Genomic DNA, 57,671 nt, shown 5'->3' with positions numbered 1-57,671 from the left:
ACGGTTTTTATGAATAAGGCGGCGGGGGTTATCCCCTCCGTCATTTTGGAGGAATGCTTATGGTAACAAAATATCAGATGATTTCCTATCTGGCGGAGGATACCGCAAAAGAGATAGCGAAAAACGGGCAGGAGTGGACAAGGTATCTGACTACCGCTGCAAGGCTTTATAAATATCCGTTCAATGAACAGATACTTATTTTTGCACAACGACCGGATGCAACAGCCTGTGCGTCCCTTGAACTATGGAATGAGAAGATGAATTGCTGGGTAAACCGTGGAGCAAAGGGAATTGCCCTGCTGGATACGGAAAATTCCTATACAAGATTGAAATATGTTTTCGATGTGTCCGACGTACATAAGGCAAGGCGGATAGGACGTGATCCGAATTTGTGGGAGTTGCGTGAGGAGCATAAAGAAACAGTCCTGGCACAGCTTGAAAAGACATACGGAGAAACGGATAAAAACAGCTCCTTTGAACAGCGGATAATGGAAATATCCAATCGGATTGCTTTGGATTATTATGAAGAACTTCTGCCGGAAATCGAATATGTGAAAGAGGGCAGCTTTTTAGAGGAACTGGACGAGTTAAATGTAGGTGTCAGGCTTCGTGATACGCTTTCTTCCAGTATTGCTTACACCATACTGTCACGATGCGGTGCAGATATGGAACTGTGGAAAGACGAGCAGGGATTTGAATATATCAGCGACTTTAATACGATGAAAACCCTGTCTGTTGTTGGTACAGCCACCACAGATATGTGCAAGCCGCTTTTAATGGAGATAGGCAGAACCATAGGAGCGTATGACCGCCAGATTGCCCGCAGGAAGGCACAGGAAAAAGCTAATGCAGGACGCACACAAACTTCTTTGGAAAATACGGAGAAAGTGCTTGCAAATGAAGCAGATACAGACTATAATGCTTTAAAGCGTGAAAGTGAAAAGGAGCTACAAAACAATCAGGAGATAGAAATACAGAGCAAAAAGGAGGATGCGGCACATGAAACTGACATACGAAAAGAACGGGGATTATCTGATTCCGAACCTGACAGCGAACGAGGAACCGGAGGGAACGCTGACGAAGTACGGTATGATGCGGAAGAACTTCTTACAGGAACACCGGAAAGGGATTTATCAGGGCATGATACTGGCGGGCGAGCTGAAAGCACACTGTCTGGAGATACAGGAGCAGGCAGAGCAGAGAATGGAAGCCCTGAGCGAACAGATGGCGAAAGCAGAGGGAGTGAACGAGGAACTGAAAGCAGCCGATCAGATGAAGTGGGTAGCGAAGATGAACAACATCAGACATTCAGCGGAGGAGATCGTGCTGACGGAACTGATTTACAGTTAGAAAATGACATACAGGAAGAAGAAATACCAGAACCGGATAGTGGAGAACATTCATTATCCGGTTCTTTTTTTCCGAAGCTGTCTGAAACAGAGCAGGGGGAGGACTTACAGCGTGGTATTTTATGCAGTGATGAGTTCCTGAAGCATAAAAGACCGGAAATAGCTGGGTATTTTCAGATAGAGCAGGATGCAAAGATTCAGGCGGATTATCTGAGAAATTCGTTCCGCATGGAAGAATACACCGAGTTCAATATCGGGGAAATGCGGGGCGGCTACCGTGCCGATGAGGACGGTATTACCTTATGGAAAGGCAATTATCTGACCCGTGAAGCGGAAAGCAGGCTGTCATGGGAGGAAGCACGTTTTCTTGTCAATTCCTATATGGAGGACGGAGTATATCTTCTTCCAGGAGAAACCGCAGAGCGGATTGAAACAGCGGGAATGTACCAGCAGCTTGACTTATTTTCCATGTTTACGGAGCAGGCTGGCAATCTTGCCATGAAACAGGCGGAAACAGTGACACCGATACGGTCAGAAACAAAGATACCGCCGGAGCAGATAGCGGATATTCTGCGGAGCGGCGGAGGCAGGGATAACAGCAGAAAGCGTATCTACACCAAATATCAGCAGGGAAAGACACCGGAGGAGATGGCTGCTTTCTTACAGAAAGAGTATGGAACAACCGGAAAGGGCTTTGAATTTGACGGAAAGCAGTTAGCGGTATGGTTCAATGAGGATGGGATGCGTGTCGGATATGGCACATCGACAGAGCGTCCGGTGCTTCAGATGAACTGGCAGGAGGTGGAAGCAAAAATCCGCTCACAGGTAGTAAACGGTACCTATATGGGAGCAAATGAAGCTTATCTGACTGACGAAGCAGAACGTGACCGGATTGCAGGGCATCTCTTTTTCTTTTTCCGGGATGGCATGGGAGAACTGCCGGAGGAGCTTGGGCTAAAAGCAGGAAATTATCCGGAGGCTCATGCAAGAATGATAGAATACCTTTCTACAAAAGAAGGAGTTGAGCTTGTGGCTTCCCACATGGATCAGGCACTTCATCAGCTTGAAACCGGAGAGAAAAAGCTACGTTTCCGTTCAGTTATGCCAAAAGAGGAGCTGCGGGAGGAACTTGACAATCTGCTGATAGAAAAACAAATCTTTCCAACCGCAGACCATGTGGAAATAAAAAGGGAGGATTTTATTACTCAGGACGAGATAGACCATAATCTTGGCAGGGGAAGTGGATATTCACATGGTTCTTTCCGCATCTATGATTATTTTCAGGAAAAGCATGACAGCAAAGAAGCAGCGGAATTTCTGAAAAAAGAATATGGCATTGGAGGCGGCTCTCATGCACTTGCCGGAGCAGACCATAGCTGGCAAGACCACAACTTTAAAGGGATTGAATTAAAAAAGGGAAATATCTGCGAACCTTATGCGAAAGTGCTGCTGTCTTGGAAAGTAGTCGAAAAGCGTATCCGAAAGCTGGTGGCGGAAGATAAGTATTTATCTCCGGCAGGGAAAGAAGCCTATGCCCGGTACAAAGAGGAAGAAGCACAGAAAGCGCTGGAAAAAGCACAGGCGGTAATAGAACGGAAAACGAAGGTTGCCTGTAAAGAAGCCATTGAACGGACGATTTCGGAAAAATTTGACGGGTATCGTCTGCCGAAAGATACACCGGATGAAGTAATCCGAAAATATGGTAGCGAGCGTGTCAGCTATGTACTTGCCAATACTGTCATGCACCTGACGCACGATGGCAGATTTTCTCCCGACAATAAGGCATGGGCAAAAGAAATAGAACCGTATGCCAAGTATGAGAACCGTGATTTGATTGTTTCTTCCCATCCGGCGGTCTTAAATGGATTTATCAATCAGACAAGACGGTATATGGAGCAGGAAAAGGAGATTGCGGCACAGCAGATTACCATTGACGGGCAGTTGTGTTTAAAGATTGATGAATGGAAGTCGGAAGAAAATAACTATGTGCTTGGAAATTCCATGCAGGACAATGCGTTCTTTTACGTACTCATAAACGAAAATGTCCATTTTGAATATGATTACAAACCGAGCAGGGAAGAAATTGAAAACGATTATTTGAATCTCATTGCAATGGAAGATATAGACCGACACGAAGCGGAGGTATTTTCACGCATTGAAGGAACGGAAGATGTAGCGGAAACAGAATCACGATTCTCAGTTGAGGAAACCAGCGATGCCTTTGAGCCGGGACAGGATTTTGCAGTATGGGATCATGGCAGGGAAGATTATTATATAAAAGAGGACGGTACAATTCCCACCTTTGAAACAAAAGAGGAAGCGGAACACTATCTGCAAAGCATGGAACCGGACACTTCTGGACACGATGTCCAAAAGTCAGTGGAAGAACCTGCCATAGAAAAGCCTGTGAAGCAGCCTGCACCAAAGATTGATAAATCCAATGCGGTCAATTTCCACATTACAGACGATGCGTTAGGAGCAGGCAGTGCGAAAGAGAAATTCCGACGAAATATAGAAGCAATCCGTACTTTGGAAAAGGTGGAGAGCGAGAACCGTATCGCCACACGGTCGGAACAGCAGATTTTATCACAGTATGTTGGCTGGGGCGGGCTTGCCGATGCCTTTGATGAAAGCAAATCTGCATGGGCGGGAGAATATCAGCAGTTAAAGGAATTGTTATCGTCGCAGGAGTACGCTTCTGCAAGGGAAAGCACCTTAAATGCCCACTATACCAGTCCTGCCATTATCCGCAGTATTTATGATACCTTAGACCGTATGGGATTTGAAAAGGGGAATGTATTAGAGCCTGCAATGGGTATCGGAAATTTCTTCGGAATGCTGCCGGAGAAGATGCAGGAAAGCCGACTTTATGGTGTGGAGCTGGATGGTATTACGGGCAGGATTGCAAGACAGCTCTATCCGAAAGCGGATATTAAAATATCCGGTTTTGAAAAAACAGACTATCCGAATGATTTTTTTGATGTAGCAGTCGGCAACGTGCCATTCGGACAGTATAAGGTAGCGGATAAACAATATGATAAAAATAATTTCCTGATTCATGATTATTTCTTTGCAAAGACATTAGATAAAGTCCGTCCCGGCGGTGTGGTTGCTTTTGTTACCAGTAAGGGAACAATGGATAAAAAAAGTCCGGAGGTCAGAAAGTATCTGGCTCAGCGAGCGGAGCTTATGGGGGCGGTCAGACTTCCGAATACAGCATTTAAGGAAAATGCAGGGACAGAAGTCACTTCGGATATTTTGTTTTTTAAGAAGCGTGACCGTGTGATGGACATAGAACCGGATTGGGTACATTTATCAGAAGATGCAAACGGTATCGCCATGAATACCTACTTTGCGGAACACCCGGAAATGATTGTTGGGAAGATGGAAATGGTCAGCGGTCCCTATGGCATGGAAAGCACCTGCCAACCGGATGCTACAAGACTGTTTGCAGAGCAGTTAATGGATGCGGTCAGCCGGATTGACGGGGAAATCGAAGCAGTGGAGACGGACGAGCTTGCGAATGAGCTGGCAGATGCCACCATTCCGGCAGACCCGGACGTAAAGAATTACAGCTACACACTGGTGGAAGATAAGGTATATTACCGTGAAAATTCCATTATGAAGCCTGTGGATATGTCAGAATCCATGCAGGAACGCATAAAAGGCATGGTAGGAATCCGAAACTGTACGCAAGAGCTTATCAATTTGCAGTTGGAAGAATATCCGGATACTGTGATTAAGGAAAAGCAGAAAGAATTGAATACCCTTTATGATACGTTCAGCAGAAAATACGGTTTAATCAATTCCCAGACCAACAAAAGAGCCTTTAATCAGGACAGCAGCTATTGTCTGTTATGTTCTCTGGAAAAGCTGGATGACGAGGGAAATTTCAAAGGCAAAGCGGATATGTTCACGAAACGTACCATTAAGAAAGCGGAAGTGGTTACAAGCGTGGATACAGCAACGGAAGCTCTGGCAGTATCTTTATCAGAAAAAGCAAAAGTTGACCTTTCTTATATGGCGGAGCTGACCGGAAAAGAGATTGATACAATCAAAGAAGAACTGACGGGCATTATCTTTCAGAATCCGGTCACAGACAGGTGGGAAGCAGCGGACGAGTATTTAAGCGGCAATGTCCGGGATAAGTTGCAAACAGCGAAGATTTACGCCGAAAACCACCCGGAATACAACATAAATGTGCAGGCACTTACACAGGTGCAGCCCACAGAACTGGATGCCAGCGAGATTGAGGTGCGTATCGGTGCCACATGGGTTGAACCGAAATATATTGAAGATTTCATGCGTGATGTTTTTGAAACACCGCAGCATCTCTTCAACCGGAATACAATGGGGATTCAGTATTCCGATGTGACAGGACAGTGGAATGTAAAAGGAAAAAGTGCGGATTACGGAAACAGTCTTGTAAATATGACTTATGGTACAAACCGGAGAAATGCTTATCAGATTTTAGAGGATTCTCTGAATTTAAAGGACAGCCGGGTGTACGATACCGTGATAGAGGACGGAAAGGAAACGAGAGTCCTGAATAAAAAGGAAACCATGATTGCCAGTCAGAAACAGGAGGCAGTCCGGGAAGCCTTTAAGAACTGGGTATTTGAAGATCAGGAACGTAGACAGGACTTGGTGGCGAAATATAACAAGCTCTTTAATTCTACCAGACCAAGAGAATATGACGGTTCCCATTTGAAATTCCCTGGCATGACACCGGACATCGACCTTAGACCGCACCAGTTAAATGCGGTGGCACACCAGCTTTACGGGGACAATACCCTGCTTGCTCATTGTGTGGGAGCAGGAAAGACTTTTGAAATGATTGCTGCAGCAATGGAAAGCAAGCGGTTAGGGTTATGCCAAAAGAGCCTGTTCGTTGTTCCCAATCATTTGACGGAACAGTGGGCGAGTGACTTTTTGCGGTTATATCCCGGAGCAAATATTTTAGCGGCAACGAAGAAAGATTTTGAGCCAGCCAACCGGAAGAAATTCTGTTCCAGAATCGCCACCGGAGATTATGATGCTGTCATTATCGGGCATAGCCAGTTTGAAAAAATCCCGTTGTCGCAGGAAAGACAGATAGGCATTATCGAAAGACAGATTGATGAGATTGAGCTTGCCATAGAGCAGGCGAAAGCAGATAACGGGGAGCGTTACACCATTAAGCAGATGGAAAAGTCCAGAAAATCCCTTATGACAAGACTGGAAAAACTCAACGATACTTCCCGGAAAGATAATGTTGTAACCTTTGAGCAGTTAGGTGTGGACAGGCTGTTTGTAGATGAAAGTCACAATTATAAGAACCTTTTTCTATACACGAAAATGCGGAATGTGGCGGGCATTGCACAGACGGAAGCACAGAAGTCCTCCGATATGTTTGCTAAGTGCCAGTACCTTGATGAGCTGACTGGCGGAAAGGGCATTACGTTTGCTACGGGTACGCCGCTCAGCAACAGTATGACGGAGCTTTACACCAATATGCGGTATCTTCAGTATGGTACGCTTCAGAAGATGGGATTAGGGCATTTTGACAGTTGGGCAGCTTCTTTTGGAGAAACACAGACCGCCATTGAGCTGGCACCGGAGGGAACAGGATACCGGGCAAAGACAAGATTTGCAAAATTCTTCAATCTGCCGGAGCTGATTGCACTTTTCAAGGAGAGTGCGGATATCCAGACACCGGATATGTTAAAGCTGCCTGTGCCGGAAGCAGAATATGAGAACGTGGTGCTGAAACCCAGCGAATATCAGAAAGAGATGGTAACATCGCTGGCAGATCGGGCGGAGACAGTGCGTAACAGACTGGTAGAGCCGCATCAGGATAATATGCTCAAGATTACCAACGATGGAAGAAAACTGGCACTCGACCAGCGTCTGATCAACGATATGCTCCCCGATGAGGAACATTCCAAAGCAAAAACCTGTGTGGATAAGGCATTTGAGATTTGGGAAGATACCAAAGGGGAGAAATCAGCACAGCTTATTTTCTGTGATTTATCGACACCGAAAGGAGATGGTACATTTAATGTCTATGAGGATATAAGAAATAAACTGATGGAAAAAGGTGTTCCCGCAGAAGAAATCGCCTTTATACATCAGGCAAATACGGAGCTTAGGAAAGCGGAGCTGTTCAGTAAGGTAAGAAGCGGACAGGTTCGTTTTTTATTGGGTTCTACTGCAAAAATGGGAGCCGGGACAAACGTGCAGGACAGACTGATTGCTCTGCACCACCTCGATGTACCGTGGCGTCCGTCTGATATTGAACAGCAGGAGGGGCGTATTTTGCGGCAGGGCAACAGGAATCCAAAGGTTAAGATTTTCCGGTATGTGACAGAGGGAACATTTGACAGCTACTCATGGCAGCTTATCGAGAATAAGCAGAAATTTATCGGTCAGATTATGACAAGCAAATCTCCGGTGCGAAGTTGTGAGGATGTGGACGAAGCAGCACTTTCTTATGCAGAGGTTAAGGCTCTGGCAACGGGGAATCCCTATATAAAAGAAAAGATGGATTTGGATATTCAGGTCAGCAAGCTGAAACTGATGAAAGCCAACCACACCAGTCAGAAATACCGTCTGGAGGACAACATTGCAAAGCATTATCCACAGCAGATAACCATTCTGAAGGAGCGTATCAGTGGCTTGCAGGCAGATATTCAGACTGCAAAAACCAATCTCCCAGCAGATAAGGAGTTTTTCTCTATGAGGGTCGGGAATAAGGTCTATACGGATAAAAAAGAAGCCGGAACTGCACTTGTGGAGATGTGCAAAGAAATCAAGAGCGTTAATGCTCCGGCAGTCATTGGAGAGTATGCAGGCTTTAAAATGGCGGTGTCCTTTGATTCCTTTAACCATAAATTCGTTATGAACATCAAAGGACAGCTCAGTCATAATCTGGAGATTGGTGTTGACCCGCTGGGTAACATTTCCCGTATCAACCATGCGTTGGAAGCCATGACAAAGGAACTGGCAGAAGCATCCACAAAGCTGGAGAATGTGGAGCGTCAGCTTGAAACAGCGAAGGTAGAGGTTACAAAGCCATTTGCACAGGAAGCAGAGCTTTCAGAGAAGTTAGACCGCCTTTCTGCCTTAAATGCCCTGCTCAATATGGACGAAAAGGGAGATGACGGAATAGGTATGGAAGATGATAAATCGGAACTGGGTACTGAGCAGGTGGCAGATACCAGAAAACCGTATCCCATAGAAAATACCCGACATAATTATGCTGTGGAGAATGGAAATCCGCAGGGAATGAGGCTCACAGCAGCGATGGCGGATAAGCCGGCACAGAGGGTATCCTTGAAAGAAAAGCTTGAGACTATGAAAGTAAAGGCTGCGGGGAATAATATAGAAAATTCCGTGCAAAGAGATAAGGGGAAGGAGGAGTATTTGTAATTATTATATTTCTTTTTATGCAAATATGAAATATAATATTAGTTCAAGGGAAATATAGTGATAGAGCGATTTGGAAAAAGCTAAAGAGAAATGGAGACAACGTAATACATAAAAATGGAAATTGAATTTGTCAGACACTGTCTGACAAATTCGGAAAGGATATATTATGAATGATTTAGAGCAGACAAATATGCTTCAGCCATTGGTGGATGAGATTGAAACAGCAGTTTCAAATGCCAAAAAAGAGATAGCTGAAAAAGTAAACAGTGTAATTACAGAGACGTATTGGAAAATCGGAAAATATATTGTTGAGTTTGAGCAGGATGGAAATGTTAAAGCAGCATACGGTTCAAAATTATTAACAACACTCTCGCATCAATTAACTTTGCGATTGGGACGAGGATACAGCCGCCCAAACCTCAACAATATGCGGAAGTTTTATCTTTGTTATGAGAATTGTCAGACGGTGTCTGACAAATTGACATGGTCGCATATTTGTGAGCTGATAAAGATTGATGATGAATTAGAAAGAAGTTTTTACGAAAAAGAATGTTATAAGGAAAAGTGGGATGTAAGAACACTCAGGCGACAGATGGATTCCGCTTTGTTTCTTAGATTAGCTACAAGCAGAGATAAAGAAGGAATTCTGGCACTTGCCAGAGAGGGAATTACTTATGACAAGCCAGAGGATGTTATCAAGGATACTTACACATTAGAATTTTTGGGACTTCCGGAGAAAGAGCGTTATAGTGAGGAAGACTTGGAGCAGAAAATAATAGATAATCTCCAAAAATTCTTGTTGGAATTAGGAAAAGGATTTACCTTTGTGGGCAGGCAGTATCCCTTAACTGTAAACAATATTCATTACCATGTGGACTTGGTATTTTACCACAGAATTTTGAAATGCTTTGTGCTGATTGATTTAAAGAAAAATTCCGTCCAGCATATAGACATCGGTCAGATGAATATGTATATGGGGTATTTCGCAAAAGAAGAAAATATGGCAGATGATAACCCACCGATTGGCATTATCCTGAGTCATAACAAAGATGAACTGCTTGTAGAATATGCAACTTACGGTATGGACAGCAATTTATTTGTTTCAAAATATGAATTGTATCTGCCAAATCGCAATGAACTCCAAAAATTAGTGAACAATATTTTAGAGAAGGATACAGAAAAGAAAGAAGAGTAATAAAAAAGCAATCTAAAAAAGATGCAAATTGAATAGGCATATCGAAAAAGACAATCAGAGATGGTTGTCTTTTTTGCGTGGAAAAAAGAAAGGATAATCGAATTATGGCAGATAAAAATACAGTTTACATGAGTGAAAAACAAAAAGTCAAAGAGATCACGGATAAGCTGGAAGCTGGCTTGAAAGAGCTTTTTGAAAGTGAAAAATATAAAAGCTATCTCAGCACCATGTCAAAATTTCATAATTACAGTTTTAACAATACGCTGCTGATTGCCATGCAGAAGCCGGAAGCTACGCTGGTGGCAGGCTATCAGGCGTGGCAGAAGAACTTTGAGCGGCACGTCAATAAAGGAGAAAAGGCAATCCGTATTCTTGCACCAGCTCCTTATAAAATCAAAGAGGAACGTGATAAGTTAGACCCTGTAACGGGAGAAATGATGTTTGATGAAAACGGTATGCCGCAGAAAGAGGAAACAGAGGTTACCATTCCTGCCTTTCGTGCGGTATCTGTTTTTGATGTATCGCAGACGGATGGCAAGCCTATTCCGGAACTGGAAGTGAATGAGCTGTTATCTACGGTGGAGGGATATGAGGATTTTGTCCAGGCGCTTATGAATATTTCTCCTGTTCCGATTGCATTTGAAGATATTCCCGGCGATTCCAAAGGGTATTTCAGTACAGCAGAAAAACGGATTGCTGTTCAGGAAAATATGAGCGAAAGCCAGACTTTGAAAACAATGGTGCATGAGGTGGCTCATTCCATGCTGCATGATAAAGAAGTTAATCAGAGCATGGATATTCCGGTAAAGGACAGGAATACAAAGGAAGTGGAAGCGGAGAGTGTGGCTTTTACAGTGTGCCAGCATTTCGGTATAGATACATCCGATTATTCCTTTGGATATATCGCAGGCTGGAGCAGCGGTAGGAATATGAAAGAGCTGAAATCTTCCCTTGATACAATCCGAAAGACAGCTTCAGAACTGATTACAGGCATTGAGGGGGCAATGCAGGAGCTTCAGCTTAACCGGGAGATGGAGCAGGAACATGGAAAGGAAAGCATTCTGCTGGTACATAACGAGGATTTTTCAGAATACAATCTTGTCAGTGTCCGTGGAATGGACAGTGCAGAACTTATATCCGCTCTTTCTACCATGAATGAAGAGGATAAATCGAATATATCATCTTATCTTGAAAGCAAAGGAGCATGGACTACCGAACTTGCTGACGAGCAGACGGAAGAAGCGGAGGAATATCATATTGATGTCCGCTATAACATGGATACAGACGAGCTTATTGATGTAAAGGAAAGAGTGGAACAACCCATTGATACCAATTTATCTGTCATGGGGCAGGCAGAACAACTTATCAATCAGTTGGAGGCAGAAAAAAATATTTTCACGTCTGAGGAGCGAAATCTGATTGTAAATTATGCCTATAAACTTGATGATATGAATAAAACAAGGGAACTTGCAGAGAAACTGGCATATAGGGAGCAGTATGTCCAACAGGATGTGGCATTGACCATAATTGATGCAAAGGCGGAGATTGATGCCCTGCCTGATCCGATGATTGGTTTGTCGGAAATGAGGGAATATGGCTATCAATGGAATGAAATGCTGCCATTAACACAAGAGAAAGCATTGGAATTATTTGAACATGATTTGCATGTATATTTGCTTCATACTGACGGTACGGAATCATTGGCAGAAAGCAGGGAGCGTATAGAAGAGCATGAAGGTATCTTTGGGGTTGAAAAGGAAACATGGAATAAAGCATTGAAACAGCAGACTAAGATTACACTTATCTTAATGGACGAACAGGAGCGAGAATATACATACCCGTATCCAGTTGTGGCTGTCGATATAGAAGAAATGGGTGGGGATAGAACTGCGGTATTCAAGACCTCAGAGCCTATTTCAGATACTGATGTGGCAGAAATTCATAATGCTTTTTATGGAACTGATTTGGAATTTGAAATAGAAAAAGAATTAGGTATCACATGGGTGGAATCTATTAACTATGAGGACGGATCTGTTATTACACCTGAAATGGCAAGAAAAGAGCAGCTCCTATATGCTAGTACTGATAAATATGGAATTTATCAATTAAAGCCTAATCTGGAATTAGATTCCTTACGTTTTGAGGGGACGGAATCCTTAAAGCGTATGGGCATTACAAAAGATAATTTTGATGCAATTAAACCAGAGAATTATACACTTTTATATGTGGGCGAATTATCTGAACTGCAAAAAGAGACGCAGGGGGCAACTTTAGAGGCAATCTTTGAAAAATTCAACCTTGACCACCCAGAAGATTTCAGAGGACATTCGCTATCTGTCAGCGATATAGTGGTGCTTCATCAGAACGGACAGAATACGGCTCATTTTGTGGATTTTTTTGGATATACGGAAATACCGGATTTTTTACGGGAGCAGACACCGGAAAAGGAAGAAATGCAGGACACTTCTGGACACAATGTCCAAAAGACAGAACCGGAAATAGATGGAGATGAAATCATTGATCTTGGCGATGAAACGGAACAGGTGCTTGCGGAAATGAAAAAAACTTTGGAAAGTGAACAGGAAACAGAACTGGCATTTTCTATTGCAGACCGTTTTATCAGCATTCAGGAAGTAGAGGGCGGTTATGACTATTCCATTATGGGAGCTGATTATAAGGAGATTGACGGAGGAATTTATGATAATCCTGATGTGACGATAAGGGAAGCCTTACATGATATTTTAGAGGATTTGAAGTCACAGCCGGATTACAATGGTGCAAAAGGAAATATCCAAAGAGAAGATGAACTGATACCGATGGATTATGATGGACTGATGGAAAAAGCAGAGGAAGCAAATCGTATTATTCCGGAGAGTACACCAAGCAGTGTGGTGGCTGATTTTAGGGCAAAGACCGGGGAATTATTCCATGATATTAGTGAAATGAATCCGGAAGAAATCGAGGAAACTGTGAAATGCCATGTGCAGGCAAAGATTGATGAGTATAACATTGATGCAACGATTGTGGATGTTGCTGTGACCGGAAGCAGGTGCAGGGGATTGGAGCATGAAAGTTCTGACCTTGATGTGGTTGTGGAACTTTCCACGGCGGAACGGGAGGACGATTTGTTTAATGCCTTTAATGAGGGCGGACTTCATATCGGAGAAGTAAAAGTTGACATCAACCCTATTACAGCACAGCGAACAGGTACACTGGAAACCTATCTGCCACAGGTGGAGGAATATTTGGAGGGTGTCAGACAGGCAAGAGAGCAGGAAAAGGAGAAGGCAGAAGTAACTTTAACTGTTTCGGAATGTGGCGAATTTCATAATCTTGGTGAATGCTATGAGAATATTCCTACGGTGGATGAAGCCATAGCAATCTGGAAGCAGATACCATCGGAGAGGATGAATGGTATTCCGGCAATTGGAATCAATATCATAGAGAGAGGGGCGGAACCCTTCGAGGATTACGAGATTGATGTTTTATCTGGAAAGAGGATTGACCTTGGGGTTTTGGACTATGTTCCTGATATTAAAAACAATCCGCAGGCAATGGAAGTCATTACGGAACTGGTGGCTAAATTGCCCGATATGGAGATAGATGGCGTGATGAGTGAAGAAATGGAAGCAAGAGTGTGGGAACTGCGTATGCCGGACTTGCCACAGGAGGAACAGCTTGCAGTAGAACTTGACCGACTTTGCTACGATTATGATACTGTACTGTATCACGATAGTACAAGAAATATGACCGAGAATGTATCAGAGCTTGCAGAATCCATAAAACAGGGCGATACCGGACATTTAACAACGTGGCTTGCAGACATTATTTCGGAGGGAGCTGTACCAGAGGAAATAAAACGAGCAACGGAGCTTCTGGAAAAACTGACAGAGTATAAGCCGCTTGCCAAGATTGAGGAGGCAGAAGAACAGAATTATAATATGATTGATAATGTGCTGAATAATGGTGTTGGGGAGAAAGCCCAAAGGGAAGAAAATAAGAGAATGGAGGAGAAGCCTACAGTAAGGATTTCCTTAAAATCCCGTCTTGCGGAGAAAAAGTCACAGGTAGAAGGGCAATCGAAAGAACATGATGTTCAAGAAAATGAAAAGAAAAGTCAGAGGGAGATGTAAGTGATGAATAAGAGATTTACCGTAGAAGAGAGTAATTTAATCAGTATTTTTATGGAAGAAGGTATAGATTTAGATGTGGGAGGCAGAAAAAATGTCATAAATGGTATCAATAAGACTCTGAAACATCTGGAGGATGATGAGATGGTTGAATTGTCATTATGTGTCCTTGCAAAATTAAAGGAATTGACGGATCATGAATTTATGAAGATGGAGTTTGTAGCGGCAGAGTAACATCAAACGTAAGGCAGAACATGGCTTTTGGTGGCTGTGTTCTGTCTTTTTGAATAAGAACTTGACTGATAAATATTACGGGTGTAATATTTATAGCGAAAGGGAGTAAATTTTTTTACCTTAAAATCTTACACTTGTAATATATAAGCGTAGTACATTGATATGAATAAGAAATGGAGGTAACGATGAAGGCAAAACATAGAACCAAAAGAATACAAAGATATAGAAAAATGTTGGGCATTATAGTGTTGATGTTAACAATTACTTTGATTGGAGTAGTTGTGAGTGCAACAGTATTATATAAAAGAAAAAATGCGTGTAAAACACCAGATACTACCTTAGTAGAGTATATGATGCATATTCCAAAACAAGAATACGAAGAAATGTATGCAATGATTGATTTGGAGTCATCTGGATATATCAGTAAGGAAGATTTTCTGAAGAGAAATTCCACTATTTATGAGGGAATTGAAATGCAAAACATGTCGATAAAAAATGTCGAGTATGTGGAGGAAGATAAAAAAGTAACATATTTGACTTCGTTTGATACAGTGGCAGGAACTATCAGCTTTGAGAATGAGGCATTTTTTATAAATGGAGAAGAAGGATATAAATTGGTTTGGGATGATTCCATGATTTTTCCTAATCTGACTTCTGCAGATAAAGTAAGAGTTTCCACTACACAGGCAGAGCGAGGAGAAATTCTGGATAGGAACGGACGTGTCCTTGCAGGAAAAGGTACAGCATCTTCAGTTGGAATTGTTCCGGGCAAGTTGGAAAACAGAGAGGAAGCAATCGCACAGATTGCAGGACTATTGGAAATCACAACGGAAGTGATAGAAAAGAACCTGTCTGCAAAGTGGGTAAAGGATGATTCTTTTGTACCTATTAAAACGATTCCAAGAGTGGAAGAAATTGAGTTAATGTCTATCAGTCCAGAGGAAGAAGTTTTAAAGGAGAAAGAAAGGCATGATAAGTTGCTGGAGATTCCCGGAGTGATGATATCTGATGTTGAAGTGCGTGAATACCCATTAGGGGAAGCCGCTGCGCATTTGGTCGGGTATGTTCAAAGCGTTACTGCGGAAGATTTAGAGGAACATGCAGGAGAAGGTTATACAGCCAATAGTGTAATCGGCAGAAGCGGAATGGAGGGCTTGTTCGAGAAAGAACTGAAAGGCCAGAACGGTTGCAGGATTTACATTGTAAATTCGGAAGATAAAGAGAAGGAGGAACTGGCTTGTATCCTGGTACAGCATGGGCAGGACATCCGGCTTACGATAGATACTGATTTGCAGGTTTCCTTGTACGAACAGTTTAAGGAAGATAAAAGCTGCTCAGTAGCCATAAATCATTATACCGGAGAGGTATTGGCTTTGGTCAGCACACCGGCCTATGACAATAACGATTTTATTATGGGATTATCGAGTGAGCAGTGGACTGTACTTAACGAGGATGAGAATAAGCCAATGTATAATCGGTTCCGGCAAGTGTGGTGTCCGGGATCTACCTTCAAACCAATTATAGCTGCGATTGGTTTACAATCAGGAGCAATCGATCCAATGGAAGATTACGGGAACGTAGGATTAAGTTGGCAAAAAGATGCATCGTGGGGTTCATATCATGTAACAACGCTTCATGCGTATGAACCAGTCATTTTAGAGAAAGCCTTGATTTATTCTGATAATATTTATTTCGCAAAAGCAGCATTAAAGATTGGATCGGATGAGTTGGAGAATTCTTTGATACGGCTTGGTTTCAATGAGGAACTACCATTTGAGATTAAGATGGCAGAATCTCAGTATTCCAATACAGAAGGCATTGAAACTGAAATACAGTTAGCTGACAGCGGTTACGGACAAGGACAGATTTTAGTGAACCCGTTGCATATGGCATGTATTTATTCTGCTTTCTGTAATGAGGGAAATGTAATAAAGCCTTATTTGGTATATCAGAATGAAGCGGAAGCTGAGTATTGGATTCCGGGTGCCTTTTCTAACGAGACAGCAAGTCGTGTATTGGAAGGAACAAAGAAGGTTGTGAATGATTCTAATGGAACTGGATATGCAGCCCATCGAGATGACATTCTTTTAGCAGGAAAAACAGGTACGGCAGAAATAAAGGCATCGAAGGATGATACTTCGGGTACAGAATTAGGATGGTTTGCAATTTTTACAGCAGAAGATACGGAATGTCCTATATTGATTATCAGTATGGTAGAAGATGTGAAAGGAAGAGGAGGAAGCGGATATGTTGTTAAGAAAGACAGCCTGGTTCTGGAAGAGTGGTTTAGCAGTCATTAGTTTTGTACTGATGTTTAGTATTTCGGGGTGTAGCGATACACCACCGGAAGAAGATACAGTTTCGGAAACAGTAATTGATGTTCAGGACGTTTCAGAAGAAGAACAGGAGAATGAAGAAGAAATTATAAACATCTGCATAGATCTTTATGACAAGGCAGCAGAGGAAAATAAGTTAGATGATTTGGAAATAATTCGGAGTATTGTAAATCGTCTTGGAGAAAACGAGTATCCTGCTGTTGACAGCAGAAATCAAGTGAATATGACGGAAGCGGAGCAGGTACTGGAATTTTGTGAAAAGGTGGATACACAGGAAGAAGCAGATATAACGATTCTTGAAGTCGGCTATTTGGGCGGATTTGTAAAATACGATTTGCACACAAAAGACGGAAATGTAGATGTGGTCAGAAGCTATTATGGATACGAAAATGGAGAAATACAGAAAGAAGTTACTGGGAGGTATCAAGCAGAGTATTGGAATTATACAGAAGAAGGTTACCTGATGTTTTCTGGTGTCTGGTTTTCAGAAGAATTATACGTTCTTACATTGAGTGGAGCAGAGGAGCATACCGCATTACGAGTACAGCCATTGGATGAAACATATAGGGAACTGAGTCGGAAATATCTTCTTCCAATCAGCTTTGAACAGAATAATATGTTTATTGTGGATTGGAGTGAAGAAGATTTTGGGGATTTGAATTTCTATGATATGTATGACATTCTTTATCCAAAAGTGAATGGTCAGTATGTTCCTTATGTTGCAGATGACAATTTGTCAGTCAGTGCAGTTTATCGGATTCCAAAAGAGGAATTTGAAAGCGTTATTATGAAATATTTCAATATTGATAGTGAAACGCTGCAATCCAAAACTGTCTATGATTCGGAGGATTCGACCTATGAATACAAACCGAGAGGCTTCGAAGAAGTAGAGTATCCGGAATACCCATATTCAGAAGTAATCGGGTATACGGAGAACAGTGATGGAACAATTACACTTACTGCTAATGTGGTATTTCCATATTCGGGAAATTCCAAAGTATATGCCCACGAGGTTGTGGTTCGTCCTTTGGAGGATGGCGGGGTACAATATGTATCCAATCGAATTATACCCTCCGAGGATAATTCTGAGGAAACATGGCATACGCCACGGTTGACGTTAGAAGAATGGGAAGAATTATACGGAGGCGAATAATGGAAGATGTGAAATGGCTGCTTAGAAAATGTGGTCTTCCGATTTTGCTGCTGTTGATTTTCGTAATAGCCGGAGTGGTCTGTTGGGGAGAACTGCATACAGAAAAGCAAAAGGTGGCAGAAGAAGTATGGGAGCCACCTGTAGAAATCGAAAATAGCGAAGCAGAAACAGAAGAAGCCGAGAATGCGGAAACTTCCACAGAGTCAGCATATTGGTTTATTCCGCAAGCCAGTGATGATCTCCTTACAGAAGAGGAGAAGGAGCAACTGCAGAGTACGGTTTTGTCAGCAGCAGAATCGGTCAGAGAAATCTATAAGGATATTGTAATTGCAGATGCACTAAGCTACTCTTCCGGTATTAGTGAATTTACCAAAGAGCAGAGGAAAGCTGTGGTGGAGCAATTGGGCAGAAACGGTCTGGTAAGTGTTGAAGAAGATACTGCTATGCAAAATCATGAAGCAATCGAAGCATTTTATGCAGATTACCTGGATGGACAAGACTCGATGGTTACGGTATTTGAAGTACAGAGAGATGGGCTGATTGGAGCAGTTACCTTTATCTATCGGAAAGGTGAGTTGCAGACCTATTACATAGGAATTCGGTGGAGAGAAGGTGGTATGCCAGAAATACAGGGAACTTCGGTAAGTAATGTGGCTGAGATTAAACTGACCGAAAAAGGATATTTTATCTACGCATATGAATATGTGATTGCACATGCAAGTTTGAGACAGTATTGGAGAATAGAACCGCTACCAGAAGACTGCCAGGAATTAACGGAGAAATACATATCAGGACTAAGTTATGTGAATTACAATCTGCTCGTTACAGATTGGGATAGCAGCAATGTGGAGGACATTCTGATGCCTTGTATGTATGAAGATGTTTATAGGATTTCTACGGGGGAAAATCTGAAAACTGAGGGTTGGAAGATTCCGGCAGAGGAATATGAAAGGATAATGACTACTTATTTTCCGGTATCGGTAGAACAGTTGAGAGAGCATTGTGGATATGATGAGGGCAGCAATAGCTATGAATATGAGATGATTTATGCCAGCCCATACCCACCTTTCGGAGAAGTAGTTGACTATACAAAAAATGCGGATGGAACGATTACACTTATCGTGGATGGAGTATGGCCGGATTATAATTCTGATCTCGCTTTTCGGAATACGGTTGTGGTCCAGCCATTTGAAGACGGAACTTTCAGGTATCTTTCCAATTCTATAGAACAAATAGAGTTGGAACTGCCGCCAATAGCAAAAGCACATTAAATTTGCTTTGAAAGAAAGGATGATATTATGGCATTAAAGAAAAAAAGCATTTTGCTGAGTATGGCATTTCTGATTGGATGCTTCGTATGTGCCTGTGGAAAAGAAGATAGTATTGTGGATGAATCTCTTGTGAAAGATACGGAAGATGTATCTTCCACGGAGGAGATGCTTCATATGGTGAACCATTACATGGATGAATATTTGCAGACAGATTCCCTTGTGGCAAAGGCAAAAGCAGAGAAGTACGCAAAGATAATATCTAAAACCGTTATGAATTCCGGTGGATTTGATTCTGCCAACGCAGGACAAAATGCTTTCTTCTATGATTCGGCAGAAGGCTTGATCACTGCTGTGATATTGGTGATTGCGGAGTTCTGCTCACCTTACGCTCTTGCGTTGGAACAGGCAAAACGAAAACAGAAAGCTTTGGAGCAGCGAAAAAAGGAAATAGCACAGATGAGAAAAGCCTGCATTGACAAAGATATAGATTTTTTGCCAAAAGCACAGACAGCCATTCTTCAAAAAGATGTTGAAGCAGAGATTTTGTTTCAGCCAGAGGAACAGAAAGAAGAAAAAGGCGAAGAAAGGCATATCATCAGTGTGTTCAAATTGATTCAAGATTTATTGGGACCATCGGAAGTGAAAGGCAAAAGTCAGTTCAAGCTGTTGATGGAACGTCTTCCAGAAGAACATAAAGCAAGATGGCTGTCTGGTGCCGCCCTGAATACTTCAGACCAGGCAATGGCGTCTGTGCTGTCAACGGCATTGTCCAGACTGAATGCTTTTCTTGATTCTGAAATTGAACAGCTGCTCTGCTTTGAAACGAAAATCAATACGGAAAAGTTTTGTAGGAACAAGTCAGCAGTGTTTTTGATTATGCCGGAGGAAGATGACAGCAAATATTTCCTCATTTCTTTGATCGTACAGCAGTTATACAGAGAAATGCTTTCCATTGCTGATGAAATGGGTGGCAAGCTGCCAAACAGAGTTATGTTCTTCCTGGATGAGTTCGGTACATTGCCAGCTATACAATCTGCGGAAATGATGTTTTCTGCCAGCCGTTCCAGACGAATCAGCTTTGTGCCTATCATACAATCATTGGCACAGCTAGAAAAGAACTATGGCAAAGAAGGTGCGGACATCATCATTGATAACTGTCAGGTCTGCATATATGGCGGCTTTGCACCAAACTCCGAAGCAGCCAATGTACTGTCCAAAACGCTGGGGGATAGGACAGTTATGACAGGAAGTATCTCACAAGGCAGAGATAAATCCAAGTCACTTCAAATGACAGGCAGACCACTGATGACGCCAGATGAGCTTAAAATCATGCCAAAAGATACGTTCATCGTCACAAGAACAGGCGTAAAGCCTATGAAAACGAAGCTGAAGCTGTTTTTTGAGTGGGGAATCGAACTGAATGAAACATATCCAATGCGTCAAGCAGTGGTGAGAAAGGTGCATTACGCAAATAAAAAGACCATTGAGGAAGCCATTGCAAAAAAATACGGTCTGCCCCAAAATCCTCTCCAACAGCCCGTCAAACGCCCAATGCAGGAACAAGATAAGCCGTTATGCAACATATCGAAAACCATGAAAGGGGTGGAAAAAAGTTATGATTGACAAAATGAAGGTCTATCAGGATACAGAGCTTTCCAGTAAAGCCATATCTGTTTATTTATATCTTTGTGAACGTGCCAGTAAAGAAACAAAAAGCTGCTATCCCTCCATGAAAACCATAGCGAAAGATCTGCATCTTTCTTTGGCATCAGTGAAGCGTTCCATTCAAGAATTGGAAAGAAGTGCATACATCAAAAAAGAAAATCGGTTTCGTGACAATGGCGGAAAAAGCAGCAATCTCTATTTTATTGAATGAATTTGAAAAAGAACAAAAAAATCCCCCCCTCAAAAAACGATGAAAAACGCCAAAGGGGGAGGTCTGTCTTCGGCGTGAGCTATGGTATGGCTCAATGTGAGCCGAGAATGTGAACTGTTCACTTTAACAGTTACATAGTATACAGAAAAAAATCTTATTGAAAAGGAGAATGAAACATTTGATAGATATATATAGGGTTTTGAACTATAGTCAATGAAAAAGACGCGATTTTTAAATATATTTTCTGGGAATGCCTAGATTCCTTGTCGTTCCCAGAATGTTGTTTCCATTTCGTCTGGTATCAGATAGCCTAAAGAACCATGTGGTCTGCGAGAGTTATAGAAGTCTTTGATATACTGGAAGACAGAGTGGTATAGGTCACGATAGGTGCGAAAATTACGCCTATTGGTTTCTTCTTTTTTGAGATATTTGAAGAAACTTTCGCAGCAGGCGTTATCAAAAGGATATGCCTTTTTCGAGAAGGACTGGACAACATTCAGTTCATCAAGCAGTTTTCGAAATGCAAAGGTTATGTACTGTGATCCTCTATCAGAGTGAAACATCAGTCCAGCAGGACAATTTCTGGTATGATATGCTTTCTGAAAGGTCTGGATTACCAGATCTGCATTGGGTCTGGATGATATATTCCAAGAGATAATTTTTCTAGAAAAAGATCCATAATGATACAAAGGTAATACCACTTACCTCCGGCTTTGAGATATGTAAAATCACTTGTCCAGACCAAGTTGGGAGCTTTTTGATGAAAGGCTTGATGCAGGTGATTAGCATAACAGCCGGACAACTCTTTTGGGCGAGAAATGGATTTTGGTTTTATTGTGGATATAGGCGGAAGCTGCATGGAATGCATCAGGCGGTACACTCGACCGACGCTGATGAAAATGCCATAGTCACGACCTAAGATATATGTAATTTTATAAGCACCGATGCGTTTATCGTAGTCAGCGTAAATGTGTAGAATCATTTGTTTGATGTTCTGATTCTCAATGGTTCTGGAAGAAGGCAGAGAATAAAAATGTTTGTAATAAGTACTGCGGTTTACGTTGAGAACACGGCAGAGGGTTTTGATATTGTGCTGTAATCGAAGCTTATAAACTGTGCTTAATCTTTGTTTGAGTGTAGCGTGAAGATGGCAATCGCTTTTTTTAGGATGAGGTTTTCTTCTTCAAGCTGAGCATTTCTTTTCTGAAGTTCCTGAATCTGTTTAGCGGTCAGAATTTCACCATTAGATGTTTCAACAGTGGAGTATTGCTTGATCCATCTGGAAAGAGCAGTTTGAGAAACACCATACTCTTTGATTAGAGAAGCTTGCGTTTTGCCATTATGATAGAGATCAACAAGAGTTCGTTTGAAATCCTCATCATAATAATTTTTTTAGCCATAAAGATACCTCCTTTTGGTGTCTAGTATTATGGTACATCTGTTTATAAATCGTGTCCACTTATTTAATATAGATCCAAATATCGACTACATATTGATGTTGGTCGAGCAATATCATGAGGGCAACTGTGAGGATAAGGAAATTCTCACTTCGATCCGTAAGGCAGTAGATGCCAGTATGCAGCTTCGCAGCAAGAAAGAATTGATTGAAGCCTTTATCAATCGTGTCAATGTAGACACACAAGTTACAACTGACTGGCGCAGATTTGTGCTTACTCAGGAAGAAAATGACCTTGCTAAAATTATTATGGCAGAAAAGCTCAAACCAGAAGAAACCAGAAAATTTGTGTCCAATGCGTTCCGCGATGGAGTATTGAAAACGACTGGAACCGAAATTAACAAGCTCATGCCTCCGGTATCCCGTTTTGGCGGTAGTGGCAGAGCCAAGAAAAAGCAAGGTGTTATTGAGAAACTGAAAGCATTTTTTGAAAAATACTTTGGTTTAGGTATTACGGAGATGCAGTCAGAAAAAGAAGAAAATTAGAATTATGATAAAACCATATTGGCAAAATTGATTTTTGTTCCTGCCGAAAGGGCTTGTATTGTATGAATGAAATTTTAAGTTTTGTCGATCCCCTGACCACCATAATGGTGGTATCAGACTGTCAAAAAACCCCTGAATTTTGGATAAAATTCAGGGGTTTTTGACAAGTTAAACAGGTGAGAAAGCCACTTGTTATTGACATGCCATCAGCTAGATGGTATATATAGCATATGGGTGAAATCTTCTAAGTATTGCATCCATGATTATCTGAAAATAATCTTATCTATGGTTCTTTTTGAGAGTTTCTAAGATAAAACTTTTGTAATCGTATTTTGGTATATTAATTTATTTTTGAGTGAATCAATTTTTATGATATTAAATCAAAGATGATTTTTGTGGCATCTGCTATCAGTTTATTGTCATATTCTGCATCTTGTTCTGCTTTTTTTGAAAGTACAGCTACAAATATAGGTTTTTTATTTGGGGGTGTTACAATAGCGATATCATTTCGTGTTCCATAAGAACCAGCACCACTTTTATCTGCCACAATCCAATCACTTGGTACACCAGCACGAATTAATTCATCACCAGTTGCATTATTTGACATCCAATCTATAAAAATCTCTTTTTTATCATCTGACAATATATCTCCAGTTACATATTCTTTCAAATTGAAAGCCAATTGTTTAGGAGTACTAGTATCTCTTATATCGCCAGGTACAGCATCATTCAATTCAGTTTCTATTCTAGAAGGCTCACTTACAGTATCACCAATTTTACTTAATGATTGTTTAAAACCATTAGGTCCATCAAGAAGAGTAAATTGTAGATTTCCAGCAGTATTATCGCTTTGTCTAACTGCAGCATCACATATTTCTCTAATAGTCATTCCAGTATCTACTTTATCTTTTGCAACTGGTGCATAAGATAAAACATCTTCTTCTTCAAAATATATTACATTATCAAGTTCTTCAATAGAGTATTTTTCTAAAATGGCACCGGCAGCTAAAGCTTTATATGTTGAACAGTATGCAAATCTCTCATCTGCATTATAAGAAATTTCTTTATTAGTTTCTGTATCAAGTGCATAAATTCCTAATGTAGCATCATATTTTTCTTCCAGTTCTTGAAATAGAGAATCATAATCTGCATTAACATTTTCATTGCTATCAGGAATGTTTTCTTGTTTATTACTACATCCAACAGATAATAATATGATAAAGATCGTTAAAATACTTATGATAATTTTGTTGTGTTTCATAACTTTATCCTCCTAAAATATAGATTATACATAGAATTTTGAATTTTTGAAGCATTTATATCATTTCATATAGCTAACTTATGCATTTGTAATATATTATCTCCACCTTTCAAGTTTTTCATTGCAAATCCATAATAAAATAGTAGTATTTCCATTTTAAAGGATATGAGAGTTGTATTTGTCACAATATATAATTCTTTATTTAGGTTAAATTTAGTAAACCATTCATTTTAGTTGTGCTTACGAACTATAATCCAACATAGTTTATCTTTTCTCAACATATTTGTATTAAGATTTTAAAAATGTTTTGTCACCTCTCTTTATAAATAAAATGAATTCTATATGTATTTGTCAATATAAAATTTTAGTTGAGAAAATATAGCAATAAGTCTATTGTGTGAAGCACGTTTTAAATATTACAATAGTAATATTTAAAAGTCAAGCAAAATTTAAAATAATTTTTCCTATTGTATCTGAGCATAAAAAGTGAACTGAACCAATAAAAACGGACAATGACAAAAAGCCCCCTTATTTAAAATAATAGAATCACATAAGGAGCCTGTGGTTTCAACAAAAAACACTTGATTATATGAGCAGGTTTTATTATAGCAAAAAGTAAATACACGCATATCAAATAATTGAACCAAAGCTGATTGCTATGTGTAAAGTAGGAAAAACCAATCCGTAAGCTTGTAAAATACTTTTAATTAGAGATTCGACAAATTGAAAACTGAATCAATTACTATAATCGGGAATAGACTCGTCTTATTGCTGGGCTTCTGCTAAAATACAGAGGACGTCCTAAAAACAGACAGAACCAGCTAGTATCAGAGAATATCAGTAAGAAATTGAGTGCCTGAAGATGAAAAATGAACTTTTACGGAATTTTCTGCGATTAGAAGAATGGATGTGAGAGTACAAGTGCAATATGAGTTTATATATAGACACAAAGTGTGCTATACATTATCAATGATGTATCGTTTCTTCGAGATATCTTGCTGTAGATATTATGATTTCCGAAAACATTCCAGCAAATTATGAAGAAATATGGGTTGTTGCCAGAAATTTGCCGACACAGAAAATGGGTAACGGATATTTCTTATATGCATACATAACAGGATATTTTATATCTGTCAGACATCTTTTATAACCATAAGTATATCCAATCAAAACCACTAGTAAACTAGTGGTTTGAGCAACCCCTAGAAGGGATATTACGTGCCAACCCCTAAAAGGGGCATCGAAAAAATATCATCGTATTTGTTTGCACTGCAACCTGTAAACAGGTACTATAATTGAGAATACAGTATGTTAATTAAATATTGTATATCCTTTAGTTGATAATTCGTAAATCCATAGTAATTATCATTCAAAAAAATATACTAAAGTATTTTATTTATCCCTAGTAGAACTAGGGGTTTTATTAAGCTAAAGCATCCAATGAAAAACAGGAGTGGCATCGCCACTCCGTTGGAAACTCAAATATTATCTTAACAAGAATGTTTTTTATATGATGTCCACACAATATGGGCAGTTTATCTTTTTGTGTACCATCCTTTTATCAATTTAAAGAATCGTATTAAACTAAACTGATTGAGTTATGTTGTTTTTTCTTATCTATATGATTGTTACTTTTATAATTTATAAATATTCATATCAGATAATATAGAAAGTGTAATTTCAGATATGCTTTCGTTAGAATATGCTATGCCATATCAATTACTTAAGACAAAATATAATAGAAGGAAAATTATTTATATAATGACACCAGTATTATTTTTGTTATCAATCGGCTGCTATTTTGTAAAGAGTTATCCGATGTTTTATGTGGGAATGGGGATTTCTATTATTGCATTGATTTGGATTATTTGGTTTCAATCTAAGGGAAAAAAATTTGAAAATAATGTCCATGAATTTGTATGGAATAAATCAAGATATAACAAAGTGGAAATTGCTATTCAGGGAATAAAATTAGAAGATAAAAAGATCTGTGAACTTAAAGAAATAGATAGAGTCTTTTTGTACAAAGGTTTTTTCTTTCTCATAACGAATGAAAAGAAGTTACTTGTACTAAAAACAGTAGGTGTAGAGACAGAAGAACTTATTAAGATTATTAAAGAAGCTGATATCTTATTTGAAAAAAGAGAAGAACCATTTAATATTTATGAATATTGCAAAAAGTAGTAATTAAAAAAAGAAAAAACATGTCCCTTTTCGGAATTGTGTTCCCGCTCTCCATCAATGTATAAATATAAATTTGTAATTGTGTCTGCATGACAAGGAGGCTTTCAGATGAAAGATATTTTAAAGCATTATTCTAAGTATATACTCTTAGATACACTTGTAGCCGCTACGTTATTTGCAGGTGCTCACGGCATATTATCGCTTTTCCATCTGAAGTTTATAGAATGGTTTTATTATGCGGTAATCGGAATCATAACAATAGGAATATTGTTGGGCATATTTCAATTATTGCTAAAAATACGAAAGAACTATGTGAAATATGTAGCAATATGTGTTGAAGCCATTTGTCTCATACCTTTGACTTATATTTGCATTTTAATATTTGCTTTTACTTATAAACCGATGCATATAGTTGAAAAAGACGGAATAAAATGTGTTGCCTATGTGAGAGCCTTTCTGCGGGTATATGTTGATTATTATGAATACAGAAATCCACTTATTACAGGTGATGAAGTACTTTTTACTGATTACTTTGGAAAAGGCGGATTTGATCCATTTGTTGATGGTTACGAATATGATAGTATGATAGAAGAAAATGCTGCAATGGATGATACTACTGAAATAACTGATGATTCAGAAGACGAGAGAATAGATAATGAAAATATATTTTCTCAACAGAAGAAGGAGGATGACACAGCAATAGATACAGACAGTGACGGCTATCCTATGACAGAAGAATTTCAGTCCTATAAGAAGGAACTAACAGCTGTTGCAACTTATATCAGAAATACCGAGTCATACCAAGGAGTAAAGGCTGGGGATGAACTCAGCGAGTTTCTGGCATATAATATTTCGGCTAAGGGATATCCTTACGTTAATATTGCGGAGCAAGTATACGAGCAAGATGGTATTTCAACTATAGCAACGCATTACATTATTATTAATGAATCTTATGTTGAAAATGGTTCAAGAGAATATGTTTATCAAATTAAATTCAAAGACAAATCCGGTAATGAAGTAGCTTCCACCAAGGTTGTGGATTTCTATCTAATAGATACTGAGACATTGGAGATTACGGATGAGAAAACAAATGATTGGCATTAATTCGGGAAAGCACCCGATGATGTACAGAAAGCTGTAATTTAACAACTCACTTTTCCGAAAAGGGAGAAAAACATTTAATATTTATAAGCCTCGAAAAAACGAGTAAAAGTTAATTCTACAGTTAACCTTTACTCGTTTTTGTTATTTCTGTGATACCCAGATATTCATGTCTGATAAGATAGACATGGTTATTTCAGTTGCGTTGCCGCCAGTAGCATCGCTGTCTGCACTAATGTTGGTGGCAAAAAAGTATGTATTATCTGCAGTTTCGATATAACCGATGAACCATCCGTTTACATCCTGTCCATTCACACGGCCAGTTCCGGTCTTTCCGTAGAATGTTCCGGCATCGGAAGCTGAAAGGCAGATGGCATCTTTTACTGCATTGATATTTTCAGGGGCGAAGCCGAAACTGTTATTCTGCAGCTTGGTTAAAAGTTCGACCTGTTCTATTGGAGAGATTTCCAAGGAGGATTCCATCCAATAAGAGGAGAAATCGCCACTCATGTTTTCGTTACCATATCCGATTTCTTGAACATAGCTGTAAACGTCAGAGGTTCCAAGCTGTTCGTCTACTGCTTGAAAATACCAATTCACAGAGGAGTTCATTGCAGACTGTAAGGTCTGATCTGCGTTCCATGCTTCAAATGGATAGGTTTCTCCATTCCATGCAATGAACGAATTTTCCGGTGTAATGACGCCTTCTTCCAATCCGAACAAAGCATCGTATATCTTGTAGGTGGAGTTTGGAGCAACCCGTAAGGTGGCATGCTCCATGTCATGTATACTCCATGCATCGTTTTCCAAATCGTATAAAACAAAGCTGCCTTCGTATTCTCCGAAGTATGTGGAGAGGTCTACATAGGAAATATTCTCAGAAGAGGAATCCCATTGGTAGTGGCTTCCATCTGCTGCGTATGTAGAAATAAAAGGTGCGAATCCAAGGAGAAGGACAGCAGTCAACATGAATGCAGTCATACCTTTTACTCTTTTTATAAATGTCGGCTTCTCATAAGATGCAATGTTGATAATTCTCCGTTTCATCTGCTTCATGTTTCCACCAAGACCGGCGGCAAACGGAAATGGAGTAAGTGAAATCTTTTCCGCAAAATTGATCAGTGTATTACCATAATCTGCATAATCATCCTCCTCAAGCATCTTTAAAACAGAGGTGTCACAGGCAACCTCTCTGTCATTACGCATTTCTTTCAGAGCATACCAGACAAGAGGATTGAACCAATATATTACTCCGGCAAAGTTCATTAGATAGTTGGCAATAGCATCTTTGTGCTTATAGTGCTGTAGCTCGTGTAACAGCATGTATCGCATGTCCGATTCGTTATAATCTGAGATGAGATGAATCGGCAGATAAATACAAGGTTTCAAAAGCCCCACAATAATCGGAGATTTCAAAAATGCAGTACTGTAAACATGGAGATTTCTGTTAATTCCCATTTCTTTCATACATCGATGATATAGTTTTCGGACTTCCGGGTTCTGAAGGGGAAGTGCAGATTTTTTCAAGTTCTGTAAGCGGATAGAGGACTTGATTACCAATATAATCATTGCAAGGATGCCTACAAGCCATATTCCAAATAGTATGTATCCGATGCTGGATGGAGTCTCACTATTTACCGAAAGGGCAAAGTCATTCATCCAGTCTGCATTTCCGGCTGGATTGATCCCAACAGCTTCTCCTATGGCGGTTCTGGTGCCAGAAGTAGGAGAACTTTTCAGGCTACTGAGCCACGAGAGAATTTGCGGAAACCCAATTAAACGGAACGGTATAAAAGGAACTACCAACAATCCAAGTAGCAGGAACCACAGATTATACTGCATCCGGCTGGATAGGTTGCCTTTGAATATCCGCTTGGCTATCAAAAGAATTCCGATGATACCGCTGATAAATACATTGCATATTAAAAAGCGTATCATAAAATCAGCCATGTTAATTACCTCCTTTTTTTGACCTCTTGGAAAGAAGAGAGCGGAGAGTGTCTATTTCCGTTTCGGACAGTCTGTCATTTTCTATATATGCAGACAGCATGGCAGTGATGTCTCCATCGTAGTATCGTTCTAGAAAAGAGTTACTTTCCTGACCGATGTATTCACTTTCTTTCACAACTGGAGTGTAAACAAACACCCGACTTTGTTTTTCATAAGTCAGAACGCCCTTGTTCACTAGACGTTTAATTAGAGTTTGTATTGTTTTTGGACTCCAGCTCGTAGTCTGTAATAATTTATCAGTTATTTCATTGGTGCTGATCGGCGCATGTTTCCATACGATTTTCATAACTTCAAATTCAGCTTCAGAAATCTGTGGTAAATCGCTCATTTCAAATCCCTCCTTAAATCTTACGGCTGTAATAAAAATATTATAGATGTTATTTGTGTAGTTGTCAATTTAAGAGAAAATAGATTGACTTGAAATCTTACTTATGTAATAATTCAAATATTACATAAGTAAGAATTAAAAAAAGGAGTGGAATCAGGATGATTGAAATTGTAAATAAAGTGCTTTGAAAATAAGAAAACCAATAGAGTCACAAGGAGTCTATTGGCATTCTTACAGAGTTGGATGGTCTTGCTTGTGCAGCAGATCAAGCAGATAACGAACCATAGGCAATAAATCCGCAGCCTCCTGTTCCGTGCAGTCATTCAGCAGGGTCAGGAGTTTTTGGAGATTTGGATGTTGGTTTGCGTTGGCTGGGTAGAAAATCTTATCGGCGGGTATCTTCAGATATGTAATCAAAGGATACAGCTTATCATATTTGGGGTTACCACGTCCGGCTTCAATATTTAGTATGGTGCGGGTATCCATATTAAGAGTTTCAGCCAGCTTTTCTTGTGAAAGTCCGAGTTCGGTACGGGCTTCACGCACTGCAATGGCAAGAATTTGTTTTATGTCATGCATTATAATTCACCTCGATAGTAGTTTACAATACCTATTAAAACGAGTGAATTGCAATAGAATACAGTGTAGATATGGAGCGTAATACATGGATGTAAAGTATGGGAAAATACATAGAAAAAGAATAGTGAAAAGTTTTGAGATAGCAGCATATTACACACTAAGGTGTATCGCAAAGAAGTATAAAACTTCAACGCGATACACCTTTTTTGTGGGGAAATCAGAGCGTTGTAAAGTCTTTTTCCGGTTTGTGGTTTGTGGTCTGTTCCTGTCCCGGAGTCCGGTCAAGATACTGGTTCAGATTATCCAGTTTTCGGTTGAGAGCCTGTATGTCTTTTTCAGCAGATTTATAGGTTTTCTGCAAGGCTTCTTTCTTGGCATACAGAGCATTGTAATCATTACGAAACTTATCAATATCAAAATGTTTTAAGCTGATTCCAAAGCGTTTCAGCATATTTTCTGCACCGTCATGGAGCAGGAGTTCTGTTTCATGGTGGCGGAGATAAGCGTCAGGGTCTTTCGATTTCCGGTAACGGATGTGATAGATATGATTGCTCTGATATTGTTCAGCGTATTTCAATATCTGTCCTAAATCCTTTAGCTGACGTTCTGTTTCCACAAGACTGTTCCGTGCGGTTTTTGCAAGAACAGACTTACTTTCAATCTGTTTTTCAAGCTCGATGATAGAACCTGCTTTACTGTAACTGCTGGCAGCGATTTTGAGATTTTCAATCGCTGCCCAATGCTGCAGACCGGGGCTTTGCGTGAACTTTTCTTCCGAGGTGTCAATGAGCGTTCGGGAAGAATAATCCTTGATAAGAGGTTTCTTTCGGGCAGGGAATGGGACACGTTTTTGTGTCTGTGCTAAAGCCTTTGTTTCTACCCGTTCCTTAATCCGTTCTTTGGTGTATTCTGCACCCAAAGACTTTAAGCTGCCACGGACAAAATGCTCCCGGTCAAGGGGGCGGAAGGAAATGTACTTTAAGGCGTTTCCTCCAATGGTTTCGCCTTTGATTTCATAACCTTTTGCCCGTATCAGCTCCATGCACTGTTCATATGTATCAGCGTTTTGAATTGCTTCATCAATGTCCTGCTTGAGCTTGATTTTCCACGAGGTGCCATTTCTGCCGGATGTCCATTCTTTATAACTTTTACCACGCTGGTTTGTGGGAGAAATGACGGATAACTGATGCTTGGAACACAGCTCATCATTCAGGCGGCGAATGTGGTAGTAGGTCTGTTTACAGTCATGATATTTTTCGTGATTCACATTATCTGCGGCACAGAAAATGATGTGGTTGTGAACGTGACCTTTATCAATATGAGTGGAAACGATATAAGAAAATTTCCCCTCTAACAGCTTGTTGGCAAGCTCCACACCGATCTGATGTGCTTCCTTATAAGATACCTCTCCCGGAGCGAAAGCCTGTATCAGATGAAAGGCTTTGTTGGGGTCTGCCTGATTTGTTTTTGACAGAGCAAATTTGAAGTCAAAGGCAGCGGTTTCAGGACTGCATCCGAAGGAAGAAATGAGAATACTTTCATCTGTTTTTTGGGGATTACAGATATAGTTTACTGCCTTATGGACGGTTGCCTGGATAGCATGGATTTTTGTGATTGCCATACCTGTTTCATCAGCTCCTTTACTTCGTTTACATCGGCTTTATAAACATTGCCAGTAGCATTCATCCGCTTGGCAATCTGGTTCAGATTATTGCCGATACGGGCGAGCGTGGTGTTGTATTCCCGCAGGTGTTCGTAGTTTACATCGTAGACATAGCCATACAAAATCAGATGCCGAATAAATGCGGATTTGCTCTTCATGCCGGAGGCTTTCCATTTCTGATCTAAGATGTATTGCTCGTCATCGCTGAGATAGATTTTAAGTTCATTTTGTCTTTCTCGGTTTGCCATTGCAGTATCAGTCCTTTCCTTATTTGTATAAAAGATTTTCAAATATGCCGTAGCCGGCGGTTGTTTTTGCTTTTAGGGGGACAGGGGGATATGCCCCATGCAAGCCAATTTCTGCAAGTTTTCACTTGGTAGAAACTTGCGGAAATGGTGCCTGTGAGGGAACACAGGCAGTGCTTGCTATTCTTCTGCAAATTACCCGTAGGGAATTTGCGTGTTGCGTGAGTATAGGCGAGCGGTTTGCAACACAGTAGGGCGTTACCGCCCTTGTTATGGATAGCGTTGATAATTCGACTTTGCAGTTGGGCAGAAGCAATAAAAAACTGCCACGGTTCATAAGGGCATGGATTGCCCGTAAAAACTCCATAGCAGTTTGTGTGACTTTTTATGATTTTTGATTCTATCCATAATGATTTTATCAATGGGAAAGGGGAAAGTCAATGGCTGGAGAGAGATAAAAGATTTACAGAGAAATTTAGGGGAATAAGCAAAGATACTGCATATTCTGCATTTAAAATTAGAATTGGAAAACCAGAAGAGAGGGGGTGAAGCATGAATACCGTACATCGTAGAACGGAAATAATCAATATTCTTATTATCAGACGACATACAACAGCGAATGAATTGGCACAGGAATTTGGCGTTTCCATTCGCACGATACAGTATGATATTCAGGCTTTAACTCCGGTTTATCCGATTTATACAAAACAGGGAGAGAACGGAGGAATTTTTATAAGAGAGGATTACAAGCCTTATGCCAATTCGCTGACACCTATGGAAGTAGCTGCCTTGCATGAATTATATGATTGGACGGAGGGCATACATAAAAAAGTTTTATTTCAAGTTCTAAGAAAATATGGACCGGATAAATTACAACTTTGATCTTGTCATTCTGATAAAGCACATAATTTTTACAGAACCGTTCATAGCAGACGGAAGTGTGCTTATGTGCTTTTTAGGCTGACAATTTCAGCTTTGATTTTATCCAAAATGCAGACGATGTCTGCGATTGTACCTTGACAATTTCATAAACCAATGCGTACAGGACGTGTGGAATATGTGGAGCCGCTTTGAGGATACGCCATAAGACACCTGCTTTTGCCTTTGGCAGAGGTGGATACGAAGGAATATTGAAAGCAGATATTGAAGTTAAGGTGTGGAGCGAGAAATATCCGGCATAAATGTGTAGCAGTTACACGGAGGCGTTGATACATATTTTTGATAATGATACTTCCGGCTTAGTCCGGTCAGATAAGATGACGGTGCGATACCGATGTGGGTAGTGTAATGAGCTGCCACCTGTACGGATTTTTTAATATCTTCCAATAAAAGCATATTTGTTTGTTAAGTATGTTTTTATTGGCAGATATGCCATAACCATAGCAAGAGAAAAAGAACACACTTTGAAAAGGTAGGTGGAAGAATGCAGGCAAAAGTGAACACAAAAAATTTTATAAGGTATGACGAGGGTGCGGAGAGGTATTCTATGAGTAAACACAGCTTTATGAAATTGGCACAGGATGCTCGTGCTGTTTATAAAATTAACCGTATCACATTGGTAAACGTGAAGATTTTTGAGGAGTATTTGGAATCTTTTCGGGCGTAGACATGATAAGAAAGAGGAAAACGAATTATTGTATATCAAAAAGCATTTGACTTTTTGATATACAAGTAGTAAAATGAAGTCAGGTTATGAAAGGCAGGTGTTGACGGATGGCAAGAATGGGTAGACCTAAGTTAGAAAATCCGAGAAGTGAAGGTGTATTCATCCGTCTTACAAAAGATGAGCATACAGATATAACAGAGTATGCCAGCTCTCATGATCTGACCATAACACAGACGCTTGTTCAAGGATTTAGAAAGCTGCAAGAGCAGGATAATACCGAGAATGAGTAATGGCATTTGTGACCTCTTTCTTATATTGAGAGGAAGGTGGTACATAATGTCAATGTCGAGAAAAGATTCAAAAGGCAGAGTATTAAGGAAAGGCGAAAGTCAGAGGAAAAACGACGGAAGGTATATCTACCAGTACACCGATTCGACAGGTAAAAGGCGGGTCGTTTATTCAAATGACCTGTTGGAGTTAAGGGAAAAGGAAAAAGAACTTGTTCGCAATCAGTTGGACGGTCTTGAAAGCTATTGCAGTGGAAAGACAACTTTGAACTATGCATTTGACAGGTATATTTCAACGAAGTATGATTTGAAAGAACACACACGGGTAAATTATAAGTATATGTATAACCGTTTTGTCAGAGATACTTTTGGAAAAAGAATCATCAATGATATAAAGTATTCTGATGTGAAATTCTTTTATTGTTCGTTGATGAACATATTGGGGTTACAGGCGAATACATTGGATAATATTCATACGATTCTGCACCCAACCTTTCAGATGGCAGTTAGGGACAATGTGATACGCAATAATCCGGCAAGCGGTGTAATGGCAGAAATCAAAAAGGCGAATGGAAAGAATAAGGGCATAAGACACGCACTTACATTGGAACAGCAGAGAGCATTTTTGAATTATGTATCGAACAGTCCTGTGTATTGCCATTGGTTGCCACTGTTTACAGCACTTTTTGGAACGGGATGTCGCATAGGAGAAATGATAGGGCTGCGTTGGGAAGATTTGGATTATGAGAATAAAACCATTAGTATAAACCATGCGGCTATCTATCGAGTAATGGAGAATGGAAAGAGTGAATTTCATATTTCTTCGCCAAAGACAGAAGCCGGGATTCGTACTATTCCGATGATGCAGGCTGTAGAACAGGCATTTAAGGATGAATACGAAGCACAGAAAGAAACCGGTTTTAATGTGCAAGTGGTTGATGGTATGAGTGGGTTTATCTTTTGCAATAAAGACGGAATTATCCATAAACCCAGCGTAATCAACAGTGCAATCAAAAGAATTTACGAAGCCTACAATGCCGAAGAAATTATTAAGGCAAAACGGGAGAGCAGACGCCCGGTATTGATTCCTCATTTTTCGTGTCATCATATCCGACACACATTTTGCACCAGATTTTGTGAAAATGAAAGAAATCTGAAAGTGATTCAAAGTATTATGGGTCATGCAAATATTGAAACAACGATGGATATTTATGCGGAAGCAACAGATGTGAAGAAAAAGGAAGCAATTAAAGCTCTGGAAAATAATAGTGATATATTTTAGGAAGAAGTCCTTGCAAGGGGACGATTTCCAAGACAAACCTGACATCAAAAAAGTCAGAATACATCAAAATGACATTAGTTTGTTGGATTTTGGTGGACAAATATGGACTGGCGATATATAATGAAAATCGTGTAAAAAAGCGTTTATCAACTTATTTGGACTGTGGTGGATTAGCTTCGGTTATATTCCCCACGATGAAGTCCCTGGACGCTGATAAGAAAGCTTCCAAGACTTCCGAAGCAGCTCCGGCAGAGGCTGAAAAACCGGTTGAAAAGATTGATTTTTCTAAGGTAAAAGTCGAGCCATTGTTTGAAGAAATGGTTGATTTTGATACATTCAGCAAGTCAGATTTCCGTGCAGTAAAGGTTAAAGAGTGCGTTGCAGTACCGAAGTCAAAGAAGCTGTTACAGTTTACTCTTGATGACGGAACAGGCACAGACAGAACCATTTTAAGCGGTATTCATAGCTTTTATGAGCCGGAAGAACTGGTTGGAAAGACTCTTATTGCTATCACAAATCTTCCACCGAGAGCTATGATGGGCATTGACTCTTGTGGAATGTTACTTAGTGCAATCCATGAGGAAGAGGGCGAAGAAAAACTTCATCTTCTGATGGTTGATAACCATATTCCGGCAGGTGCAAAGCTCTATTAAGATGAGAAACTGAGCCTTGCGGCGGTGTGCGCTTGCGAACACCGACATAAGGCGAAAAACGCACGGAGACGCCAGTCGACGTGATGTAAAGATGTACCGTTTTACCGAATAGACGGGATGTACTTCATTTGATAAAAAACTAAAAAAACAGCGATTTACATCAAACTTACATCAATTGATGCAGAAATCGGTGCAAGCAAGAAAAAATCGCATAATTAGTGCAATGAGTGGGCAATTCCAATCGGAGTTGCCCATTTTTAAAACAAACAGAAATACAAATCGGAAGTTGGAGGATACACGCATGAAAATTGTAATCATTAATGGAAGTGCCAGAAAAGGAAATACGCTGGCAGCAATCAATGCATTTATAAAAGGAGCGTCAGAAAAGAATAAAATTGAAATCATTGAACCCGACAAACTCAACATTGCACCATGCAAGGGATGTGGTGTCTGTCAATGCTCTAAGGGATGCGTCGACAAGGATGATACAAATTCTACAATTGATAAAATTGCTGCCGCAGATATGATTCTTTTTGCTACACCAGTTTATTGGTGGGGAATGTCAGCACAATTGAAACTTATCATTGATAAGTGCTACTGCCGTGGATTGCAGTTAAAAAACAAAAAAGTTGGCACAATTGTTGTAGGTGGTTCTCCCGTAGGCAGTATCCAGTATGAGCTGATTGATAAGCAGTTTGACTGTATGGCAAAATATCTTTCATGGGATATGCTTTTCAAAAAATCATATTATGCAACAGCCAGAGATGAACTTGAAAAAAATAAGGATTCCATGAACGAACTTGAGTGGATCGGAAAAAATTTATAAAGCACACACCAAATTCCAGTTTGCCAACTTGCCCTTTGAGAGAGGAGAAATCCTTTTCTCAAAGGTTTTTTTCTATTTATACGGATATTCGCAAACTACAAGATAAAGCCAAAACTTCATATACTCTAAGCACAAGGAGGTTGAGGTTTGGCTATGAACAACAGTTTAGCAGAAGTACACCCGGAGCTTGTTTCGGAGTGGTCGGAGAAGAACTTACCGCTTACACCTGATGACATTACTTTCGGTTCAAATAAAAAAGTATGGTGGAGAGGTGCTTGCGGTCACGAATGGCAGACAAGCGTTAAGGCTCGTTCTAATGGAGAAAAATGCCCAATATGTTCCGGTGCGAGAGTGATTGCAGGTATTAACGATTTGGCGACATTAGAGCCATTACTGGTAAAACAGTGGTCGAAAAAGAATAAGATAAAACCGACAGAGGTTTCTATTGGTTCTCATAAGAAAGTGATTTGGAGATGTGAGAAAGGACATGAGTGGGAAGCTGCCGTTAAGAGCAGAACGATAAATAGGACAGGCTGCCCGTATTGTTCCCATAATAAAGTGTTGGCAGGATTTAATGACCTTGCAACGCTTCTGCCGGATATAGCTGCCGAGTGGTCGGACAGAAATTATCCTTTACTTCCGACTCAGGTTACGGTCTTTGCCAATCGTAAGGCTTGGTGGAAGTGTAAGGATTGCGGCAGAGAGTGGAACACTCTTATTTCTACTCGTTCCGGTGGCAGTAAATGCCCGTATTGCAGTGGGTACATATTCTCGAAAGGGTTTAACGATTTGCAGACAACACACCCTGAAATTGCTTCGGAGTGGTCGGAGAAGAACTTGCCATTGAAGCCTGATGAAGTAAATGCAAAGTCGAGGAAAAATGTCTGGTGGAAGTGCAGAAAATGTGGTAATGAGTGGAAATCAGTTATCAATGCCCGTGTGAAAGGAACGGTGTGCCCCGTTTGTGCGGAGAGAGAAGTTCTTGCCGGATATAATGATTTGGCGACAACAGACAGTCAGCTTCTCAGTGAATGGGATTATGAACAGAATAAATTGAAGCCGACAGAAGTATCACGAACTTCAGCAAAGAGCGCGTGGTGGAAATGCAGGCACGGTCATTCATGGAGTATGAAGATAAATGAAAGGACGATATTGAATAAAGGCTGCCGAATTTGTGAGCAAGAATATTTATCTCTATTTCCTGCTTTGGCTGTCAGCTATTATTCTAATAAGAAAGGCTTGAAAGCAGAACTTGGTTCTGACCGATTGCTTGGAGTTCCGCTTGAAACATACATACCTTCAGAAAAGTTGGCTATTGAGTCAGGAAGTGCTGACGAGAATATAGAAATAATGAAAGCATATATGTGTGAGCAACGAGGAATAAGACTGATTAAACTGCCGATGAAAGGCAGTATACTCTCCAATGGTTGCTGAGCCGCAGGAGTATCAGTATAATGCAGAGTATCCGATTGTTACAGGAGATATGGATGAAACTGTTATCATCACATACTCCCCCAAATATAAAGCCTACCAGCAAAAAATCCGTGAAGGACAGATTCAAAGAGCTATGAAAATGATGCAGTCTCCCGGAAAATCCAGAAAAGGTAAAAATCCCAATGATCCTGCCCGTTTCATCCAGAAAACTTCCGCATCATGAAATCAGAATTCGAAGCAAGACCTGTATTTGTGAGGCGGGAAGACAGAATCAGGGCTCACTTTTTAACCTGCCACATCAGCCTGCTGGTTTACCGCCTGTTAGAGAAAAAACTGGGTAAAGAGTTTACCTGCAGTAAGATTTTGGAAACCCTTAGGGGTCTGAATATGACACTGCTGTCTAAAGACAGTGGATATATACCTTCCTACAAACGTACAAAACTTACGGATGCCCTGCATAATGCGTTTGGCTTCCGAACAGACTACGAATTCATATCCAAATCTTCCATGAGGTCGATTATAAAAGAAACAAAACAGAAAAAATAGCACAAATCCAAAAATAGTACATATCGATGCAAGACAAAGAACAGCCACAACGCTGATAAAATACTGGCGTTATGGCTGTTTTACTATTTTCAAGTGTCAAAGATGGGATTATATCATACTTGGCTCTGTTTGTGTATGCAAAAAATAGGCCTAAACCGGGCTTGAACCGGGATTGGGTTGCGGAAAACGGAAAAAGGAAACTCTCTTGCGTCTGACGCAGAGGGGCTGTATTATTTTGATTGTATTTTGAACTTTGAACGTGAAAAATGCATAGAAGAATGGAGGGAAATGCAAAGAAATGCCAGTAATTGAAAAAAATGAACAAAAATATTTTCTTCAACAAACAAAAATGAAGCATATTGACATATATTGCAAATAATGATAATATAAATTTGCAAAAAATATTAAAAAGATTCATTTTGAATCGATATTAGAAAATACGTGCAAAAGAATGAATCAGCATGCAGAAAAACAAGGAGGAAAAAATGAAAACGAAAAGATTACTGGGATTATTTCCTTGATTGTCAGCAGGAGCTGGGAGTGAAATGTGTAGATCTGCTTGCTGCGCATCAGGGGTTGTGGCTTGATGATCATGGTTATCAGGATCCAGTGCCGATCAAGGAGAAACTGGATGATCACGGTCTGACATGTCCTGTATTTACACCGGAAAACTGTTCTTAGGGCTATCAGTTTGCAGCAAAAGAACCGGAACTGAAGGAGCGCTGTTTCCGCTACTTCTCAAATGGAATTAAATTTGGGCACGAGCTGGGGGCAACGATCCTTGAAGCAAACTCGGGCTGGGGCTACTGGAATGAACCGGAAGAGGAAGGATTCAAGCGTTCAGTAGAAATGTTTCAGAGGCTGAGTGAAGTGGCGGCTGAAAATGATATGATGATTGCATGTGAGTCGCTGCGCCCACAGGAATCTTTGATAGGGTGGCGTATAGATCAAGCATTTGTTTGATGAGGTGAATCATCCGAACTTTAAGGTCATGATTGACCTGACAGCTATGTCTGTGGCAGGAGAAACCATTCAGCAGTGGTTTGATACTTTCGGGACTGAAAATATTATTCACAGTCATTTTCAGGATTGTAATCCTTATGGACATTTTGTGTGGGGAGATGGAAACCGTAATCTCAAACAAGATATTCTGGATATGCTGAATAATGGCTATACGGGAAAATTTACCCAGGAACTGACAGATGGAAAATATTTTGCAGATCCATTTTATCATGACAAGAGAAATATGCGCAATCTGAGAATGTATTTTGGATAAGAAAAAGGAGATATACAATGTCTGAGCTTTTAATGTCGCAATTGGCCGCGACAAATATGGTATATAAGAAATTTTCTTTTGATTATTTTCTGGATTCTATGGATCGGCTGGGGGTTCACAGACTGGAATTATATGGGTGCAGCCATCATTTCCATATGTATGACGGTGATCCCAATATGGCTGCCAATATGCGAAAAAAATTGTCAGCGCGGGGATTTAGTGTTGTTTCTCTGATGCCAGAGGAAAATACTTATGCAATTAATATTGCGGCACCGGAAGACAATATCCGAAATAAAACTGTAGAGCAGTATAAGAAATTTATTGAGGCAGCAGTGGAACTGGAGTGCCCACAGATGTTGCTTTGCCCTGGAAGACCTTACTGGGACAGGCCGTTGTCGGAAGGTTATAAGCATGGAAGAGATTCTGTGGAAAAGCTGACACGGCACGCGGAAAAGTATGGCATTACTTTGATGTATGAAAACCTGAATGAAAGAGAGTCTCCGTTAGCAACAACCAGATTTGACCAGTTTCGTGTGGTAAAAGATATTGATTCTCCTAATCTGAAGTGCTGCGTGGACACGGTTCCGGTAGCATACACAGGAGAAACGCTGGAACAGTATTTTGAAGTTTTGGGGGATAAACTGGCTCATATTCACCTGAACGATGGACGTCCATTTGGACATATGAAATGGGGAGATGGGTTCCAGAACCTCGATGAACATTTAAATGCGATGCGAAAATATAATTACAAAGGTACGATAACCATGGAAATGGCTAATGGTGCATATAGGCTGGATCCGGAGCCACATTACCGTGCAAATATTGAAACTCTCAGAAAGCATTTTGATGGAGGGGAACTTGTATGAGTATTATGAATAAAGAACAGATCAGCATTTTGACAGCGCCTTTTCTTCACCACACGTTTGCGTATGGCCTGGACTCAATTGAGGCAAATGGTTTCCGGTCTATAGAATTGTGGGGAGCATCTCCTCATTTCTGCCTGGATGATGATACACCTGAGGGCCATACTGCCCGGATCAGGGAGATCAACCAGATGCTTAAGGATCGAGGACTTAAAATGACTGTTTTCCATCCGGAACAGTGCAGACAATATCCGATTAATATTGCATCTCCTATTCCGTATGTGAGAAATTACAGTATTAATATGATGAAACAGTATTTGGAGGATACAGCTGCGTTTGAAACCGATAAAATGATGCTGCATCCCGGATGGGAATATGTGGACTCGCCATCGGAAGATAATTTTCTTCGACTTGTAGAATCGGTTCAGATATTGTCCGAAAAGGCAGAAGAATTGGGAATAGTGATGGTGATGGAAGAAATGTCTGCAGCTGTTTCCTTATTTGCCAGAGATCTGAGCCATCTGGAAAAGTTAATTAAGTCTGTGAATTCTCCATGGGTTAAAGCCGGTCTTGATTTGATTCAGGCAGAGAATAATGCGGAGACGATCTCAGATTTTTGCAGCCGTCTGGGGCTTCCTGCCCATGTGCATTTTGCAGACCGAAAAGAAGGGTATGCAGCTTTGGGTAAAGGTGATTTTGCATTTGCAGGCCGTCTGGAGGAATTAGAGCAGCTTGGCTACAAGGATACCATTTCTTTGAGCCTGTGGGGAGCCGATTTCTATAAAGACCCGGATGAGGCTCTCAGAGCTTGTGCGGATTGGTTCCGCTTTCGGTCTTGAATGCCGATCTGCTGATTGCCAATGAAAGCGACATGGATCTGCTTATACGTCAAATGCTCAATATTGGTGAAGCAATGTATTATGCAGGTGCAGAGATCAGCCGTATAGAGGAGACTTTATACAGGCTGGGCAAAGCGTATGGTGCAGAGCACATGAATGTTTATGCGATTACATCCAGTATTCTTATAACAATGGAATTTCGGGGAATGGAAGCGGTTACTCAAAGTCGAAGAATCAGGCGGGATGCAATGGACTTGTCCAAATTGAACCATCTCTATCGCCTTTGCTGTGACTGCATCGATTCCCCGATACCTGTGAAGCTCTGAAAGAAAAAATCCTTGTGATTTTGGATGAAAGACTGGATGATCTTACAAATGCTTTGGGAAAGATTATTGCGGCATCGGCGCTTACGATTTTTTTTGGCGGTGGATTGGCTGATGCGCTGTGTTCCGGATTTGAGGCATGCTTCATTGTGTTAAGGTTAAGGAATGTGTAGCAGTACCAAAGAGCAAAAAGCTTTTACAATTTACTCTTGATGATGGTACAGGTGTAGATAGAACAATTCTTTCTGGTATTCATGCATATTATGAACCAGAAGAATTAGTTGGATAGACACTTATTGCTATTACAAACCTTCCACCTAGAGCAATGATGGGAATTGAATCTTGCGGTATGTTACTTTCAGCAGTAAATAATCTTAAAGATTCAGAGGATGAAGAACTCCATCTTCTTATGGTGGATAACCATATTCCGGCAGGAGCAAAGTTGTATTAATAGAATAAGAGAACACGTTTAATAGGACTCCTAGAAATAGGAGTCTATTTTTTGCCTTATTTAAAAATGAGTATATGTGCAGATGTTCTTGATATATATCAAGAAATAATTGAAAAAGAATGAGAATTATGATATACTTGCATTAGTTGCAAAAGCAAATTTAAGAGAGGTGAATTATGAGCACTGAATCCCTAATATGTTATAACCGCCTTTGGAAATTGATGGTGGATAAGAATATAAATAAGACTCAGCTAAAAGACATAGCACATATTAGCACAAATGCAGTTGCTAAAATGAGTAAGAACGAATATGTTTCATTAGATACGATTGTTAAAATATGCTATGCATTAGACTGTGGAATAGAAGATGTTATTGAAGTGGTCATAGAAAGGCAGGAAAACCAATAGATGCAGGGAATTGACTTTGACGAAATACCAATTAATCGAGAAGAAATATCACAAAGTAAGTTGAATATAGAAAATAAAACGCGGTCAAATTTGTTTAACTGGAATGGACAGTTTTAGCCTCAGTTTATTGAGGCGTTCTAAAGTTCACATTAAATGATGGAACTGACAAGAAACGCACGATTTTAAGCGGTATTCATGAGTACTATGAGCCGGAACAGCTTGTTGGAAAGACATGCGTAGCGATCACAAATCTTCCTACCAGAATGATGATGGGAATCCCATCAGAAGGAATGTTGATTTCAGCAGTGTATGAGTATGACGGACACGAAGGATTGAATCTGCTTATGTTAGATGACGCAATTCCTGCTGGGGCTAAGCTGTATTAAGAAAGTAAATGCATGTATTTTACGACAGAGTTACGACAAATGATGAGCTATGATATAGTAAAAAATATTTCTAAACTTAAAAAACAGGTTGCTAAATTCAGAGAAACTGTATATACTAAAGATAGAAGTAAATGTTTGCCGCTTGCTGATGGTGCGGGGTATAAATAATTCAGTTCGTAAATGAAGCCACTTGCTATACAGGTGGGATAAAAATAGTATAGTTTGTAAATGTTCCCCATCAGTGAATGCTGATGGGGAATTTTATCACATAGGAAAGGTTATTTATGGAGATACAACAGGGATATTCGTATCATATCAAGGATGAATTTTTTGACTTGGTTCAGGATAAATATTTGATGAGTAATAAGGAACAGGGGAACTATCGTCCTCATTACTATGCAATTCAGGATAGAAAAAATCCAAAATTGTATTGGATGATACCAATTAGCTCACAAGCTGAGAAATACAAGGAAATCGTTGAAAAGAAAAAGAAACGATATGGTAAATGCAATACGATAGTGATTGGATTATTTGCAGGGAAAGAAAATGCTTTTTTGATACAGAATACATTTCCTGTTATTGAAAAATATTTTGACCATGTTCATACGATTCAGGAACAGCCTGTAACGATACATAAAAAGTTGGATAAGGTACTTGTTGAAAATCTGAATGAAGTACTGGCTATGTATAATCGTGGAATAAAATTGACTTTTACGGGTATTAAAGCGATTAGGAATATTATGGAAGAAGAACTTGGAAAATAGAGAGGACACCATTGCTTATGCAAATGTAAGTAATGGTGTCCTTTTGTATGAGCAATGTTTATAAACCCACTGTAATTCCAACAAGAAAGGATTCCTCACCAGGAACAAGATCGAGATCACCGCCATGGCTTTCAATGATTTTTCGGACAGAGGAAAGCCCGATTCCATGATCAGCAGATGTACCCTTTCGGGAGAGGAATGTTTTTCCCTCTTGCAAGGCCAGACCGTCGTAAGTGTTTTCAATCTTCAAAAAGTACATATTACCTCTGGTTTCGCCTGCAATGAAAACGCGGCGCACCCCTTGCTTTTGGCGGCTGCACGCCTCAACGGCATTGTCCAAAAGATTGCCCAGCACCGTACACAGCTCCACATCGGTAAGCGGCATCTGATCGGGAAGATCGAGCCGCACCTGAAATTCTGTCCCTTGTGTCTGCGCCATGCCGTAGTAGTATTCAATCAGTGCATTTACGACGGGATTTTTGCAGAACTGGGCAGGGGAGTGACCCGATGATGCCGCAACCTGTTCCTCTACCTGTAACAGGAAGGAGCAGATCTCCGTCTGCCCACGTTCAGAGGCCATGCGGTCTATGGTGCGCAGATGGTGTTTGATGTCGTGGATCAGCCTTCTGTTTTCTGCCGCTGCCTCAGAAACCTGACGGCTGTATTCGGTCTGCATAGAAAGCTGACGGATGACCTGCTTGCGTTCTTCCTGGAAAATCAGGCTGTTTCCATATCCTTCTATCACATCGCGCCAGAGGGAATAACCGATGGCTGCTGCTATGAAAAAGCTGCCCCATTCCAAAAACCAACCGCCGATAACCGGCTCATAAACCGGCAGAAGGCGATCCCATATAAAGGCGCAGGTTGCGGCTGCCGCAGCATAGAAGATCGGCCTGCTCCGTTTTTCTCCTCTGTGAATGGCAAGCACAGCGATGATAAGCAGATAGAGCGCAGATGCCGCCTTATAACAAAAGACCGATGCAGAGAAGAAACGAATCGCTCCAAGGGAGAGATGGGAAGCCATCATGCCATACACAAACGCATATACCAGGAAGGCAGCGCCCACCCCATTACTGATGGCCGCAGGCAGGAAGCCCGGCCTGCATATCCGGTTTTGCAGAACTACGATCAGCCAGGTAACCAGATAGATACAGAACAGTTCAATCGTGTACCAGGGGAATACGGGAACCGCAGCCAGCATATGAAGCACCGGATAGGATGACAGGCCGCACATGGCAAGGCAGATCAGTCCGAACAGGAATGTATTTTTCTGTTTCATCCGGCGGCTGAAATAAAAGGACAGCAGCGCACAGACAAAGGTAACTGTACAGCTGAACAGGCAGAATGCAAACCGGATTCCTCTGGTTGTATTGACCGCCAGCATCGTTCCGAAAGCAGGCGGATAGACAATTCCTCCGTAAAAGTGGTCATAGTTGCTGACCGCTATGGTGAGTGTGACCGGTTTTCCGCCATGAAAAGTGACCATGCGGTTTTGAACCAATGGTGTCCCCTGTGCCGGTTCCCCCATTTGCAGGATCAGGTCATGATCCAGATAAAGGTTGTAAGCAGAAAACACTTCTGGGATTTCCAGCGCATATGTTTCCTTCCGTTCCGGCAGAAAGAATGTCATCTGATAAGTCCCGCAGCCATAGGGAGAAGGGTTTGCAGGGCTGGAGAAATTGGTCTGCTCTCCGATGGAAAGGTAGCGCATATAATGGCTTTCATCCCGTATTTCTTCCGGGGTCAAAAGCGCGTCAGGATAAAATGCCCAGCCGGATACCAGAAAGCGCACCGGTGACTTTTGAAGTTCTTCCTCAGAAAGCGCCAGAATCCCATTTGCCGCCTGGATTGTGTTCTGGCTATATTTATTATTGAACTGATACAGGCCAAGAAAAAACAGGGATGAGCACAGGCAGACCATACATAAGGCAGCATATTTTTTTACTGCAGAAGATACCATCTTATTTTCGCCTCCTCCTTAGGAAAAACACACCGGCAGACAGAAGAAGCAGACAGGCCGGAATCAAAAGGAGTATGGGCGACCGGCTATGCTCTGTGTCGGCGGCCTGTGCCAGGGAAATGGCATCTTCCTTTACTGCAATGGTGTATGTCCCTGTATGGCTGATCTGAAAGGAGGCGGCTTTTGCCGCATCGTCGTAACCGGTCATGGGGATTTCCACGCCGCTTTCATCACAGAGGAACCATGTGCCGGCTGCCGGGTCATTTGGACAGGGCAGCATGACAGAAACATCCGGCAGGGAGCTGAGCGCAGTTCCATTGATGGAAAACGAAAAAGAAAAACCGCCGTCCGTATCCTTTTGGATGATGACTTCAATCTGATCTTCGTTTTGGATGCCCTCCGGCAAGGCGTTTTTTGGTATGCTGATGGTGATTCCCTGTTTGGAAAAGATGGCTCTTTGCGCCCCTGTTTGCAGCATCATCAAAAAGCGTGTGCCGGAAATCCGGTCGGTGGTTTCATCGAAGAACTCTGAAAACGCGGAGTTTTGGGAATCTGCGCCTTCCTGGGGAACGGTCATAGCGCTTTGCACTGAATCTTTCCTGTTTTTCGATTCCGGTATAGTCGGTTCATCGGAACCAGCGTCTGGTTCTAATGCTTCCTCTGCATCACCGTTTGTCTGTTTCGATGGGAATTCTTCTTTATCTATGGAATCATCCTTTCCAACCCAGGATGGCTCGGAAGGCTTGTGATCCGTAGGCTTATTTTCTCCGCTGACCGGTGGTGCTTTTTCAGAATCATCGGAATTCGTTCCACCGCCATTTGTTGCAGGCGGTTTTGGAGGCTTTGTGGAGTGCCTGTCTGCGAAACCGTCATCCTGATCGTCGGTATCTTCAGGAGGCGGTTGAATGATGGTATCGGGAGGATTTCCGCCTGCATCCCCTCCATCCCGGTCGCCTTCATGGTACCCTTCAAGGACAATTTCGTCTGCGTAGGTAAAGGAGAGGATGCCGGTCTGTCCGCCGTCATAATCCACCTGAAGGCGGTAACTGCTGCCCGGCATCAGCAGACGGGTAGCAATCGAGAGCATTTCCTGACCCACATAAACGCCACTTTCCAGACGGTTCCATGAACCGTTGTTTTTGGACAGCCATATACTGACCTTGTCCAGATTCCCCGGCGGTGTGACCCAGGGAAAATAAAGGCTTCCTCTGCGAACCAGGAAGCAGTTGATGTCTGGGCTGCCCGGAGCCTGTACAGAAACAGGAATTGAAATTTCAGGTAAATCGACACGATCTGCAAATATGGTATTTTCCGGTGCAGTCAGCCTTCCTGCTGCATGGTACAGTCCCACAGTATTCAAATCAATACCAGAAAAATCCCATTCCACCACAGCGGTGTAGCTGGTTCCATTTTCCGCATAGCATTCCAGATAGTAAGGGGAAAAGGCAAACAAATTTTCCAGCGTTTCGGTTTCGCTGCCCTGTTGAACCGCAAACGCGTCCGTATAAGGATACCATTGCTCTATGGAGGTAATGACAGCAGGCGGCATTTCTTCCACCCGGACGGAAATCTGAAGCTCCTGCAAGACAGCTTCACCAAAGGCATACCCCTCCGGCAGTTCAATCCGGCCTGCTGCGGTATATTTGCCTGGAGTGGTCTGGTCAATGGCCGAAAAATCCCATGCGACAGAAAATGTTTCCTGCCGGATTTCTTTACCTGCTGTTACAGTGGCGCAGACGGTTTGATACCGAAGGGCCAGCTGATAAATGTCCTCCAGGTCATCATCAGACGGTGTGGTTCTAAGGGGCAGGGTGAAATCTGGCAGGGAGAGCAGTTCGTCTTCCTTTTGTATTTCTGTGACAAGGACGAGGGATACTTCTTCCGATGCTTCCGGTGTTTCCGGGGTTCCGCTCTTCAGTGTCTCCGAAGCCTCGCTTTCTAAACCCGGCGGATTCTCCCTTCTTTCATCGGCATTGGATGGGGTTGCAGTTTCGGCGGCAAATGCTGGGATACTGCAGGTGAAGCAGAGGAGACAGGCCAGACAGCCCTCCAGAATACGCCTGTGCATTTGCTTCATTCTCATACGATACCCCCCATTCCAGAGAAAACATATTGACGGTAGGTTTCCCGCAGCTGTTTTCCATTGCGGAGGGCAATCGGAAGTTCCTCCCCGTTTATCAAACGGAAGGTCTGACTGTCAACCTGGCTGATGTAATCCATGTTGATTAAAATGCCCCGGTAGCAGGGCAAAAAACGCTTGTCCTTCTGCAATGCGGCAGTAACCTCCTGAAAGCCTCCGCTTACCGGTATCACGCGTTCCGCCGTATGAATCCGTGTCATACGGTTTTGATAATCTATGTATAGAATCTTCTCTGTGGGAAGTTCCAGCTTTTGACGGTCAGCCATAACCGAAAGTGTCATCACTTCATAGGGCGGTTTTAGCTGGCACAGTTCCATCGCTTCTTCAAAATCTGCCTGATGGATCGAAAGCGGCTTCAGCAGATAATAGCTGGCGGACAGGCTGTACCCCATCCGGGCATAATCTTCTGTAATGGTCAGAAAAACAATCTTACAAAGCCTGTTTTTCTGGCGCAGCCTTCTGGCGGCCTCTATTCCATCCATGTTCTCCATATAGATGTCCATAAAGACAAGCTGAAAATTGACCTGGGCGGCAGCTTTCAGAAAATTCTCTCCGTCCTCAAATTCTGTCAGCGTATAGTCCAGCTGATGCTTTTTCATATAATTTTCCAGGCAGGCAGACAGTTCTGCTCTGTCATCTGCTCTGTCATCCACAATCGCAATCTGCATCGTGCCATCTCCTTTGCACAAAAATCCAATAATAGTATAACATAAAACCGCAGGAAAAAACTTGCGTCTTAAACAGGAAACCTGCGTCTTAAACAAAGTCGGTTGCATTTCCCTTGACAAGATGCTACTCTAATTATACTACCAGACTTTCCGATGAGAAGGTCTGGTTTTTTTATGTCATAGGAACATCCTATGACATAAAAACGCTCCGCGGGATGCGCACTCGCGCGAAGAAGAAACATGTCGCAAGCGACCGCGCTCGGCGCGAGAATGTGCCAAGGCACATTCTTTCTTGTTTTTCTTTTCAGGAAAGGAGGCTCAGCATGAAAATCGCACTTTGTACGGAATTAAGGAATGCAGAATGGTTTGAGAGCAGGCTGCGCTCCCTTTTTGCTGGGGACGGACAGCTTGTCATCGACGAGCTATGGAATGAGAAGCAGCTATCTCAGGCACTGCGGCGGAGCCGCTACCATGCGGTTGTCATCGCAATGACCGGGGCAAGGGGATTGGAGGCTGCCATTCAGGCAAAGCAGCTGGCACCGGAAACACCGCTTGTCTGGTGGAGCGATGATAAAAACTTCGCCCTGATCGCATATCACCTGCGTATCCCTGCGTTCCTTTCGGCAGACTGCTCCGATCAGGAGCTATATGAGGCGATAAAACCCATCACAAAATGGAGGTGCGAAAATGCGAATTGCGCTGTGCAGTTATAGTCAGAAGGAGAAAGAAACGGCGTTACTGATGAAGCTTGGCAAAGTAGACCGCTTTGACAATGGCGTATTCTGCGTCTATGCCATGCAGCGGGATGGGCCTTATGATGCTGTGGTGGTCATGGAGGACGGAGCCAGGGGAATGAATTTCTGCATGAGCATACGAGGGTACAGCAGGGATGTCCCGCTCCTTTGGATCAGCGATCAGGCAGAATTTGAACCCCAAAGCCGCAGGATGCAGGCGGACACCTTTTTGGTAAAGCCTGTGACAGAATATCAGCTGCGGGAGGCGGTATCCCAGCTGCTTCAGAAAACAACGAGAAGGAACGAACCGCGTGAGGAGGATGAATAAATGATATGGAAATGGAAACGGCCGGCCGCATTTTTACTGGCGGCGGCAATGATTTTTACGATGCCGGGAGTTCCGGCATCTGCGGTGGAAGCGGGTGTATCCGCCGTCCATACGGGGTTGTGCAAGCATCACCCGGAACATACAGAGGACTGCGGATATACGGAAGGAACCGAAGGGGCAGCCTGTGAACATGAACATACTGAGGATTGCTACACCCTTGTGGAGAAGTGTATCCATAAACATGACGAAAGCTGTTACCCTGTTTTGGAAGGCAGCGTATCAGAAAATACGGCGACCTCATCTGAAGCAGAGGAGGTCCAGCCGACCGAGTGTACCCATGAATGCAGTGAGGAAAGCGGCTGTATCACAAAAAAATTAAGCTGTCCTCATGAACGCGGCGAGCATGACGATAGCTGCGGCTACATCCCGGCCACAGAGGGGACGCCCTGCGGGTATACCTGTGAACTGTGCAATTCTCAGGACAACGGGCTTGTTCCCGGCGTGTCCGGGAATGCTCCGGCGGAGTGTATCTGCGAAACCCGCTGTGAGCAGGGGGCGGTCAATCCCGACTGTCCGGTCTGCTCTGCGGAAGATGCGGATCTCTCTGCCTGCAAGGGAACAGAGCAGGCAACGCCCCTGATGGCAGCTGCAGCAGACGATGAAACCATCTCCGGCAATGTTATCTGGGAGAACAGAAACATAACTACCCCGGTGACGGTGAAGGGCGACACAACAATCACGCTGAAAGGCGAGAATACCATTACGATTACCGATACCGCATATACCGCCGCTCTGGATATGTATTCCGCCAATCTGACCATTCAGGGAAGCGGCAGTCTGACGGTCAATGTTCCTAGCGGGAAAGATGGTATTGCGGACGGCAGTTGGAGCGACACCGCCGGCGGGACGCTTACCATAAAAGACGGGGTAAAGATAACCACCAACGGCGGTTTGTGCGGCTTGAGCGCTAAAACCATCGTGATTGAGAATGGAAAGCTGAATCTAAATTCCGGTTGGGGTATTAACACTGCATCCCTGACCATGAAGGGAGGAACCCTTTACGCCACCGGAAAATATGGTGCGATTTCGAATAGTAGGTATGGAAACGCCCGAAACATCAACAAAAACCTGACCATTCTGTATTCGGAAAGTCAGAATGCAAAAACAGACGATATGTCGGTCGGCACAGCGGCCGATACGACAAGAGAAGGGGACGTCAAGACCATCTATATCGCCAAGATGGGGCCCCGCGCAAGCCTGATTGTCGGCGCGCAGCAGGGAACCATACAGGAAAGCTCAGGCAGTCAGACGGCGACCTTCTCCGTGACCGGCAGCAAGGTCCAGATGAATACCCTGAACGTGGAATGGGTGGGCGAGCACACCGGTCTGGCGTTCCAAAAGTCCGATAACGGCGCGACCATCACCGTTACCGCGGACAACAATGTCAAGGAGGGCCGCTATAAGCTGAAGCTGACCGCAGACGGCGTAGAAGGAACCAATCCTAACAAGGCGACCGCCACCGCAACGGTCACCGTCGCCGCCGCGCCCAAAAACCCCATTACCATAAGAACGCAGCCGCAGGTCGTATATGAGAAATTAGATGGGGAAAGTGTAGCGGTTGTCGATGTCAGCGCCTCTCTGGCAAGCGGTCAGTCCGGTAATATTACCTATCAGTGGTATGTGAACGGAAAAGAATTTCAGGGCACAGGCAGCGGCAGTTATAATAAAATCGTCCTGACCAAGTCCAACCTGACCCCAGTGGAGGGCAGGGACTGGGAGTACAGCGGCCAGGTCTACTGCAAGCTGTCCTATAATAACTATACCGTAGATACAAAAACTGTCACCGTTACCATTAACACCTGCACCCATGCAAAATACACCCACGATGGCAAATGCCAACAGTGCGGCGAACCGTGTCGCAAGGAAGTGCTCTTTATTGACGAAGATGGTATCCCCTATTCGTCTGAACTCGGGAACAATCAGGCCATGGTTGGGAGCAGGCTGATTTCCGGCGGAACCTTTTATTTTGTGCGGGATATTGACGCAATCTTGCGTGCGGGAGGAGGTGATGGGACCAACAAAAAGGACCTTACGCTGGACCTGCAGGGCCACAAGGTCAAGGCGCTGGATTTGCAAGATTGCCCGTACAACAGCGTCACCATCAAAAACGGCACGATAGAGGGCATTGGAGAGGTCATTGCCACCAAAGGCCCCACGGTATTGATATTAGACAGCGTTACAATAGGCCGGGGTCTCGTTAATAACCTGTTTACCCTGACGGTAAAGGGCGACTGCGTGTTTGAGCGTCAGGTGAATTTCCTCGGGAAAACCCAGCTCCAGGGCGGCACGTTCCAACGTGGAATCAATGTAGAACTTGGTGAGCCGGCCCTGGCTCTGCTGGCGGACGGATATGCCTTTGCAGACGCTGATAGCGACGAAATTTTGAACGTTTCCAATGTAGATATTGCTAATAGAGCGGTCAAGGTGGTCGCGCATACCGACCAATATCAGAACGGCAAATGTGCCTGCGGCAGAATCTGCGACCATGTGGGCAAGGTGGACAAGGATGGTTACTGCACCTTCTGCCATGCGCTGGTGGAGGCATTTGAAATCGGCGGCACACGATACACCAGTCTGGAAAACGCGCTGACTGCCGCGAAGGACGGTGACACGATCACTCTGCGGGGGCCTTTGGCGATCGAGAACGCAGAGCCTATCGAGATCAGCAAAAATATTATACTGGACCTGAATGGATTCACCCTGAGTAAATCCCGTGAGGAGGCGCCTCTACGTATCCTCGGCTCCAATGTAGCCATAACAAACGGCAAGGTGCAAAGCACCTGCACCAGCAAGCCCGCTACCGCGGTGGAAGTTGGAAAATTTGACCACACAGGCGCAAAGCTGACGCTGGACAATGTCACCCTGGAGGGCAGCGTAGGCGGCGGAATTGGTTCCGGTGGAACTGGGCTTTCCATTTGTACCGGGAACGAAGCTGTGGTAACGAGCGGCACCTTCCCCGGCGGCATCTACACGGAGGGAGCGCTGACCATGTCCGGCGGCAGCGCGGCTCGGCTGGAATTGGGACTTCTTAACAATATTCAAGTGACCCTGTCCGGCGGCTCCTTTGACAGCATCCAAATCGGGAATGGCGCAAAGTATCAATCCCTGCTGGAAAAGGGATATGCCTATCAGAAGCAAGGCGGCGCATTGGTCAGGCTGTCGGAGATGAATGAGAATACTGCCGTAACTGTTGTGAAGTGCAGCCACCCGGATGACCATTCCGGCGGGAAGGTTTGCCCCTACTGCGGCTATGCCGCTGAGGTAACAAAGACGGACGGCAGCATTTCCTACCATCGGACGACAGACGAGGCCATCGCCGCAGCTGGCGGCGGTACGGTGAAGCTGCTGGCAAATGCAGACGAGATTACCATCAACAGCCCGCTCAAGCTGAATCTGAACGGTAAGACGGCGGCAAAGCTGACCGTCACCGGAGATGTCACGCTGGCATCCCTGCTGCCGGAGGGTTACGTGTTTAAGAGCGGCAGTACCTGGATCAGCGACCCTAGCGGTACGGAGCTGACCAACGTTTCTATGGCCAAGATCCCCATCAAGAGCATGAACTATCCCACCGAGATGAGCATGACTTATGGCGGTGCGGGGACACTTCTTGTCAATGTAAAGAAGGAAACCGGCACAGGCGCTGTAAGCTTCCAGTGGTACAAGGTGGAGGACGGCAAGGCCACAGCGGTCGGCAGTGCGACAACAAAGAATCAATTTGATCTTTCTGCGCTAAAGCTGTCCGCAGGCAATCATACCTTCCGCTTTTTGGCCACCTGCGACGGCTACGAGAAGATGAGCGAGGATATTGCTGTGACGGTACAAAAGGCCGACATCAGGTCAGACCTCATCACGCCTCCCACAGCGCTGGAAAACCTGACCTATACCGGCCAGGAGCAGGCGCTCATTACCGCGGGCAGCGTGACCAGCGGTGGCACCATGCAGTACAGCCTGACCGAGAACGGTACATACAGCCAGGACATCCCTGCCGGCACCGATGCCGGAACGTATACCGTGTGGTATCGGGTGATTGGCGATGCAAACCACAATGATACCGCACCCGCCAGCGTGGAGGTCAGCATTGGAAAGAAACCGCTGACGATCAGCGGGGTAACGGCTGTGTCCAAGCCCTATGATGGCACGACAGACGCAGGCATTACCAGCGTAACCTTCGACAACGTGACCTTGACCCGAGGCACAGACTACACCGTGACCGCCAGCTTTGACGATGCCAGTGTGGGCAACGGCAAGAACATCACTGCCACAGTGACCCTAATGGGGCAGGCCGCGAAGAATTACGCCCTGGAGCAGAGCAGCTCCGCTACTACTGGCAGCATCACCAAGGCCGCTGCGCCTGACTTCGCCAAGGAAACCGCACTTACCATTGTAAATGACTGCGAAAAGACCTACACTGTGACGCTCCCCGCCCTGCCCACGCTGGAAACTCCCAAAGAGTACGGTACGCTCACCTATGAGAACGGCGGAATCACACTGGATGGCAGCTACTACACCGACGGTGCGAAGGTGGAAAACGGCAAGCTGACCCTGCCGATTCAGAAAAATGACGTGGAAACCACCGGCTCTGTGGGCACAGTGACCGTGGTAATCAAGAGCACAAACTATGAGGACATCACGCTGACCGTCAATGTCAATGCGACCAACAAGCTTGTCCCCACTGTTACGGCACCTACGGTCAATACACTGGCCTACAATGGTGCAGAACAGGCTCTGGTTACAGCAGGCAAGACCACTGGCGGCACGATGCTCTACCGGCTTGACGATTCTGAGTGGAGTGAGCAGATCCCCACAGCGAAAAATGCCGGGGAATACACCGTTTGGTACAAGGTTCAGGGAAATGCAGAGTACGCAGATGTGGCAGAACAGAACGTGACCGTGACCGTAGCGAAGAAAGCGGTCACCGTTACGGCGCTTGATCAGAGCGCCTACACCGGCAGCACCGCGCCCGATCTGAGCAGCCCGGAAGCAGATAAGGATTACAAGGTGGAAGGTCTGGTTGGTGCAGATACCCTGAGCGGCACGGTAACACTGGACTACGCACAGACACCGGATATGAGCAAAACCGGAAAAACCGCAATCAACATCACTGGTACGCTGTCAAATGACAACTATGAGATCACCTATGTTTCTGGAACGTTGACTGTTTCCAAGCAATCTTCCAGCGACGGCGGTTCCTCCTCTGGTGGTTCGGGCAGCGGTGGAGGCTCATCCTCCGGCGGTTCTAACGGTTCCGGAAGCAATGATAACACCAACCAGCCGGAAGCCCCTGTCACCGGTGAAACCAAACCCATACAGCCGGATAAAAACGGCAATGCGGCAGTGGACAACAGCTCTGTCCAGTCCGCCATCGACAAGGCCAAACAGGATGCGAAAAAGAATGGTACAGCCGAAAACAGGATTGCCGTTACCGTTCCCATCACCTCGGCGGCACGCCAGACCTCTTTTAACGTGACCATCAAGGCGCAGACACTGGATCTGCTGGTTAAAGAAAACGTCCGGCAGTTTACCGTAGCAACAGACCATCTGGTTTCGGTTACTATCGGCCTGGATACTCTGAAGCAGTTGGATACCGCCTCCGCTGGCGGAGACATCATTCTCCGGGCAGATAAGGTGGATGCACTGCGTTCCACCGAGGCCAAAGCCACTATCGGCACAAGACCGGCCTATGACCTGTCACTGGTCTACCTCTCCGGCGGCAAAGAAACACCGATTGCCAACTTAAATGGTCACACTATATCGGTGCGTTTGCCCTACACACCGGCAAAAAGTGAGCAGACAGGTAATCTCTATGCAGTCTATGTAGATGACGCTGGCAAGGTGGAATGGATCACCAAATCCAGCTACAATGCCAGCCTGAAAGCGGTGGTTTTTGAAACCGGTCATTTCAGCGTTTACGGCGTGGGCTACAAAACTTTTGTCCCGGCCTTTACCGACATTACTGGCCACTGGGCAGCAGATAACATCCTCTTTGCAGCCAGCCGGGGACTGCTCTCCGGCACCAGCGACACCACCTTTAGCCCGGACACCGGCATGACCAGAGGAATGTTTGTGACAGCTCTGGGGCGGTTGGCGGGCATCAACCCGGACAGTTACCAGACCGGGAAATTCACCGATGTGAAAGCCGACGCTTACTATGCCCCCTATGTGAACTGGGCGGCGCAGACCGGTATTGTGGAAGGCGTTACCGCCACCACCTTTGCACCGGACACCAACATCAACCGGGAACAGATGGCGGTGATTATGAAAAATTATGCTGCAAAGCTGGGCTATGACCTGCCCCAGACCTTGAAGGCTGTGACCTTTGCGGACAACACACAGATCAGCAGCTGGGCGAAGGATGCGGTCAAGTCCATGCAGCAGGCGGGCATCCTGGCCGGGAAGAATGAAAATAAGTTTGACCCCAAGGGAACCGCCACCCGCGCCGAGGTCGCCACGGTTTTGCGGCGGTTTGTGGAGATCGTCATTGACCCGCAGGCCGCAAACGGCTGGCAGCAGAATGACAGCGGCCAGTGGAACTATTACAGAAACGGGGAGTCAGTGAAGGGCTGGCTCTCCGAGGATCAGAAGTGGTACTGGCTGGACAAGGTCACCGGAATGATGTTTGCCGGAGGCTGGAAGCAGATCGATGGTAAGTGGTACTACTTCTATGCAGATGGGACGATGGCGGTGAATACCGCATCCGACAGATGAAAAATGAACCCGTAATGTAATGCAAAAATAATATCAATAAAGAGGGATGTGAACAATATGGGCAAGTTTCTGGTAATGTCGCTTACCGACCATGAAGAATATATACTCAGTAGAATTATGGAGATTATTGCGGTCGAGCCAGGATTTGACCATATTGTGACATCCCACCCTTGTAACACTCTTGTTTTTCCGGGCTTGGAGCTTCGGCTGAAGGAGAGAACAGTATACCGAAACGGTGAGTTGATTTCTATGACTCGTCGGGAATTTGCAACATTGGTATACTTGGCAAAACATCCATTCTGGGTATTTTCTGCCGGACAGATCTATGAAGAAGTATGGGGAGGATGGTGAAAATTGCGGAACGGCTGTTGCCTTCGTACCGAAAATCAATGCGAATCCGGTGTATAACGGAGGGTGAAGCCTGCTATATGTAGGTAGCAATCATTATGATAACATAAAAGGCACGGCATAAAGCAATCTGATGTAAAATCTATCAGAATAATTTATGCCGTGTCTCTTTTTAATTTGATTGAAAAACGGCACACCGCATTCTCATTACTTTAGCCCGCAAATAAAAAGTCAAGACTTAATGGGGAAAAAAATATAAAATTTTACATGGTTAAAATTAGGCACTAAAATAAGACCACCACAAGCAGTGCTGGTCTGCAAATAAAAGTTTTGAATTAGCTTGACTCAGAAAGAATACAGAGATATTCCTTCACTCGTCCATAATAAATTCTGAGAAATTTATTAGCGCCTGCAGTCATGTAAACATAGTACGGTTTACCCTGGGCACGTTTTCTGTCCATGAATTGATATACAGGATCATCTTGCGGCATTGTTTTAATAAGAACATCCATTACTTG

The 57,671-nt window shown here is 42.9% G+C and carries 41 protein-coding genes and 6 pseudogenes (1 of these 47 running past the window's edge); 36 read left to right on the top strand and 11 right to left on the bottom strand.

Features of this window, described 5'->3' with window-relative positions:
• The 10 genes and pseudogenes from C7U56_RS09555 to C7U56_RS09510 form a co-directional block, all read left to right on the top strand.
• Nucleotides 1-17: the 3' portion of a helix-turn-helix domain-containing protein gene (locus C7U56_RS09555; protein WP_002596360.1), read on the top strand. 346 nt of this gene lie to the left of the window's left edge; the window shows 17 of its 363 coding nt (coding positions 347-363); its start codon lies off the left edge, out of view; its stop codon occupies nucleotides 15-17.
• Nucleotides 18-59: 42 nt separating this feature from the next.
• Nucleotides 60-8,759, top strand: coding sequence for a DUF3849 domain-containing protein (locus C7U56_RS09550; protein ID WP_002596361.1), 8,700 nt, complete (start codon nucleotides 60-62; stop codon nucleotides 8,757-8,759).
• A gap of 166 nt (nucleotides 8,760-8,925) precedes the next feature.
• Entirely contained in the window at nucleotides 8,926-9,954 is a 1,029-nt protein-coding gene (locus tag C7U56_RS09545) for a PDDEXK nuclease domain-containing protein (protein ID WP_002596362.1), read from the top strand.
• A 104-nt stretch (nucleotides 9,955-10,058) separates the two neighbouring features.
• Nucleotides 10,059-14,087 carry a YodL domain-containing protein gene (locus tag C7U56_RS09540; protein ID WP_002596363.1) on the top strand — a complete coding sequence of 1,343 codons (4,029 nt, stop codon included), beginning with the start codon at nucleotides 10,059-10,061 and terminating at the stop codon, nucleotides 14,085-14,087.
• 3 nt (nucleotides 14,088-14,090) lie between these two features.
• Nucleotides 14,091-14,318 carry a transposon-transfer assisting family protein gene (locus tag C7U56_RS09535; RefSeq protein ID WP_002596364.1) on the top strand — a complete coding sequence of 76 codons (228 nt, stop codon included), beginning with the start codon at nucleotides 14,091-14,093 and terminating at the stop codon, nucleotides 14,316-14,318.
• Between the two features lie 185 nt (nucleotides 14,319-14,503).
• Complete coding sequence (locus tag C7U56_RS09530; RefSeq protein WP_002596365.1) at nucleotides 14,504-16,618, top strand: penicillin-binding transpeptidase domain-containing protein; 2,115 nt, start codon at nucleotides 14,504-14,506, stop codon at nucleotides 16,616-16,618.
• Nucleotides 16,566-17,807 carry a DUF6070 family protein gene (locus tag C7U56_RS09525; protein WP_002596366.1) on the top strand — a complete coding sequence of 414 codons (1,242 nt, stop codon included), beginning with the start codon at nucleotides 16,566-16,568 and terminating at the stop codon, nucleotides 17,805-17,807. Before C7U56_RS09530 ends, C7U56_RS09525 begins: the two co-directional genes overlap by 53 nt.
• A complete protein-coding gene (locus tag C7U56_RS09520) occupies nucleotides 17,807-19,078 on the top strand; it encodes a DUF6070 family protein (protein ID WP_002596367.1) in 1,272 nt (423 codons plus the stop codon). The genes C7U56_RS09525 and C7U56_RS09520 overlap by 1 nt, the downstream gene beginning before the upstream one ends.
• A gap of 168 nt (nucleotides 19,079-19,246) precedes the next feature.
• A pseudogene (locus C7U56_RS09515) lies at nucleotides 19,247-20,701 on the top strand (type IV secretory system conjugative DNA transfer family protein); the annotation flags it as partial.
• Entirely contained in the window at nucleotides 20,694-20,954 is a 261-nt protein-coding gene (locus C7U56_RS09510; RefSeq protein ID WP_107001042.1) for a helix-turn-helix domain-containing protein, read from the top strand. The pseudogene C7U56_RS09515 and the gene C7U56_RS09510, both read left to right, overlap by 8 nt.
• A 254-nt stretch (nucleotides 20,955-21,208) precedes the next feature.
• On the opposite strand, the pseudogene C7U56_RS09505 reads toward C7U56_RS09510, so the two are convergent.
• Nucleotides 21,209-22,337: pseudogene (locus tag C7U56_RS09505) on the bottom strand (IS3 family transposase); the annotation flags it as partial.
• Between the two features lie 46 nt (nucleotides 22,338-22,383).
• Here C7U56_RS09505 and C7U56_RS09500 point away from each other — a divergent pair.
• Nucleotides 22,384-22,896 (top strand): type I restriction endonuclease subunit R, EcoR124 family, encoded by a 513-nt coding sequence (locus C7U56_RS09500; RefSeq protein ID WP_002567441.1) that lies wholly within the window; start codon nucleotides 22,384-22,386, stop codon nucleotides 22,894-22,896.
• A 367-nt stretch (nucleotides 22,897-23,263) separates the two neighbouring features.
• Here C7U56_RS09500 and bla read toward each other — a convergent pair whose 3' ends face one another.
• Nucleotides 23,264-24,157 (bottom strand): class A beta-lactamase, encoded by an 894-nt coding sequence (gene bla / locus C7U56_RS09495; RefSeq protein WP_002567442.1) that lies wholly within the window; start codon nucleotides 24,155-24,157, stop codon nucleotides 23,264-23,266.
• 1,761 nt (nucleotides 24,158-25,918) lie between these two features.
• Here bla and C7U56_RS09490 point away from each other — a divergent pair.
• The gene (locus C7U56_RS09490; protein ID WP_233430241.1) at nucleotides 25,919-26,341 is read left to right on the top strand and encodes a hypothetical protein; all 423 of its coding nucleotides are present in this window, start codon (nucleotides 25,919-25,921) and stop codon (nucleotides 26,339-26,341) included.
• A 108-nt stretch (nucleotides 26,342-26,449) separates the two neighbouring features.
• Nucleotides 26,450-27,445, top strand: coding sequence for a hypothetical protein (locus C7U56_RS09485; protein WP_002596370.1), 996 nt, complete (start codon nucleotides 26,450-26,452; stop codon nucleotides 27,443-27,445).
• Nucleotides 27,446-27,586: 141 nt separating this feature from the next.
• Here the strand turns inward: C7U56_RS09485 and C7U56_RS09480 are convergent, their stop codons facing one another.
• From C7U56_RS09480 to C7U56_RS09460, 5 genes are all read right to left on the bottom strand, one after another.
• Entirely contained in the window at nucleotides 27,587-29,392 is a 1,806-nt protein-coding gene (locus tag C7U56_RS09480) for a BlaR1 family beta-lactam sensor/signal transducer (protein WP_002596371.1), read from the bottom strand.
• 1 nt (nucleotide 29,393) lies between these two features.
• Nucleotides 29,394-29,780 carry a BlaI/MecI/CopY family transcriptional regulator gene (locus C7U56_RS09475; RefSeq protein WP_002596372.1) on the bottom strand — a complete coding sequence of 129 codons (387 nt, stop codon included), beginning with the start codon at nucleotides 29,778-29,780 and terminating at the stop codon, nucleotides 29,394-29,396.
• 231 nt (nucleotides 29,781-30,011) lie between these two features.
• Nucleotides 30,012-30,359, bottom strand: a complete 348-nt coding sequence (locus C7U56_RS09470) for a helix-turn-helix domain-containing protein (protein WP_002596373.1) — start codon at nucleotides 30,357-30,359, stop codon at nucleotides 30,012-30,014.
• Between the two features lie 217 nt (nucleotides 30,360-30,576).
• A complete protein-coding gene (locus tag C7U56_RS09465; protein WP_002596374.1) occupies nucleotides 30,577-31,980 on the bottom strand; it encodes a relaxase/mobilization nuclease domain-containing protein in 1,404 nt (467 codons plus the stop codon).
• A complete protein-coding gene (locus C7U56_RS09460; protein ID WP_002596375.1) occupies nucleotides 31,929-32,270 on the bottom strand; it encodes a MobC family plasmid mobilization relaxosome protein in 342 nt (113 codons plus the stop codon). The genes C7U56_RS09465 and C7U56_RS09460 overlap by 52 nt, the downstream gene beginning before the upstream one ends.
• A gap of 384 nt (nucleotides 32,271-32,654) precedes the next feature.
• On the opposite strand from C7U56_RS09460, the gene C7U56_RS15660 reads away from it, so the two are divergent.
• The 19 genes and pseudogenes from C7U56_RS15660 to cptIN all read left to right on the top strand — a co-directional run bounded on the left by C7U56_RS15660 (nucleotide 32,655) and on the right by cptIN (nucleotide 44,210).
• Nucleotides 32,655-32,816: a hypothetical protein gene (locus C7U56_RS15660; RefSeq protein ID WP_014081113.1), complete on the top strand. Its 162-nt coding sequence runs from the start codon at nucleotides 32,655-32,657 to the stop codon at nucleotides 32,814-32,816.
• 3 nt (nucleotides 32,817-32,819) lie between these two features.
• The gene (locus tag C7U56_RS09455) at nucleotides 32,820-33,149 is read left to right on the top strand and encodes a helix-turn-helix transcriptional regulator (protein ID WP_002596376.1); all 330 of its coding nucleotides are present in this window, start codon (nucleotides 32,820-32,822) and stop codon (nucleotides 33,147-33,149) included.
• Between the two features lie 541 nt (nucleotides 33,150-33,690).
• Nucleotides 33,691-33,873, top strand: coding sequence for a DUF6462 family protein (locus tag C7U56_RS15995; RefSeq protein ID WP_002596377.1), 183 nt, complete (start codon nucleotides 33,691-33,693; stop codon nucleotides 33,871-33,873).
• A 107-nt stretch (nucleotides 33,874-33,980) separates the two neighbouring features.
• Nucleotides 33,981-34,163, top strand: coding sequence for a hypothetical protein (locus C7U56_RS09445; RefSeq protein ID WP_002596378.1), 183 nt, complete (start codon nucleotides 33,981-33,983; stop codon nucleotides 34,161-34,163).
• A gap of 52 nt (nucleotides 34,164-34,215) precedes the next feature.
• Nucleotides 34,216-35,442 carry a tyrosine-type recombinase/integrase gene (locus C7U56_RS09440; protein ID WP_321673540.1) on the top strand — a complete coding sequence of 409 codons (1,227 nt, stop codon included), beginning with the start codon at nucleotides 34,216-34,218 and terminating at the stop codon, nucleotides 35,440-35,442.
• 68 nt (nucleotides 35,443-35,510) lie between these two features.
• Entirely contained in the window at nucleotides 35,511-36,095 is a 585-nt protein-coding gene (locus tag C7U56_RS09435; RefSeq protein WP_233430240.1) for a methionine--tRNA ligase, read from the top strand.
• Between the two features lie 301 nt (nucleotides 36,096-36,396).
• Nucleotides 36,397-36,921 carry a flavodoxin family protein gene (locus tag C7U56_RS09430; protein WP_055176454.1) on the top strand — a complete coding sequence of 175 codons (525 nt, stop codon included), beginning with the start codon at nucleotides 36,397-36,399 and terminating at the stop codon, nucleotides 36,919-36,921.
• 153 nt (nucleotides 36,922-37,074) lie between these two features.
• Nucleotides 37,075-38,355 carry a zinc-ribbon domain-containing protein gene (locus C7U56_RS09420; RefSeq protein WP_233430255.1) on the top strand — a complete coding sequence of 427 codons (1,281 nt, stop codon included), beginning with the start codon at nucleotides 37,075-37,077 and terminating at the stop codon, nucleotides 38,353-38,355.
• A 31-nt stretch (nucleotides 38,356-38,386) separates the two neighbouring features.
• Nucleotides 38,387-38,901 (top strand): annotated as a pseudogene (locus C7U56_RS16315) (IS1634 family transposase); the annotation flags it as partial.
• Nucleotides 38,902-39,441: 540 nt separating this feature from the next.
• Complete coding sequence (locus C7U56_RS15655) at nucleotides 39,442-39,582, top strand: hypothetical protein (protein ID WP_181357218.1); 141 nt, start codon at nucleotides 39,442-39,444, stop codon at nucleotides 39,580-39,582.
• Nucleotides 39,583-39,856: 274 nt separating this feature from the next.
• Nucleotides 39,857-40,177 carry an apurinic/apyrimidinic endonuclease family protein gene (locus tag C7U56_RS09410; protein ID WP_107001038.1) on the top strand — a complete coding sequence of 107 codons (321 nt, stop codon included), beginning with the start codon at nucleotides 39,857-39,859 and terminating at the stop codon, nucleotides 40,175-40,177.
• Between the two features lie 17 nt (nucleotides 40,178-40,194).
• Complete coding sequence (locus C7U56_RS09405) at nucleotides 40,195-41,043, top strand: sugar phosphate isomerase/epimerase family protein (protein ID WP_107001037.1); 849 nt, start codon at nucleotides 40,195-40,197, stop codon at nucleotides 41,041-41,043.
• Complete coding sequence (locus C7U56_RS09400; protein ID WP_107001036.1) at nucleotides 41,040-41,879, top strand: sugar phosphate isomerase/epimerase family protein; 840 nt, start codon at nucleotides 41,040-41,042, stop codon at nucleotides 41,877-41,879. The genes C7U56_RS09405 and C7U56_RS09400 overlap by 4 nt, the downstream gene beginning before the upstream one ends.
• Nucleotides 41,849-42,205 carry a threonine/serine exporter family protein gene (locus C7U56_RS09395; RefSeq protein ID WP_233430237.1) on the top strand — a complete coding sequence of 119 codons (357 nt, stop codon included), beginning with the start codon at nucleotides 41,849-41,851 and terminating at the stop codon, nucleotides 42,203-42,205. The genes C7U56_RS09400 and C7U56_RS09395 overlap by 31 nt, the downstream gene beginning before the upstream one ends.
• 148 nt (nucleotides 42,206-42,353) lie before the next feature.
• Nucleotides 42,354-42,653: pseudogene (locus C7U56_RS09390) on the top strand (hypothetical protein); the annotation flags it as partial.
• A gap of 176 nt (nucleotides 42,654-42,829) precedes the next feature.
• Nucleotides 42,830-43,060 (top strand): helix-turn-helix domain-containing protein, encoded by a 231-nt coding sequence (locus tag C7U56_RS09385; RefSeq protein WP_107001035.1) that lies wholly within the window; start codon nucleotides 42,830-42,832, stop codon nucleotides 43,058-43,060.
• Nucleotides 43,061-43,209: 149 nt separating this feature from the next.
• A pseudogene (locus tag C7U56_RS09380) lies at nucleotides 43,210-43,446 on the top strand (hypothetical protein); the annotation flags it as partial.
• Nucleotides 43,447-43,458: 12 nt separating this feature from the next.
• The gene (locus tag C7U56_RS15650; protein ID WP_181357217.1) at nucleotides 43,459-43,614 is read left to right on the top strand and encodes a hypothetical protein; all 156 of its coding nucleotides are present in this window, start codon (nucleotides 43,459-43,461) and stop codon (nucleotides 43,612-43,614) included.
• Nucleotides 43,615-43,730: 116 nt separating this feature from the next.
• Nucleotides 43,731-44,210: a type III toxin-antitoxin system CptIN family toxin gene (gene cptIN, locus C7U56_RS09375; protein WP_107001034.1), complete on the top strand. Its 480-nt coding sequence runs from the start codon at nucleotides 43,731-43,733 to the stop codon at nucleotides 44,208-44,210.
• Between the two features lie 58 nt (nucleotides 44,211-44,268).
• Here cptIN and C7U56_RS09370 read toward each other — a convergent pair whose 3' ends face one another.
• Genes C7U56_RS09370 through C7U56_RS09360 form a run of 3 tightly spaced genes read right to left on the bottom strand, consistent with a single transcriptional unit; the run spans nucleotide 44,269 to nucleotide 48,978 of the window.
• On the bottom strand, nucleotides 44,269-46,170 hold the full coding sequence (locus C7U56_RS09370; RefSeq protein ID WP_107001033.1) for a sensor histidine kinase: 1,902 nt from the start codon (nucleotides 46,168-46,170) through the stop codon (nucleotides 44,269-44,271).
• Between the two features lies 1 nt (nucleotide 46,171).
• Entirely contained in the window at nucleotides 46,172-48,253 is a 2,082-nt protein-coding gene (locus C7U56_RS09365; RefSeq protein WP_107001032.1) for an ICP22 family protein, read from the bottom strand.
• Nucleotides 48,250-48,978, bottom strand: coding sequence for a LytR/AlgR family response regulator transcription factor (locus tag C7U56_RS09360; protein WP_181357216.1), 729 nt, complete (start codon nucleotides 48,976-48,978; stop codon nucleotides 48,250-48,252). Before C7U56_RS09360 ends, C7U56_RS09365 begins: the two co-directional genes overlap by 4 nt.
• Nucleotides 48,979-49,301: 323 nt before the next feature.
• Here C7U56_RS09360 and C7U56_RS09355 point away from each other — a divergent pair, with 323 nt between their 5' ends.
• Genes C7U56_RS09355 through C7U56_RS09340 form a run of 4 tightly spaced genes read left to right on the top strand, consistent with a single transcriptional unit; the run spans nucleotide 49,302 to nucleotide 57,156 of the window.
• Entirely contained in the window at nucleotides 49,302-49,691 is a 390-nt protein-coding gene (locus tag C7U56_RS09355) for a response regulator (protein ID WP_107001030.1), read from the top strand.
• Nucleotides 49,666-50,040, top strand: coding sequence for a DNA-binding transcriptional response regulator (locus tag C7U56_RS09350; RefSeq protein ID WP_107001029.1), 375 nt, complete (start codon nucleotides 49,666-49,668; stop codon nucleotides 50,038-50,040). Before C7U56_RS09355 ends, C7U56_RS09350 begins: the two co-directional genes overlap by 26 nt.
• Nucleotides 50,041-56,805 (top strand): S-layer homology domain-containing protein, encoded by a 6,765-nt coding sequence (locus C7U56_RS15985; protein ID WP_107001028.1) that lies wholly within the window; start codon nucleotides 50,041-50,043, stop codon nucleotides 56,803-56,805.
• A gap of 57 nt (nucleotides 56,806-56,862) precedes the next feature.
• Nucleotides 56,863-57,156 (top strand): winged helix-turn-helix domain-containing protein, encoded by a 294-nt coding sequence (locus tag C7U56_RS09340; protein ID WP_233430236.1) that lies wholly within the window; start codon nucleotides 56,863-56,865, stop codon nucleotides 57,154-57,156.
• 332 nt (nucleotides 57,157-57,488) lie between these two features.
• Here C7U56_RS09340 and C7U56_RS15760 read toward each other — a convergent pair.
• Nucleotides 57,489-57,671: pseudogene (locus C7U56_RS15760) on the bottom strand (IS110 family RNA-guided transposase); the annotation flags it as partial.

The organism is Clostridium fessum, from assembly GCF_003024715.1.
Classification (GTDB): domain Bacteria; phylum Bacillota; class Clostridia; order Lachnospirales; family Lachnospiraceae; genus Otoolea; species Otoolea fessa.
This window is presented reverse-complemented; position numbering and strand designations above follow the sequence as displayed.

Excerpts from the sequence above, each read along its gene's own strand:
- C7U56_RS09530 (WP_002596365.1), top strand. The coding sequence starts at position 14,504 with ATGAAGGCAAAACATAGAACCAAAAGAATACAAAGATATAGAAAAATG.
- C7U56_RS09485 (WP_002596370.1), top strand. The coding sequence starts at position 26,450 with ATGAAAGATATTTTAAAGCATTATTCTAAGTATATACTCTTAGATACA.
- C7U56_RS09355 (WP_107001030.1), top strand. The coding sequence starts at position 49,302 with ATGAAAATCGCACTTTGTACGGAATTAAGGAATGCAGAATGGTTTGAG.
- C7U56_RS09490 (WP_233430241.1), top strand. The coding sequence starts at position 25,919 with ATGACACCAGTATTATTTTTGTTATCAATCGGCTGCTATTTTGTAAAG.
- C7U56_RS09520 (WP_002596367.1), top strand. The coding sequence starts at position 17,807 with ATGGAAGATGTGAAATGGCTGCTTAGAAAATGTGGTCTTCCGATTTTG.
- C7U56_RS15985 (WP_107001028.1), top strand. The coding sequence starts at position 50,041 with ATGATATGGAAATGGAAACGGCCGGCCGCATTTTTACTGGCGGCGGCA.
- C7U56_RS09550 (WP_002596361.1), top strand. The coding sequence starts at position 60 with ATGGTAACAAAATATCAGATGATTTCCTATCTGGCGGAGGATACCGCA.
- C7U56_RS09385 (WP_107001035.1), top strand. The coding sequence starts at position 42,830 with ATGAGCACTGAATCCCTAATATGTTATAACCGCCTTTGGAAATTGATG.
- C7U56_RS09400 (WP_107001036.1), top strand. The coding sequence starts at position 41,040 with ATGAGTATTATGAATAAAGAACAGATCAGCATTTTGACAGCGCCTTTT.
- C7U56_RS09360 (WP_181357216.1), bottom strand. The coding sequence starts at position 48,978 with ATGCAGATTGCGATTGTGGATGACAGAGCAGATGACAGAGCAGAACTG.
- C7U56_RS09455 (WP_002596376.1), top strand. The coding sequence starts at position 32,820 with ATGAATACCGTACATCGTAGAACGGAAATAATCAATATTCTTATTATC.
- C7U56_RS09525 (WP_002596366.1), top strand. The coding sequence starts at position 16,566 with ATGTTGTTAAGAAAGACAGCCTGGTTCTGGAAGAGTGGTTTAGCAGTC.
- C7U56_RS09370 (WP_107001033.1), bottom strand. The coding sequence starts at position 46,170 with ATGGTATCTTCTGCAGTAAAAAAATATGCTGCCTTATGTATGGTCTGC.
- bla (WP_002567442.1), bottom strand. The coding sequence starts at position 24,157 with ATGAAACACAACAAAATTATCATAAGTATTTTAACGATCTTTATCATA.
- C7U56_RS09420 (WP_233430255.1), top strand. The coding sequence starts at position 37,075 with ATGAACAACAGTTTAGCAGAAGTACACCCGGAGCTTGTTTCGGAGTGG.
- C7U56_RS09365 (WP_107001032.1), bottom strand. The coding sequence starts at position 48,253 with ATGAGAATGAAGCAAATGCACAGGCGTATTCTGGAGGGCTGTCTGGCC.
- C7U56_RS09405 (WP_107001037.1), top strand. The coding sequence starts at position 40,195 with ATGTCTGAGCTTTTAATGTCGCAATTGGCCGCGACAAATATGGTATAT.
- C7U56_RS09350 (WP_107001029.1), top strand. The coding sequence starts at position 49,666 with ATGCGAATTGCGCTGTGCAGTTATAGTCAGAAGGAGAAAGAAACGGCG.
- C7U56_RS09440 (WP_321673540.1), top strand. The coding sequence starts at position 34,216 with ATGTCGAGAAAAGATTCAAAAGGCAGAGTATTAAGGAAAGGCGAAAGT.
- C7U56_RS15660 (WP_014081113.1), top strand. The coding sequence starts at position 32,655 with ATGATTTTTGATTCTATCCATAATGATTTTATCAATGGGAAAGGGGAA.
- C7U56_RS09465 (WP_002596374.1), bottom strand. The coding sequence starts at position 31,980 with ATGGCAATCACAAAAATCCATGCTATCCAGGCAACCGTCCATAAGGCA.
- C7U56_RS09430 (WP_055176454.1), top strand. The coding sequence starts at position 36,397 with ATGAAAATTGTAATCATTAATGGAAGTGCCAGAAAAGGAAATACGCTG.
- C7U56_RS09460 (WP_002596375.1), bottom strand. The coding sequence starts at position 32,270 with ATGGCAAACCGAGAAAGACAAAATGAACTTAAAATCTATCTCAGCGAT.
- C7U56_RS09500 (WP_002567441.1), top strand. The coding sequence starts at position 22,384 with ATGGTACATCTGTTTATAAATCGTGTCCACTTATTTAATATAGATCCA.
- C7U56_RS15650 (WP_181357217.1), top strand. The coding sequence starts at position 43,459 with ATGTATTTTACGACAGAGTTACGACAAATGATGAGCTATGATATAGTA.
- C7U56_RS09435 (WP_233430240.1), top strand. The coding sequence starts at position 35,511 with ATGACATTAGTTTGTTGGATTTTGGTGGACAAATATGGACTGGCGATA.
- C7U56_RS09545 (WP_002596362.1), top strand. The coding sequence starts at position 8,926 with ATGAATGATTTAGAGCAGACAAATATGCTTCAGCCATTGGTGGATGAG.
- C7U56_RS09510 (WP_107001042.1), top strand. The coding sequence starts at position 20,694 with ATGATTGACAAAATGAAGGTCTATCAGGATACAGAGCTTTCCAGTAAA.
- C7U56_RS15995 (WP_002596377.1), top strand. The coding sequence starts at position 33,691 with ATGCAGGCAAAAGTGAACACAAAAAATTTTATAAGGTATGACGAGGGT.
- C7U56_RS09470 (WP_002596373.1), bottom strand. The coding sequence starts at position 30,359 with ATGCATGACATAAAACAAATTCTTGCCATTGCAGTGCGTGAAGCCCGT.
- cptIN (WP_107001034.1), top strand. The coding sequence starts at position 43,731 with ATGGAGATACAACAGGGATATTCGTATCATATCAAGGATGAATTTTTT.
- C7U56_RS09540 (WP_002596363.1), top strand. The coding sequence starts at position 10,059 with ATGGCAGATAAAAATACAGTTTACATGAGTGAAAAACAAAAAGTCAAA.
- C7U56_RS09480 (WP_002596371.1), bottom strand. The coding sequence starts at position 29,392 with ATGGCTGATTTTATGATACGCTTTTTAATATGCAATGTATTTATCAGC.
- C7U56_RS09445 (WP_002596378.1), top strand. The coding sequence starts at position 33,981 with ATGGCAAGAATGGGTAGACCTAAGTTAGAAAATCCGAGAAGTGAAGGT.
- C7U56_RS09535 (WP_002596364.1), top strand. The coding sequence starts at position 14,091 with ATGAATAAGAGATTTACCGTAGAAGAGAGTAATTTAATCAGTATTTTT.
- C7U56_RS09340 (WP_233430236.1), top strand. The coding sequence starts at position 56,863 with ATGGGCAAGTTTCTGGTAATGTCGCTTACCGACCATGAAGAATATATA.
- C7U56_RS09475 (WP_002596372.1), bottom strand. The coding sequence starts at position 29,780 with ATGAGCGATTTACCACAGATTTCTGAAGCTGAATTTGAAGTTATGAAA.